This is a genomic window from Thermocrispum sp., from assembly GCF_002919275.1.
Classification (GTDB): Bacteria; Actinomycetota; Actinomycetes; order Mycobacteriales; family Pseudonocardiaceae; genus Thermocrispum; species Thermocrispum agreste.
In genome coordinates this window covers 1-52822 of the sequence record NZ_PKFA01000023.1, presented here as the reverse complement: position 1 = coordinate 52822, position 52822 = coordinate 1, and the positions used below count along the sequence as shown (strand labels likewise).

The 52822-nt window shown below is 70.4% G+C and carries 49 protein-coding genes and 1 tRNA gene; 23 read left to right on the top strand and 27 right to left on the bottom strand.

The genetic code is table 11. The features are described from left to right. On the top strand, nucleotides 1-1363 hold a 1363-nt coding region (locus tag CXP56_RS05540; protein WP_286900189.1), incomplete at its 5' end, for a penicillin-binding transpeptidase domain-containing protein. A gap of 61 nt (nucleotides 1364-1424) precedes the next feature. Next, the gene (gene map / locus CXP56_RS05535; protein ID WP_038045070.1) at nucleotides 1425-2276 is read left to right on the top strand and encodes a type I methionyl aminopeptidase; all 852 of its coding nucleotides are present in this window, start codon (nucleotides 1425-1427) and stop codon (nucleotides 2274-2276) included. A 54-nt stretch (nucleotides 2277-2330) separates the two neighbouring features. Here the strand turns inward: map and CXP56_RS05530 are convergent, their stop codons facing one another. Next, nucleotides 2331-3722, bottom strand: coding sequence for a mycothione reductase (locus tag CXP56_RS05530; RefSeq protein ID WP_286900188.1), 1392 nt, complete (start codon nucleotides 3720-3722; stop codon nucleotides 2331-2333). A gap of 118 nt (nucleotides 3723-3840) precedes the next feature. Between CXP56_RS05530 and CXP56_RS05525 the strand changes: the two genes are divergently transcribed. Continuing rightward, entirely contained in the window at nucleotides 3841-4665 is an 825-nt protein-coding gene (locus CXP56_RS05525; protein WP_286900186.1) for a S1 family peptidase, read from the top strand. A 30-nt stretch (nucleotides 4666-4695) separates the two neighbouring features. Next, nucleotides 4696-5133, top strand: coding sequence for a GNAT family N-acetyltransferase (locus tag CXP56_RS05520; RefSeq protein WP_038045071.1), 438 nt, complete (start codon nucleotides 4696-4698; stop codon nucleotides 5131-5133). Here CXP56_RS05520 and CXP56_RS05515 read toward each other — a convergent pair whose 3' ends face one another. Continuing rightward, nucleotides 5134-6303 (bottom strand): 8-amino-7-oxononanoate synthase, encoded by a 1170-nt coding sequence (locus CXP56_RS05515; protein WP_286900184.1) that lies wholly within the window; start codon nucleotides 6301-6303, stop codon nucleotides 5134-5136. It lies immediately after the preceding gene. Between the two features lie 70 nt (nucleotides 6304-6373). Here CXP56_RS05515 and CXP56_RS05510 point away from each other — a divergent pair, with 70 nt between their 5' ends. After that, a complete protein-coding gene (locus CXP56_RS05510) occupies nucleotides 6374-7078 on the top strand; it encodes a PIG-L deacetylase family protein (RefSeq protein ID WP_038045308.1) in 705 nt (234 codons plus the stop codon). A gap of 16 nt (nucleotides 7079-7094) precedes the next feature. On the opposite strand, the gene CXP56_RS05505 is transcribed toward CXP56_RS05510, so the two are convergent. Together CXP56_RS05505 and CXP56_RS05500 are read right to left on the bottom strand one after the other, a co-directional pair. Continuing rightward, complete coding sequence (locus tag CXP56_RS05505; protein ID WP_286900183.1) at nucleotides 7095-8642, bottom strand: DEAD/DEAH box helicase; 1548 nt, start codon at nucleotides 8640-8642, stop codon at nucleotides 7095-7097. A 526-nt stretch (nucleotides 8643-9168) separates the two neighbouring features. Beyond that, nucleotides 9169-9390, bottom strand: coding sequence for a hypothetical protein (locus CXP56_RS05500; protein ID WP_028848038.1), 222 nt, complete (start codon nucleotides 9388-9390; stop codon nucleotides 9169-9171). Nucleotides 9391-10081: 691 nt separating this feature from the next. On the opposite strand from CXP56_RS05500, the gene CXP56_RS05495 reads away from it, so the two are divergent. Both CXP56_RS05495 and CXP56_RS05490 read left to right on the top strand, forming a co-directional pair. Next, nucleotides 10082-10309 carry a hypothetical protein gene (locus CXP56_RS05495; protein WP_028848039.1) on the top strand — a complete coding sequence of 76 codons (228 nt, stop codon included), beginning with the start codon at nucleotides 10082-10084 and terminating at the stop codon, nucleotides 10307-10309. A gap of 530 nt (nucleotides 10310-10839) precedes the next feature. After that, entirely contained in the window at nucleotides 10840-11745 is a 906-nt protein-coding gene (locus tag CXP56_RS05490) for a serine protein kinase RIO (protein ID WP_286900193.1), read from the top strand. 494 nt (nucleotides 11746-12239) lie between these two features. On the opposite strand, the gene CXP56_RS05485 is transcribed toward CXP56_RS05490, so the two are convergent. Then, on the bottom strand, nucleotides 12240-12977 hold the full coding sequence (locus CXP56_RS05485; protein ID WP_028848041.1) for a YaaA family protein: 738 nt from the start codon (nucleotides 12975-12977) through the stop codon (nucleotides 12240-12242). 139 nt (nucleotides 12978-13116) lie between these two features. Between CXP56_RS05485 and CXP56_RS05480 the strand changes: the two genes are divergently transcribed. Beyond that, entirely contained in the window at nucleotides 13117-14868 is a 1752-nt protein-coding gene (locus tag CXP56_RS05480) for a proline--tRNA ligase (protein ID WP_028848042.1), read from the top strand. A gap of 56 nt (nucleotides 14869-14924) precedes the next feature. Here the strand turns inward: CXP56_RS05480 and CXP56_RS05475 are convergent, their stop codons facing one another. Together CXP56_RS05475 and CXP56_RS05470 are read right to left on the bottom strand one after the other, a co-directional pair. Beyond that, nucleotides 14925-15815, bottom strand: a complete 891-nt coding sequence (locus CXP56_RS05475; RefSeq protein WP_028848043.1) for a DUF8017 domain-containing protein — start codon at nucleotides 15813-15815, stop codon at nucleotides 14925-14927. Nucleotides 15816-15892: 77 nt separating this feature from the next. Next, nucleotides 15893-16303, bottom strand: coding sequence for a secondary thiamine-phosphate synthase enzyme YjbQ (locus tag CXP56_RS05470; RefSeq protein WP_286900179.1), 411 nt, complete (start codon nucleotides 16301-16303; stop codon nucleotides 15893-15895). A gap of 187 nt (nucleotides 16304-16490) precedes the next feature. On the opposite strand from CXP56_RS05470, the gene CXP56_RS05465 reads away from it, so the two are divergent. Genes CXP56_RS05465 through CXP56_RS05455 form a run of 3 tightly spaced genes read left to right on the top strand, consistent with a single transcriptional unit; the run spans nucleotide 16491 to nucleotide 19380 of the window. Then, on the top strand, nucleotides 16491-17645 hold the full coding sequence (locus CXP56_RS05465; protein WP_051310218.1) for a Re/Si-specific NAD(P)(+) transhydrogenase subunit alpha: 1155 nt from the start codon (nucleotides 16491-16493) through the stop codon (nucleotides 17643-17645). Nucleotides 17646-17656: 11 nt separating this feature from the next. Next, nucleotides 17657-17977: an NAD(P) transhydrogenase subunit alpha part 2 gene (locus CXP56_RS05460; RefSeq protein ID WP_028848045.1), complete on the top strand. Its 321-nt coding sequence runs from the start codon at nucleotides 17657-17659 to the stop codon at nucleotides 17975-17977. Then, the gene (locus CXP56_RS05455) at nucleotides 17974-19380 is read left to right on the top strand and encodes an NAD(P)(+) transhydrogenase (Re/Si-specific) subunit beta (protein ID WP_425426129.1); all 1407 of its coding nucleotides are present in this window, start codon (nucleotides 17974-17976) and stop codon (nucleotides 19378-19380) included. Before CXP56_RS05460 ends, CXP56_RS05455 begins: the two co-directional genes overlap by 4 nt. Nucleotides 19381-19521: 141 nt before the next feature. Here the strand turns inward: CXP56_RS05455 and CXP56_RS05450 are convergent, their stop codons facing one another. Further along, nucleotides 19522-21093, bottom strand: coding sequence for a hypothetical protein (locus CXP56_RS05450; protein WP_286900177.1), 1572 nt, complete (start codon nucleotides 21091-21093; stop codon nucleotides 19522-19524). Between the two features lie 514 nt (nucleotides 21094-21607). On the opposite strand from CXP56_RS05450, the gene CXP56_RS05445 reads away from it, so the two are divergent. Next, on the top strand, nucleotides 21608-22111 hold the full coding sequence (locus CXP56_RS05445) for a DUF3145 domain-containing protein (RefSeq protein WP_028848048.1): 504 nt from the start codon (nucleotides 21608-21610) through the stop codon (nucleotides 22109-22111). A gap of 24 nt (nucleotides 22112-22135) precedes the next feature. Further along, nucleotides 22136-22702: a hypothetical protein gene (locus CXP56_RS05440; RefSeq protein ID WP_286900175.1), complete on the top strand. Its 567-nt coding sequence runs from the start codon at nucleotides 22136-22138 to the stop codon at nucleotides 22700-22702. Between the two features lie 72 nt (nucleotides 22703-22774). Here the strand turns inward: CXP56_RS05440 and CXP56_RS05435 are convergent, their stop codons facing one another. The 5 genes from CXP56_RS05435 to CXP56_RS05415 all read right to left on the bottom strand — a co-directional run bounded on the left by CXP56_RS05435 (nucleotide 22775) and on the right by CXP56_RS05415 (nucleotide 27680). After that, nucleotides 22775-24016 carry a beta-ketoacyl-[acyl-carrier-protein] synthase family protein gene (locus CXP56_RS05435; protein ID WP_286900172.1) on the bottom strand — a complete coding sequence of 414 codons (1242 nt, stop codon included), beginning with the start codon at nucleotides 24014-24016 and terminating at the stop codon, nucleotides 22775-22777. A gap of 46 nt (nucleotides 24017-24062) precedes the next feature. Continuing rightward, nucleotides 24063-24305: an acyl carrier protein gene (locus CXP56_RS05430; RefSeq protein WP_028848051.1), complete on the bottom strand. Its 243-nt coding sequence runs from the start codon at nucleotides 24303-24305 to the stop codon at nucleotides 24063-24065. Nucleotides 24306-24369: 64 nt separating this feature from the next. After that, nucleotides 24370-25344, bottom strand: coding sequence for a beta-ketoacyl-ACP synthase III (locus CXP56_RS05425; protein ID WP_028848052.1), 975 nt, complete (start codon nucleotides 25342-25344; stop codon nucleotides 24370-24372). Further along, the gene (locus tag CXP56_RS05420) at nucleotides 25341-26276 is read right to left on the bottom strand and encodes an ACP S-malonyltransferase (RefSeq protein ID WP_281168993.1); all 936 of its coding nucleotides are present in this window, start codon (nucleotides 26274-26276) and stop codon (nucleotides 25341-25343) included. The genes CXP56_RS05425 and CXP56_RS05420 overlap by 4 nt, the downstream gene beginning before the upstream one ends. Before the next feature lie 198 nt (nucleotides 26277-26474). Continuing rightward, nucleotides 26475-27680, bottom strand: a complete 1206-nt coding sequence (locus tag CXP56_RS05415) for a PucR family transcriptional regulator (RefSeq protein ID WP_028848054.1) — start codon at nucleotides 27678-27680, stop codon at nucleotides 26475-26477. Between the two features lie 399 nt (nucleotides 27681-28079). Between CXP56_RS05415 and CXP56_RS05410 the strand changes: the two genes are divergently transcribed. Continuing rightward, nucleotides 28080-28835, top strand: coding sequence for a mechanosensitive ion channel family protein (locus CXP56_RS05410; protein WP_038045323.1), 756 nt, complete (start codon nucleotides 28080-28082; stop codon nucleotides 28833-28835). 65 nt (nucleotides 28836-28900) lie between these two features. Here CXP56_RS05410 and aceE read toward each other — a convergent pair whose 3' ends face one another. Next, complete coding sequence (gene aceE / locus CXP56_RS05405; RefSeq protein WP_028848055.1) at nucleotides 28901-31690, bottom strand: pyruvate dehydrogenase (acetyl-transferring), homodimeric type; 2790 nt, start codon at nucleotides 31688-31690, stop codon at nucleotides 28901-28903. 255 nt (nucleotides 31691-31945) lie between these two features. Between aceE and CXP56_RS05400 the strand changes: the two genes are divergently transcribed. From CXP56_RS05400 to CXP56_RS05375, 6 genes are all read left to right on the top strand, one after another. After that, a complete protein-coding gene (locus CXP56_RS05400) occupies nucleotides 31946-32356 on the top strand; it encodes a DUF3052 domain-containing protein (RefSeq protein WP_028848056.1) in 411 nt (136 codons plus the stop codon). A 62-nt stretch (nucleotides 32357-32418) separates the two neighbouring features. After that, nucleotides 32419-32874 (top strand): peroxiredoxin, encoded by a 456-nt coding sequence (locus CXP56_RS05395; RefSeq protein WP_028848057.1) that lies wholly within the window; start codon nucleotides 32419-32421, stop codon nucleotides 32872-32874. Nucleotides 32875-32911: 37 nt separating this feature from the next. Continuing rightward, nucleotides 32912-32983: transfer RNA gene (locus CXP56_RS05390), tRNA-Val, on the top strand. Nucleotides 32984-33633: 650 nt separating this feature from the next. Further along, complete coding sequence (locus CXP56_RS05385) at nucleotides 33634-34329, top strand: TetR/AcrR family transcriptional regulator (protein WP_286900166.1); 696 nt, start codon at nucleotides 33634-33636, stop codon at nucleotides 34327-34329. Beyond that, nucleotides 34316-35230 carry an ABC transporter ATP-binding protein gene (locus tag CXP56_RS05380; RefSeq protein WP_028848058.1) on the top strand — a complete coding sequence of 305 codons (915 nt, stop codon included), beginning with the start codon at nucleotides 34316-34318 and terminating at the stop codon, nucleotides 35228-35230. Before CXP56_RS05385 ends, CXP56_RS05380 begins: the two co-directional genes overlap by 14 nt. 1 nt (nucleotide 35231) lies before the next feature. Further along, complete coding sequence (locus CXP56_RS05375) at nucleotides 35232-36878, top strand: ABC transporter permease (RefSeq protein WP_051310221.1); 1647 nt, start codon at nucleotides 35232-35234, stop codon at nucleotides 36876-36878. 12 nt (nucleotides 36879-36890) lie between these two features. Here the strand turns inward: CXP56_RS05375 and CXP56_RS05370 are convergent, their stop codons facing one another. After that, complete coding sequence (locus CXP56_RS05370) at nucleotides 36891-38132, bottom strand: pyridoxal phosphate-dependent aminotransferase (protein WP_028848059.1); 1242 nt, start codon at nucleotides 38130-38132, stop codon at nucleotides 36891-36893. A 135-nt stretch (nucleotides 38133-38267) separates the two neighbouring features. Here CXP56_RS05370 and CXP56_RS05365 point away from each other — a divergent pair, with 135 nt between their 5' ends. Both CXP56_RS05365 and CXP56_RS05360 read left to right on the top strand, forming a co-directional pair. After that, nucleotides 38268-39164, top strand: a complete 897-nt coding sequence (locus CXP56_RS05365) for a MurR/RpiR family transcriptional regulator (RefSeq protein WP_051310282.1) — start codon at nucleotides 38268-38270, stop codon at nucleotides 39162-39164. A 147-nt stretch (nucleotides 39165-39311) separates the two neighbouring features. Continuing rightward, nucleotides 39312-39827 carry a hypothetical protein gene (locus CXP56_RS05360; RefSeq protein WP_028848061.1) on the top strand — a complete coding sequence of 172 codons (516 nt, stop codon included), beginning with the start codon at nucleotides 39312-39314 and terminating at the stop codon, nucleotides 39825-39827. Nucleotides 39828-39971: 144 nt separating this feature from the next. Here CXP56_RS05360 and CXP56_RS05355 read toward each other — a convergent pair whose 3' ends face one another. The 8 genes from CXP56_RS05355 to CXP56_RS05320 all read right to left on the bottom strand — a co-directional run bounded on the left by CXP56_RS05355 (nucleotide 39972) and on the right by CXP56_RS05320 (nucleotide 48710). Continuing rightward, on the bottom strand, nucleotides 39972-40274 hold the full coding sequence (locus CXP56_RS05355; RefSeq protein WP_028848062.1) for a DUF1905 domain-containing protein: 303 nt from the start codon (nucleotides 40272-40274) through the stop codon (nucleotides 39972-39974). Nucleotides 40275-40406: 132 nt separating this feature from the next. After that, nucleotides 40407-40883, bottom strand: a complete 477-nt coding sequence (locus CXP56_RS05350; protein WP_028848063.1) for a (2Fe-2S)-binding protein — start codon at nucleotides 40881-40883, stop codon at nucleotides 40407-40409. 8 nt (nucleotides 40884-40891) lie between these two features. Then, nucleotides 40892-43267: a molybdopterin cofactor-binding domain-containing protein gene (locus CXP56_RS05345; protein ID WP_286900163.1), complete on the bottom strand. Its 2376-nt coding sequence runs from the start codon at nucleotides 43265-43267 to the stop codon at nucleotides 40892-40894. Between the two features lie 158 nt (nucleotides 43268-43425). Continuing rightward, entirely contained in the window at nucleotides 43426-44634 is a 1209-nt protein-coding gene (locus tag CXP56_RS05340) for a PucR family transcriptional regulator (protein ID WP_286900161.1), read from the bottom strand. A 159-nt stretch (nucleotides 44635-44793) separates the two neighbouring features. Next, on the bottom strand, nucleotides 44794-46215 hold the full coding sequence (locus CXP56_RS05335) for a glycosyltransferase family 39 protein (RefSeq protein ID WP_038045073.1): 1422 nt from the start codon (nucleotides 46213-46215) through the stop codon (nucleotides 44794-44796). A gap of 155 nt (nucleotides 46216-46370) precedes the next feature. Then, nucleotides 46371-47039 (bottom strand): DedA family protein, encoded by a 669-nt coding sequence (locus tag CXP56_RS05330; RefSeq protein WP_028848066.1) that lies wholly within the window; start codon nucleotides 47037-47039, stop codon nucleotides 46371-46373. Nucleotides 47040-47074: 35 nt separating this feature from the next. Next, nucleotides 47075-48088: a lipoyl synthase gene (lipA, locus tag CXP56_RS05325; protein WP_028848067.1), complete on the bottom strand. Its 1014-nt coding sequence runs from the start codon at nucleotides 48086-48088 to the stop codon at nucleotides 47075-47077. Nucleotides 48089-48158: 70 nt separating this feature from the next. After that, on the bottom strand, nucleotides 48159-48710 hold the full coding sequence (locus tag CXP56_RS05320) for a hypothetical protein (RefSeq protein WP_028848068.1): 552 nt from the start codon (nucleotides 48708-48710) through the stop codon (nucleotides 48159-48161). A gap of 133 nt (nucleotides 48711-48843) precedes the next feature. On the opposite strand from CXP56_RS05320, the gene CXP56_RS05315 reads away from it, so the two are divergent. Further along, nucleotides 48844-49479: a TetR/AcrR family transcriptional regulator gene (locus CXP56_RS05315; protein ID WP_028848069.1), complete on the top strand. Its 636-nt coding sequence runs from the start codon at nucleotides 48844-48846 to the stop codon at nucleotides 49477-49479. Nucleotides 49480-49489: 10 nt separating this feature from the next. Here the strand turns inward: CXP56_RS05315 and CXP56_RS05310 are convergent, their stop codons facing one another. From CXP56_RS05310 to sucB, 4 genes are all read right to left on the bottom strand, one after another. Next, complete coding sequence (locus CXP56_RS05310) at nucleotides 49490-50194, bottom strand: SDR family oxidoreductase (protein ID WP_286900156.1); 705 nt, start codon at nucleotides 50192-50194, stop codon at nucleotides 49490-49492. A gap of 7 nt (nucleotides 50195-50201) precedes the next feature. After that, entirely contained in the window at nucleotides 50202-50942 is a 741-nt protein-coding gene (gene lipB / locus CXP56_RS05305) for a lipoyl(octanoyl) transferase LipB (RefSeq protein ID WP_038045074.1), read from the bottom strand. A 27-nt stretch (nucleotides 50943-50969) separates the two neighbouring features. Further along, nucleotides 50970-51854, bottom strand: a complete 885-nt coding sequence (locus CXP56_RS05300) for a TIGR01777 family oxidoreductase (RefSeq protein WP_028848072.1) — start codon at nucleotides 51852-51854, stop codon at nucleotides 50970-50972. Between the two features lie 6 nt (nucleotides 51855-51860). Then, nucleotides 51861-52822: 2-oxoglutarate dehydrogenase, E2 component, dihydrolipoamide succinyltransferase (gene sucB / locus CXP56_RS05295; protein ID WP_286900154.1), on the bottom strand; the 962-nt coding region annotated here is incomplete at its 5' end.

Sequence of the window (52822 nt, the reverse complement as noted above, 5' to 3'; positions counted from 1 at the left end):
CGCTCCGGTGCTGGACCGCAGCGGCGCGAACGTGCTCGAGCCCGGGTACGTCGTGTCGATCATGCTGTATCCGGACGAGGCCAGGCAGTCCGGCGGCGTGCACACGGTCGCCAAGTCGCTGGCCGCGTCGTTGAAACGCTTCGACCGGACGATCACCGAGCGGTCGATTCTGGCCGCGGCCCGCAAAGCCACCGGCAAGAACGCCTCGACCGTCGTCGCCGTGCTGCGCGAGCACGACTACCAGTCGGTGAAACCGGCCATCTACGACCTGCCCGGGGTCAAGTTCGTCCGGCAGACCCGGTTGCTGCCGCCGTCCCGCGACCTCGGATCCCAGCTGCTGCCCGCCATCCGCACCTTGGTCACCGACCGGGTCACCGGGGAGGCGGGCTGGCGGGTGGTGGCCAAGGACTCCCTCGGCGCCGAGGTGGCCGAACTGCACCGGGTGGACCCGAAGCCGGCCAAGGCGGTGCAAACCACGATCAGCCTGGACGTGCTCAGGGCGGCCGAGAAGGCCGTGGACCGCGAGCGCAAGCCGGCGGCCCTGGTGGCGCTGCAGCCGTCCTCCGGCGGCATCCTCGCGGTCGCCCAGAACGAGGCCGCGGACAAGCAGGGCGCGATCTCGCTCATCGGCCGCTTCCCGCCGGGCTCGACGTTCAAGATGGCCACCGCGCTTGCCGCATTGCGAGCGGGCGAGGTGTCCCCGCGCAGCAAGGTCGACTGTCCCGGCACGACGGTGATCGGTGGCAGGCTGGTGCCCAACGAGGGCCGCTTCCAGCTCGGCACCGTGCCGCTGGCACAGGCGTTCGCCAAGTCGTGCAACACCACGTTCGCCCGGCTGGCCGCGCGCCTGCCCGCCGACGCGCTCACCGAGGCCGCTCGCGACCTGGGCATCGGCGCGGACTTCGTCATCCCCGGCATCACCACCATCACCGGGTCGGTGCCGCCGTCCGGATCGCTGGTGCAGCGTGCGGAGAACGGCTTCGGGCAGGGCAAGGTGCTGGCCAGCCCGTTCGGCATGGCCTTGGCGGCGGCCACGGTCCGGGCGGGCAAGACGCCGGTGCCCACCCTGGTGAAGGGCGAGAAGACGAAAGCCACCGGTCTGGGCCGGCCGCTGCGCAAGGAGCACGCCGCGGCCCTGCGCGACATGATGCGCCAGGTGGTCACGCAGGGCACGGCGACCGCGCTGCGGGGGCTGGGACCGGTGCACGGCAAGACCGGAACCGCGCAGTTCGGCGACGGCAAGCACTCGCACGGATGGTTTGCCGGATACCGAGGCGACGTGGCGTTCGCGGTGCTGGTCGTCGGCGGCGAGACATCGGCTCCCGCGGTCGAGATCAGCAAGGCGTTCCTGGCCGGCCTGTGACGTCTGCGCTGTGCCTGCCGCCCCGGCTTCGCCGCGCGACGCGCCGCAGTAAGGTCGAAGTATGCGTGAACCGTTGCAGCCCGGAGTGCAAAGCCCGCGTCGCCCTGTGCCGCCGCACATCGAACGCCCGGAGTACGTGGGCAAACCCGCTCCGCAGCGGGTGGAGGGCAACGGTGTGCGCACCCCCGAGGTGATCGAGGCCATGCGAGTGGCGTGCCGGATCGCCGCGCAGGCGCTGGAGGAGGGTGGCAAGGCGGTCAAGCCGGGGGCCACCACCGACGACATCGACAAGGTGGTGCACGAGTTCCTGTGCGACCACGGCGCCTATCCGTCCACGCTCGGCTACCGCGGTTACCCCAAGTCGTGCTGCACTTCGCTGAACGAGGTCATCTGTCACGGCATCCCGGATTCGACCGTGATCCAGGACGGGGACATCTGCAACATCGACGTCACCGCCTACATCGGTGGCGTGCACGGCGACACCAACGCCACGTTCCTGGCGGGCGAGGTGTCCGAGGAGGCCCGGCTGCTGGTCGAGCGCACCAAGGAAGCCACCATGCGGGCGATCAAGGCGGTGCGCCCCGGCAGGCAGCTGAACGTGATCGGCCGGGTGATCGAGTCGTACGCCAAGCGGTTCGGCTACGGCGTGGTGCGCGACTTCACCGGCCACGGCGTCGGCCCGGCCTTCCACACCGCGCCGACCGTGCTGCACTACGAGGAGCCGTCGGTGACCACGGTGATCGAGGAAGGCATGACGTTCACCATCGAGCCGATGATCACCTTGGGCACCATCGAGTACGAGATCTGGGACGACGGCTGGACGGTCACCACGAAGGACAAGAAGTGGACCGCCCAGTTCGAGCACACCATCCTGGTCACCGCGGAAGGAGCGGAGATCCTCACCCTGCCGTGAGCCGACCGGCCGCGGAGACGACGGCACGAAATGCGCTCCGCTGTCGGCCCTCGGCTACTTCAGCGGCAGGTTGAGCAGCGCGTTCTCCAGCACCTCCGGCATCGCCGGGTGAATCCAGTACTGGCCGCGCGCCATGCGCTTGGCGTCCAGTCCGAAACTCATCGCCTGGATCGCCGGCTGGATCACCGTCGGGGCCTGCGGCCCGATGATGTGCACGCCGAGCAGCCTGCCGGACTCCGGGTCGGCCAGCACCTTGGCGAAACCGGTGGTGTCCTCCATCGCCCAGCCGTAGGCGATGTCCGCATAGGCCTGGGTACCGACGACGTACGGCACGCCTTCGGCCTTCAGCTGCTCCTCGGTGCGGCCGACCGAGGCGATCTGCGGGGACGTGAACACCGCCTTCGGAATGTGAGCGTGGTTGGCGGCGATCGGGTCGTCCGGGTGCAGCAGGTTGTGCTGGACCACGCGAGCTTCGTGGTTGGCCACGTGCTTGAGCTGGTCCGGTGAGCTGATGTCGCCCAGTGCGTACACGCCGTCGGCCGACGTCCGCTGGTAATCGTCGACCCACACCCGGCCGTCCACCGTCTTGATACCACCCGCTGCCACGTCGAGCAGGTCGGTGTTCGGCTTCCTGCCGACGGCGATCAGCAACAGCCCGGCCTCGACGGTTTCCGGGCCGCGTGCCGTGGACAGCTCGACGGCCACGCCGTTCTCGCTGGGCCGGACGGCCTGCGCGTGCGACTCCAGGCGCAGATCCCACTTCCGCGCGGCGATCTGGGTGATCCGCTCGCTGATCGCGCCGTCCTGGTCGCGCAGGATGCGGTTGGTCCGCGCCACCATGGTGACCTCGACCCCGAACGACGACATGATGTGCGCGAACTCGGCGGCGATGAAGCCGCTGCCCAGGATCACCACGCTGTCCGGCAGCTTGTCCAGCCGCATGATGGTGTCCGAGGTGTGGTAGGCGACCTGATCCAGCCCGGGCAGGTCCGGCACGACCGGGCGGCTGCCCGCGGCCAGCACGATGCGCTCGGCGGTGATCTGCTGCGGGCTGCCGCCGTCGTTGGGCGTGACTTCCAGCCGGCGCAGACCGGTGAAGCGGGCCGTGCCCTCGAACACCGTGACGTTGGCGTTGTCCGGGTGCTCGATGCGGTAGGTCCGCCCGCCCTCGGCGATCGGATCGATGCGGCCGAAGATCCGGTCCCGCACGTCCGCCCAGCGCACCCCGGACAGCTCGGCGTCGACGCCGAGCCGGTGGCCGTTCGCCGCCGTGGACGCCACGTCGGCGGTGTGCACGAACATCTTGGTCGGGATGCATCCCACGTTCAGGCAGGTGCCGCCGAACGTGCCCTTCTCGACGATGGCCACCTTCATGCCGGTGAACCGCTGGTCGAGGATGGAATTGCCGGACCCGGTGCCGATGATCACCAAATCGAAGTGCTGCACGTGATAGTCAACCGTCTTGCGACGGTGAGTGTTCCCTGGTGGCTCACTGGAGTGAACTCGGTGGCGAAGTCCGATTCGTTGAGCGTGCGAACAGGCGCCGAGACCTAGGGTCGCCCTCATGCGAGGGAGAACGTGCTTCGTCGGCGTGCTGGCGGTGGTGGCGTCGCTGCTGAGTGTGGTGCCGGGCAGCGCCGAACCGGGTGGGACGTCGCAAGCGGAGATCGTCGGCGGGCAGCAGGCACGGATTCGCGACTACCCGTACGTGGCGTACTTGGCGGACAGGCGGGGGCGTCAGTTCTGCGGAGCGGCATTGTTCGCGCCGGCCAGGGTGGTGACGGCGGCGCACTGTGTGGCCAACGTGGACGCCGATGCGCTGATCGTGGTCGCCGGACGCGAGGACACCCGTACCGATGCCGGGCGCGAGGTCGGTGTGCGCCGGATTTGGGTGCACCCGCGGTTCCGCAATGCGGTGCGCGGATACGACGTGGCCGTGCTGGAACTTGCCGGCCCGTTGCCGTATCGGCCGGTCCGCCTGGCGGGCGAAGCGGACGACGATCTGTACCAAGCGGGCCGGAAGGCGACCGTGCTGGGCTGGGGTTACACCGCGGAGGGCGGTCAGTCGTCGCCGGTGCTGCGCAGCGCCGAGGTGCCGGTGCGTTCCGACCGAGTCTGTTCGCAGGCGTATGTGCAGTACGTTCCCGAGGTCATGGTCTGCGCGGGCTACGACGACGGAGGCGTCGACGCCTGCCAGGGCGATTCGGGTGGCCCGCTCGTGGTGCGCGGGAAACTGATCGGCCTGGTCTCGTGGGGTGAGGGCTGTGCGCGGCCGGGCAAGCCCGGGGTGTACACGGAGGTACGCGCCCTCGTCGAGGACATCGTCAGGGCCGACGACGGCGACGGAGCGATCTCCGGAGCAGGTCTGCTCGGTGTCTCCGGCCGCTGACGTCCGGCCCGATGTGCCAGGATGCGGCGTATGACCATCGTCGCGGCTCGCGGGGACCAGCTCACCGCCGCCCAGCTGTATGCGCTGCTACGGCTGCGGGTCGACGTGTTCGTGGTCGAGCAGCAGGCCGCCTATCCCGAGTTGGACGGGCTGGACCTGCTTCCGGTCACGCTCCATCTGTGGCAGCCGGGCGACGGCGGCCGAGTGGACGGATGCCTGCGGTTGCTCGACGAGGGTGACGTGGTGCGGGTCGGCCGGGTGTGCACCGCGCAGGCGGTCCGGGGCACCGGGCTCGGCGCGCGGTTGATGGAGGCCGCCATGCGGCACATCGCCGATCGCGAGTCGGTGCTCGAGTCCCAGACCACGGCGACCGGGTTCTACGCCCGCTTCGGCTATCGGATCGACGGCGAGGAGTACGTCGAGGAGGACGGCATCCCGCACGTGCGGATGCGCAGGCCGGGTGGCTGACTACCGGCGCGGCGCCGTCGTGACGATCACGTCGACCGCACGGTCGATGTCCGCCTCGGTGAGCGTGGCGCGGGCGGTCAGGCGCAGCCGCGAGATGCCGTCCGGGACCGACGGGGGACGGAAGCATCCCACCCGGACTCCTTGTTCGGCGCAGCGCGCTGCCCAGGCCACCGCGTCGTCGGGTGACGGCGCGCGGACGGACACCACTGCGGCGTCGGGGGTGCTCACGCGCAGCCCCGCGTCGGCAAGCCGTTGCGACAGCCGGCTGGCCACTTCGAGCACCTGCTGCGGCCGGCCGGGTTCGTCGCGCAGCACGCCGAGCGCGGCCAAGGCGGCGGCAGCGCTCCCCGGTGCCAGCCCGGTGTCGAAGATGAACGACCGCGCGGTCTCGACCAGGTGCCGGATCACCCGCTTCGGCCCCAGCACAGCGCCGCCCTGGGAGCCGAGTGACTTGGAAAGCGTGATGGTCGTGACGACATCCGGCGCGCCGGCCAGTCCCGCGGCGTGGACCGCGCCGCGGCCACCGTCGCCCAGCACACCCAGGCCATGCGCATCGTCCGCCAGGAGGGCGGCACCGTGCTCCCGGCACGCGGCGGCCAGCTCCGACAGGGGGGCCAGGTCGCCGTCGACGGAGAACACCGCGTCGGTCACCACCAGGGCCCGGCGATGCCGCCGCGTGCGCAGCGCGTGCGCCACGGCTTCCGGGTCGTTGTGCGCCACCACGGCGATGTCGGCGCGTGACAGGCGGCAGCCCTCGATCAACGACGCGTGGATGTAGCGGTCGGTGACGATGGCGCTGTCCCGTCCGGTGAGCGCGGTGACCGCGCCCAGGTTGGCCATGAACCCGGAGGAGAACACCAGGGCGGCCTCGGCGCCGCAGAACCGGGCCAGTTCTCGTTCCAGTTCGGCGTGCAGCTCGGTCGTCCCGGTCACCAGGCGCGACCCGGTGGAGCCTGCGCCCCACCGCAGTGCCGCCGCTGCGGCGGCTCCCGCGACGCGCTTGTCCGTGGCAAGGCCGAGGTAGTCGTTGCTGGCCAGGTCGAGCACACCGGCCGCGCGTTCGGCGGCCGACCGCGGCCGGAGCCTGCGCACCAGCCCGGCTTCGGCCCGCTTGCCGGCCTCGTCGTCCAGCCAGTCGAAGACGTGCTCGCCATCACTGCCTTGTGTCACTTGGGCAGTGTCGCACCTGGGGACTAGTTTCGGTCCGAGGAGGTGGGGGCATGTGAGCGAGCTCGCCGCGATGCCGTCGGATTTCACCAGGGCGCTGGCCGTCGTGGCGCACCCGGACGACATGGAGTACGGGGCGGCAGGCGCGGTCGCGCGCTGGACCGCGGAAGGCAAGAAGATCGCCTATCTGCTGCTGACCCGGGGAGAAGCAGGCATCGACACCATGGAGCCGGCCGAGGCCGCCCGGGTGCGCGAGCGCGAGCAGCGGGAGAGCGCGGCCATCGTGGGTGTGACCGACGTGGAGTTCCTGGACTATCCGGACGGGGTGCTGGAGCCGTCGCTGGCGTTGCGGCGGGACATCGCGGCCGCCATCCGCAGGTACCGGCCCGAGCTGGTGATCACCAACAACTTCCGGGAGACCTGGCCGGGCGGTGCGCTCAACATGGCCGACCACCGGGTGGCGGGCCAGGCGACGCTGGACGCGGTGCGCGACGCGGCCAACCGCTGGGTGTTCCGCGAGCTGCTGGAGGACGGCCTGGAGAAGTGGGACGGGGTGCGCTGGGTGGCGCTGCCCGGTTCACCGCACCCGACCCACGCCGTGGACATCACCGGCAGTTTCGAGGCTTCGGTCGCCTCGCTGCGCGCCCATGCGGCCTATCTGGCCGCGTTGGAGGGCGAGCTGGCCGACCCGGAACCGTTCCTGCGCGACATGGCCGAACAGGCAGGCGCGCAGTTCGGCTGCCCGCTGGCGTGCTCGTTCGAGCTGCTGACGATGTGAGCCGGGGCAGCCGCCGTCAGCGACGACCCCGCCGCTGCGGTGCCTTCCGGTTGCTGGTGCGCCGGTCGGCCGGGTCGCGCAGCGGCACACCGGACGGGTGCTGCGCGCCGGTGATCCGCGCCAGCTCGGTGTCGCCGGGGCGCACCGGGATGATGGCGGGCCGCACGCCCGCCTGCTGGGCGATCCGGCGCACGGTGTGCTTCTGCTCCGGCGTCATCAGCGTGACGACCGTGCCTGCGGCCCCGGCTCGTGCGGTTCGGCCCGCGCGGTGCAGGTAGTCCTTGGCGTCGTTCGGCGGGTCGACGTGCACGACCAGGCTCACGTCGTCGACGTGGATTCCGCGCGCGGCGACGTCGGTGGCCACCAGGGCGGAGCACCGGCCGTCCTTGAACTCGGCGAGGACGCGGTTGCGCTGCCCCTGTGTCTTGCCGCCGTGCAGCGCCGCGGCCGGAACCCCCACGTTGCGCATCTGCCTGGCGACGCGGTCGGCGTGGTGCTTGGTGCGTACGAACAGGATGGTGCGGCCGGGGCGGGCGCCGATGGCGGCGGCCACGGCTTGCTTGTCGGTGTGCGCGACCTGGAAGACGTGATGATCCATGGTGCCGACGCTCGCGGTGACCGGCGCGACGCTGTGCTCGACCGGATCGGTGAGGTAGTCGCCGACCAGCGTGCCGACCGCGCCGTCCAGCGTGGCGGAGAAGAGCAGCCGCTGGCCCGACGCCGGGGTCAGGTCGAGGATCTCGCGCACCTGCGGCAGGAAGCCCATGTCCGCCATCCGGTCGGCCTCGTCGACGGCGACCATGGCGGTCTGCGACAGCGCACAGGTTCCCTGGCGGACGTGGTCGGCCAGCCGTCCTGGGGTGGCGATGACCAGGTCGACGCCGCGCCGTAGCACCTGGGCCTGACGGTCGAACGACATGCCGCCTACCACCGTGCGGACCCACAGCCCGGTGGCCTTGGCCAGCGGCGTCAGCGCGTCCGCGACCTGCATGGCCAGCTCCCGGGTGGGCACCAGAACGAGTGCCCGCGGCCTGCCGGGCACGGCCTTGCCGCCGTGCAGCCGGGCCAGCAGGGCCAAGCCGAAGGCCAGGGTCTTGCCGGAGCCGGTCTGCGCCCTGCCGAGCACGTCACGCCCGGCGATGGCGTCCGGCAGCGTCGCGGCCTGGATCGGGAACGGTGCGTGGATGCCCTGGGCGTGCAGCGCCCGCAGCAGCGGAGCCGGGAGTGCGAACGATTCGAACGTGCCGGAACTGGTCAGGTTGTCACCGGCCTTGCCGAGCGCGGTGGCGTCGATGCCGGGTGTGCTCGGCCGGTGACCGTGTGCGGTGGGGCGCTGCGTAGTACGGTCCGGCCGTTGCGGGCGGTAGTCGCCGCGGTCAGGCCGGTGTTTGCGGTGGCGCGGCTTGCTCGCGCGCGGAGCGTGCTCGGGAGCCGTGGCCTGTCGTTGGTGATCTCGGGATCCTGCGCGGTCGTCGGCGCGGAAACGGCCGTTACCCCCGGTGCGTCGAGGCTTGGCGCCGCCGTAGGAAGAGCGCGCGCGGGTGCGGAAGTTCTGCTGTGCCATGTGAGCCTTTCGGTGGGTGGTACGTCACCGTCAGGCTCCGGGCGCGCGAACGCGGTGAGCGAGGATGGGACGGACCCGACGCGATCTGCGTCGTCGATGAACATCCTCACGCTACCTGAGTCCGCTGAGGAGCGCCCGCCGGGCATGACCGGTGTCACCTCGGGCGCGTAGTCATTGCGACGCCGGTCGTCCGGACAGGGCGGCAAGAGCCCGCACACAGGGAGCGGAATGGTGTCGTGGGCGCGGCGGGCGCGGGGCTGAAGCTTGCCACCTCGGCCGCCTGCGGGAGATGTGATCGGGCTATGCCGAGGCGAGCCGGCCGTCGGCCGGCACGAGTTCGCCGCTGGCGCGCGTCGCGGGCACCGATCCGTCTGGACACACGACGTGCTCGTACCGCGGTCCAGATGCCACCTCGGCTCGGGGCTGCTATGTGGCCGCCAGGGGCGCGTGGCGGACCGTCGGTACCCCGCGAGCGGCAGGCCGTCGGCCGGTTTGGCATGCCCGGCCGACGGCCGAGGGACGCGCATCAGGCCACGTACAGCTCGATCAGTCCGTCGCCCCGCTGCTTCAGTGAGCAAAGGTGCCACCAGCCTTGCTGGACGCCGAAATGGCAGTATGCGGTGGCGTCGGAAACGGCACGGAAAGTCCCCACGTACCTCGCAGCCGTGGTTGCCGCCGACGCAGCCGGTGCGGCAACACCCAAAAGCGCCCCTGCCAGGGCGACCGTGGCGAGGATTCGCTTCACCATGCTCGTTCCCCTCTGGTCGTTCGGGGTGTTCGGTGGAGCGCTCGGTGCTCCACGCAACACGCACGTGAAGGATTCTCCGATTTGGTTGATGTCTCCATGGGTTTGTCACGAACGGGCACAGTGCGTGTGCACATTGGCCGGGCTGCCCCAGGGAGGGTTGATCAGAGGGGGCCGAATCGCACAAACGGCGTGCTGCCGGAATCCGTACGTGAAGGCTGACGAACCGGCGATCGGACGACGATACGGACGCTTCCGGTAAGCGGGAAAGCGAAGGGACGCGGTCGTCTGTGCCGATGCGGCTGAACCAAGATGGGAAGTCCGGCTGTGCGACGGAGTAGGCGGATGCTGTTCGCCGGGGTCGGCAGTCCGGGCTGGGGGTTCGGGTGTGTGTGTCGGAGTAGGCGGATGCTGCTTGCCGGGGTCGGCAGTCCCGGCCGGAAGCCCGGCGTGCGACGGAGCAGGACATGCCGGCTGTTCCAGCGGGCAGGGAACGAATCGCGCGTGAAGCGGATTTTCGTTGCGTTCGCCATGGCTGGTGCTCTCGCCGGCGTTGCCGCTCCAGGCGCAACCGCCGCCACACACCGTGGGCACGATCGACGCCTGCCCGGCTGAACCACACCGACGCGCTGACCGTGCCTGGTGCGGAACACATCGACCGTTGGCGATCGTGAATCGGAGGGAACGTCACGCGATGAAGCGGATCCTTGCCGCTGCCGCCATGGCCACCGCATTCACCGGCATCGCCGCCCCGGCCGCATCGGCCGCGACCGAGCACGCCACCGCGGAGCGGCTCGTGGGTTACTACCAGAGCCAGCGGGAAGCGGAATTCGTGTGCGTCATGGGGCAGCTGGCGGGAGCCTGGACGAAGTGCTGGTACTACCACTACCCGAGCGGCCGCATCGCGCTGTACGTGGAGTGACAGCACGCCGGAATCCACCACCCTTCGTGCTGCCGGCCGGGACCGACCCGGCCGGCAGCGTGCGTTTCGCACACACCAGCGCCCGGCGATTCCCGCCCGAACACACACCAGCATCTGGCGATTCCCGCCCGAACACGTGCCAGCATCCGGCGATTCCCGCCCGGACCCGTCACCTGTCCGGACGACGGCACCGCCGGGCGCCGTGCTCATCACCCGGGTCCCCGATCCGTTGCGGGGTCGTCCCTATCCGCACGGTGAGAGCCCGCGCAGGCACCAGCGAACTGGAACCACACCGTCCGGCTCGCCGGAAGAAAATCGATTGCCCACCAGCCCCCTCCGGCGCACACTCGCTGGAGTCAGGCAGAACGCGACGAGAGCGAAGGAGGTGCCCGATGTCGACGAAGGTTCCGGGCAGCTCCCTGCCCGTCCCGTCTGCCCCGGCAGCGGTCTGAGCACCGGCCCCGGGGCCCGATCCGAAGGACCCCGGAAACGTGTACGACCACGAGGATTTCCCACCCCACCAGCGCCCGATGCGGAGCCGTGCCCGCCGCAGGCGGCTGCCCGACCGGCTCCAGCCGTCGCGCCGCGGCCGGCTGACCGAGAACGAGAAGGCCCGCCTGGCGCGGGTGCGGGAGGACGCCGAAGCCGACCCCGTCGTGCCTGGCCGCGCGGACCGCTGGAGCACCTGGGACCGGGCCGAGCAGGGCCCGCCGCCCCGGCCGGACTGGGTGGTCACCGAGCTGGCCGCCGTCGACACCGACCTCGGCGTGCTCAAGTCCGGCAAGGAGGCCGACGTCCACCTGCTGCGCCGCGGTGTCCCCGGCGGCAGGCAGATGCTGGTCGCCGCCAAGCGCTATCGCAGCAGTGACCGGCGTGACTTCCATCGCGACGCCGCGTATCTGGAAGGCAGGCGCATGCGCCGGTCGCGGGAGATGCGGGCGATCGCCAAACGCACCTCGTTCGGCCGCAACGTGATCGCCGAACAGTGGGCGGTGGCCGAGTTCTCGGCGCTGTGCACGCTGTGGTCGATCGGGGCGCCGGTGCCGTATCCGGTGCAGCGTGACGGCACCGAACTGCTCATGGAGTTCGTCGGCGACCAGGACGGCACCGCGGCACCTCGGCTGGCGCAATTGCGGCCCGATCGCGAGCAGCTGCACCAGCTGTGGCTGCAGCTGGTCGCCCTGCTGGACCTGATGGCGGGCGCCGGCCTCACCCACGGCGACCTGTCGGCGTACAACCTGCTGGTGCACGACGGGCAGCTGGTGCTCATCGATCTGCCACAGATCGTGGACGTGGTGATCAACCCGAACGGTGAACGCTTCCTGGAACGCGACGTCCGCAACGTCGCAGCCTGGTTCCACCGCCGCGGGCTGCCGGAATCGGTCACCGACGTGGACAGCCTCGTGGCGGATCTGCTTGACGTGGCACGCGGCTGAACCGGCCGCCCAGGCGCGGGCCGAGGTTCGGCAGCTCGCGGCTTGGTGAAGGGCACGACGACCGTTCCGCGCAGGCGCGTGCCGAGGCGGCCCAGGACCATCCGAAGGCCGGGCGACGGCGTGCCCATCTCGCCCCGGGCCACCGCTGGATCCGCGCTGGTCCGGCACGCGTGAACGGGGACTGGACGGCACCCCAGCTACCCCCGCGATCGGATCGGTGACGTCTGCGTGTTCGTGATCGCCGGACACCGGCAGCCGGCCTCATTCGGTCGAACACCGGCAGCTCGCCCGGGTCACCGCTGCCTGCCGGTGAATTCCCGGCCGGCAGCCGGAATCATGTGCCTGGACTCGACGTCACGCCACGCCAAGTCCGACCCGGCCACTCGGGTAGTGGTAGTACCAGCAATGCGGCCACTTCCCCGCGATCGAACCCCTCACGCACACCAATTCCGCGTCCCATCGGCTGGTGTCGATACCGGCCAAGTCCGCCCGCCTCAGCCGGTGTGCAGCTCCAGCTCGCGCTCGCCGGTCCGGCGCAGATCCAGGCCGGCACTGCGGGCGATGGACACCACGTCGTCCACCGTGCCGGCCGCACGCGGGGATGTCGCCAGCACGGCGGCGAGCCTGCCTTTGTACGCCTTGTTGAAGTGGCTGACTGTCCTGCCGTCCGGCCCCACCACGCGCACCGTCACCGCTTGCGGCATAGGAGCCAGGGCAGCGTACCCGCCCGACCGCAGGTCCAGCACCGGCTCCGGCAGCGCAGCCAGCACCGGAGTCAGCGCGGGCCGCCACAGCGTGCGCAGCGAGCCGACACCCGGCAGTTTGCTGCTCGCGGACAGCCGGTAGGACGGGATCGGGTCGCTCGGTCGCAGCACCCCGAACAGCGCCGAGGCGATCGCCAGCCGCTGCTCCGCCCTGGCCCGTTGCGCGCGATCGAAGTTCTTGGCACCGAGCGCGTCGTAGAGCACGCCGGTGTAGCGGCTCAGCGCGGGCGCTGTGGGGGAGGTCCACAGCTGGGCGTTCTTGGCGATCTCCGCGTCCTGCTTGGCGCTGAGCCCGAGCGCGGCACGGCTGGCGGGTACGTCCGCGGCGAGCTCCACCACGGTGTCGATCAGCTTGCGACGGGTCGGGGTCAGTTCGGGAGCCGACAACACGTCGAGATCAAGCGGCGCACCGTCGGTCCCGCCGCTGCCGGACGACTTCGACTCCGAGGGAGGCAGCATGATCAGCACACCGGTGAGCCTAGGCGGCCGCGCCAGCCGCGGGTGACGGGACAACCGGTTGCGACCTGCGAACGCGGGCCGACTACCCTGCGTTCATCCGCAAAAGTTCCAGTGCACTACCACTGCCTCGTCGCGAGGAGCGCAAGCCGTGATCACCCGGATGTCGACACTGTTCCTGCGGACCCTGCGTGAGGACCCGGCGGACGCCGAGGTGCCGAGCCACAAGCTGCTCGTCCGGGCTGGATACGTACGCCGCGTCGCGCCGGGCGGCTACGCGTGGCTGCCGCTCGGGATGATGGTCTTGCGGAACATCGAGCAGGTCATCCGCGAGGAGATGGCGGCCATCGGCGCCCAGGAGATCCAGTTCCCCGCGCTGCTGCCGCGCGAGCCGTACGAGAAGACCGGGCGGTGGACCGAGTACGGCCCGAACATCTTCCGGCTCAAGGACCGCAAGGGCGACGACTACCTGCTCGGCCCCACGCACGAGGAGCTGTTCACACTCATCGTCAAGGGCGAGTATTCCTCGTACAAGGACTATCCGGTCATCCTCTACCAGATCCAGACCAAGTACCGCGACGAGGCCCGGCCGCGTGCCGGTGTGCTGCGCGGGCGCGAGTTCCTGATGAAGGACTCGTACTCGTTCGACCTGGACGACGAAGGCCTGCAGCGCAGCTACCAGCTGCACCGGGACGCCTACATCCGGATCTTCGACCGGCTAGGGCTGAAGTACGTGATCGTGTCCGCCATGTCCGGTGCCATGGGCGGTTCGGCGTCCGAGGAGTTCCTGGCCGACGCCCCGAACGGCGAGGACACCTACGTACGCAGCACCGAGGGGGACTACGCGGCCAACGTCGAGGCGGTGGTGACCCCGGCGCCGCCGAAGCAGCCGATCGACGACAAGCCGCCCGCCCAGGTGCACCACACGCCGGACACCCCGACCATCGAGACCCTGGTCGAGTTCCTGAACACCAAGACGGACCTGGGCAGGACGTTCACCGCCGCGGACACGCTGAAGAACGTCATGGTGAAGACCCGCCAGCCGGGCAGCGACGAGTGGGAGCTGTTGGGCGTCGGCGTGCCCGGTGACCGCGAGGTGGACATGCGGCGCCTGGAGGCCACGCTGTACCCGGCCGATGTCGCCGTGCTGGAGGAGGAGGACTTCGCCAAGTACCCGTTCCTGGTGAAGGGCTACATCGGCCCGCGGGCGCTGCAGGAGAACGGCGTCCGGTACCTGGTCGACCCGCGCGTGGTGGAAGGCACAGCGTGGGTGACCGGCGCGGACAAGCCGGACCACCACGTGGTGGACCTGGTGGTCGGCCGGGACTTCACCCCGGACGGCACGATCGAGGCGGCCGAGGTGCGGGAGGGCGACCCGGCGCCGGACGGCAAGGGCACGCTGGTGGCCGCCCGCGGCATCGAGGTCGGGCACATCTTCGCCCTGGGCCGCAAGTTCAGCAACGCGTTCGAGCTGGACGCGCTCGGCCCGGACGGCAAGCCGGTGCGGATCACCATGGGCTCCTACGGCATCGGCGTCTCTCGCCTGGTGGCGGCCATCGCCGAGCAGCACCACGACGAGCTGGGCCTGGTGTGGCCGCGGGTGGTGGCGCCCGCGGACGTGCACATCGTGCTGGCCGGCAAGGACGACGCGGTGTTCGAGACGGGCGAGAAGCTGGCGGCCGAGCTGGACGCCGCGGGCGTGCGGGTGATCCTGGACGACCGCAAGGCCACCCCCGGCGTGAAGTTCGCCGACGCCGAGCTGGTCGGCGTGCCCACGATCCTGATCGTCGGCAAGGGCCTCAAGTCCGGCGTGGTGGAGGTCAAGGACCGGGCCACCGGTGAGCGCACCGAGGTGCCGGTGGACGGCGCGGTGCAGCACCTGGTGGATCTCGTCAAGGCATGACCGACGGCGGCCGGGTCGGGCACCGCGTGCGCCTGCCCCGGCACCGGGCGACCGGGTCACTTGTTGGTGACGCGCAGGCTGCCGATGATCCGCCGAGCTTCGTCCTCGGGCAGCTCGTCGTCCACCCCGGTGTCGTGGTACAGCACGAACACCACCGTGAGGCCGCCGGGACGGGCCTGGAAGGCGACCGTCGTGACCTTCACGCCCTCGCCCTGGCAGGGCCCGTCCTCCGGGTTGTCCACCGTCGCGGTCGACAACCAGGCACGCTTGCCGCCGTGGATCTCGACCTCCTGCGCGGGCGTCGGCTTGACCTTCGGTGAGTCCTCCGGCAGTTCCATGGCGGCGGTCGCCCACATCTTCGCCGCGGCCCTGGCGACCTTCTTCGGGTCGAGCTTCTCGACGCTCATGAACCCGGCCCGGCCCCTGTTGGAGTTCTTCTCCTCCGCGCAGAACCCGTCGCGGTAGGTCGCCACCCCGTGCATGGCCGTCCGGATCCCGCTGTCGTCCTCGAATCCGGCGATCACCCCGGGATCTTCCACGGTCCAATCCTCGGACACGTCGAACGCCGCACCCTCCCGCGCGGAAAACACCGGTGCCCAGCCCTCGACGACTGCCTTGACGCGCGACGATCCGGCGCTTTGTGTGGTCGGCGGGGCAAGCGAGCTGGTCGGGGGTGGCGAGCTGCTCTGCGCGGTGGTGGGCGCCGCGCTCGTCGACGTCGCAGGCGCGGCTTCCGGCGATTCGTCACCGCCAGTGGTGAGGAAGTACGCGGCCGCACCCCCACCTGCCAGCACCAGCGCGGTGACGACGCCGGCCACGAGTGCCGTGCGCGACCGACGCGGCGGCTGCTCGAACGCGCCGAGCCCCTGGTAGGTCGATCCGGAACCGTAGTAGTGGGGAACCGGCTGACCGCTGTAGGGATCGTGCTCACCACCGGGATAGGTCATAGCTGCAGACCATATCCGGACGCGCGGAAGGCGCGCGGGAAGGTCGCGCGAACGTGCTCGGCCGGGGGAGGAGCAGGTCAACCCGCCAGGTAGCTGAACCGGACCTTGCGCACCGGGTTGTCCACGTTGGTGTCCACCAGGCACAACGACTGCCAAGTCCCCAGCGCCAGCCGCCCGTCCAGCACCGGGACGGTCGCGTACGGCGGCAGGAAGGCGGGCACCACGTGGTCGCGGCCGTGACCAGGGGTGCCGTGGGCGTGCCGCCAGCGGTCGTCCCGCGGGAGCAGGTCGTCAAGGGCGGCCAGCAGGTCGTCGTCGCTGCCTGCTCCGGTCTCCACCACGGCCAACCCGGCCGTGGCGTGCGGAACCCACACGTGCAGCAGCCCGTCGGTGGCGCCGCAATCGGCCAGGAACTTCTGTGCCTGCTCGCTCAGGTCGTGCACGACGGCCTGGCGGCCGGTGGTGATCTCGATTTCGACCGACTTCACACCTCCACGGTAGGGCGCTTCGTCCGGCGGGCAAAGCCGGCGGGAAGAAGACGACGGCCACCCGCGTTGTTAACCGCGCCACCGAAGATCGCCAAGGCCGGTCCGCCGTGGTACACAACGTCTTCAACGCCCGTGGTCCTGGCGGCCCCGAGCGGTCTGAGTTGCTCTCGGACAGGAGGTCACGCGGATGGCGGACACCGAAGCGGGAAGTGCGGGCGGCGCAACCGTCGGCGTCGTCGCCGAGACGGCGGCCGGTGAGCGCCGGGTGGCGCTGGTACCGAAGATGGTCGAGCGCCTGGTCAAACGCGGCATGCGGGTGATCGTGGCGGAAGGCGCGGGCGCCGGGGCGTTCCTGGCGGACAGCGCCTACACCGAGGCGGGCGCCGCGATCGGCGATCCCTACCAGGCGGACATCGTGGTGCGGGTGGCACCGCCCACCGACGAGGAGATCGCCCGGCTGCGCAAGGGCAGCGTGGTGATCGGCTTTCTCGCCCCGCTGAGCGACCCGGATCGGGTGGCCAAGCTCGAGCAAGCGGGCGTGATCGCGTTCGCCATGGAGTCGATCCCGCGGATATCCCGCGCCCAGGCGATGGACGCGCTGTCGTCGCAGGCCAATGTCGCGGGCTACCGGGCGGCCTTGCTGGCCGCGACGCACTTGGCGCGTTTCTTCCCGATGCTGACCACCGCGGCGGGCACCGTGAAGCCCGCGCGGGCGCTGGTGTTGGGCGCCGGAGTGGCCGGCCTGCAGGCGCTGGCCACGTGCAAACGGCTGGGCGCCCAGACGACCGGTTACGACGTCCGGCCCGAGGTGGCCGACCAGGTTCGGTCGGTCGGCGCGCAGTGGCTGGACCTCGGCATCGAAGCGGTGGGCGAAGGAGGGTACGCCCGCGAGCTGACCGAGGAGGAGCGGGCCGAGCAGCAGCGCAGGCTGACCGACGCGATCACCGGCTTCGACGTGGTGATCACCACCGCGCAGGTGCCGGGCAGGAAGGCGCCCACGCTGGTCACCGCGGACGCGGTGGAACGGATGAAAGCGGGCAGCGTGATCGTCGACCTGGCTGGGGACAGCGGCGGCAACTGCGAGCTGACCGAGCCGGGGCAGGTGGTGGTCAAGCACGACGTGACCATCGTGGCGCCGTCGAACCTGCCCGCCGAGATGCCCGACCACGCCAGCGAGCTGTACTCGCGCAACGTGGTCGAGCTGCTGGAGTTGCTGGTCGACGACAACGGCGCGCTGGCCATCGACGTCGGTGACGAGATCGTGGCCAAGGCATGTGTGGCCGGGCGGGCGTTGCTGCCCGCCGCACCGGAACCGGCCACCGAGCAGTCCGGGGAGGCGTGATGGAGAACCTGGTGCTGATCCAGAACCTGGCGATCGTGGTGCTGGCCGGATTCACCGGATTCCTGGTGATCTCCCAGGTGCCGAACACGCTGCACACCCCGCTGATGTCGGCGACCAACGCCATCCACGGCATCGTGGTGCTCGGTGCGGTGCTCGTGCTGGGCATGGGCGTGGGTGACGACGTGGTGAGCGGGATCATCCTGTTCGTCGCGGTGGTGTTCGGGGCGATCAACGTCGTCGGTGGCTTCGTGGTCACCGACCGGATGCTGGGGATGTTCAAGCAGAAGCCCGGCCAAGCCGGCTCGGTGAGCAAGGGGAAGGCCGACAAGTGAGCTGGATCCGTCACGAGGTGTTCGTCAACACCCTCTACATCATCGCGTTCTCGTTGATGATCTACGGGCTGATGAAGCTGACCAGCCCGAAGACGGCCGTGCGCGGCAACTGGATCGCCGCCGTCGGCATGACCGTGGCGTTCGTGGCCACCCTGCTCAAGGACGAGATGGGCCACAACTGGCTGCTCATCGTCGTCGCCCTGGTGATCGGCTCGGCGATCGGCGTGCCCGCCGCGCGGAAGGTCAAGATGACCGCGATGCCGCAGATGGTGGCGCTGTTCAACGGTGTCGGCGGTGGCGCGGTGGCACTGATCGCCTGGGCGGAGTTCCGCAACACCGACGCCTACGCGCACGAGCCGAAGTACATGGCGATCGCCTCGCTGTTCGCCGCCCTGGTCGGCTCGGTGTCGTTCTGGGGTTCCAACATCGCGTTCGGCAAGCTGCAGGAGATCCTGCCCGGCAGGCCGATCACGCTGGGCAGGCTGCAGCAGCCGGTGAACCTGCTGGTGCTGCTGGGCGCCGTGGCGTGCGCGGTGGCCATCGTCGCCGGGGCGGACTCCGAGCTGCTGATGATCGGCCTGCTGGTGCTGGCCGCGCTGGCCGGCGTCTTCGTGGTGCTGCCGATCGGTGGCGCGGACATGCCGGTGGTCATCTCCATGCTCAACGCGCTGACCGGCCTGTCCGCCGCGGCGATGGGCCTGGCGTTGAACAACACCGCGCTCATCGTGGCCGGCATGCTGGTCGGCGCGTCGGGTTCGATCCTGACCAACCTGATGGCCAAGGCCATGAACCGGTCGATCCCGGCCATCGTGGCCGGTGGTTTCGGCGGCGGCTCCGACACCGGGGGCGGCGCCACCGGGGGCACCGACCGCCCGGTGCGGAGCACCAGCGCGGCGGACGCGGCGATCCAGATGGCGTACGCGTCCAAGGTCGTCGTGGTGCCCGGTTACGGCATGGCAGTGGCGCAGGCGCAGCACGCGGTCAAGGAGATGGCCGAGCTGCTGGAAGCCAAGGGCGTCGACGTCGCGTTCGCCATTCACCCGGTGGCCGGCCGGATGCCGGGGCACATGAACGTGCTGCTGGCCGAGGCGGACGTGCCGTACGAGCAGCTCAAGGAGATGGACGAGATCAACTCGCAGTTCGCGCAGACCGACGTGTCGCTGGTCATCGGCGCCAACGACGTCACCAATCCGGCGGCCGAGACCAACCCGAACTCGCCCATCTACGGCATGCCGGTGCTGAAGGTGAACCAGTCGAAGTCGGTCATCGTGCTCAAGCGGTCGATGAGCTCCGGCTTCGCGGGCATCGAGAACGAGCTGTTCTACGACAGCAAGACGGCGATGCTGTTCGGCGACGCCAAGGCGTCGGTGACCGACATCGTGGAGGAACTCAAGCAGCTGTGAGGGGCGCGGCCATCCGCCGATCCCGCGGTGGCGTGGCTGCACCTGCCGTTCCCTGCCGCCGGCAGGGGCCCGGGGGTCCCGAGTCGCTCGGTCGGGAGCTGGTGGTCCTGGGTCGCTCGGTCGGGAGTCGGCGGTCCCGGGTCACTCGACCGGGACCCGGAACGCGGTCTTGGCGATGCGGTCCAGTTCCCGGTCCTTGTCGGTGGACGGCCGGTCCAGCCACGCGACCCGCACCAGCCGCACCGAGTTGCCGTGCACCACGCTGTGATACACGGCGTGGTGGAAGGTCAGCTTGCCGTCCGGCCACGACTCGCTCATGTTCGCCGCGTCCGCCGCGCCGCCCGAGCCCGGTTTGTCCGCGACCGCCTTGAGCTGCTTGGCGTGCGCGGGATCGGCGAAGTCGATCACGGCCAGGCTCACCGCGGCCTGCTTGCCCGGGGTGGTGGCGAGGTAGCTGGCCAGGCGGATGCGGGTGCACGGCGTCTGCTGGAGCTTGGCCTGCACGTCGCCGTAGGTCAGGTCCTGGCAGGTGTCGTTGTCCCACCGCTCCACCGCGGTGAACTGCACGCCGTCGACGGTGATGTCCTGCGCCCGCTGTTCGGCCCGGTTCGCCGGTTCCGGCTGTTCCCCGGTCCCGCTCGTGCTGGTCGCCATGACGATGGCCGCGACGAGCCCGGCCACCACCACGAGCACGGCGGCGATCGGCAACAGCCGGAGCTGGGACCGGCGGCCGGACGGGGCAGGCCGCTGCTTCGGCAACGGCAGCGGTATCAGGTCCGTCGGGCGGTCGTCGGCCGCGAACGCGGCTCGTATCCGTTCGGTCCCGGACTGCTGTGCCTTGCCGGCGGCCTGGGGCGTGCCCGAGCTGTCGGGCTGCTGGGTGGTACCAGCAGACGGGGATTGCCGTGCCTGGGCCGCGGCCGCGAGGGCGGCCGCCTTGGCCTTCTGCGCGGTCACCGACGATGCCCCGGCGGCTGCCGGGGGAACGGCGTCGCCGGTACCATTCCGCACGGTGCTCGCCTGCCCGTTCGCCGGTGGCGACATCGGCACGGTCGACGCTTCCTCGGCCAGCGCGGGAGCGCACCCGTCGCGGGCGAGGGCGGCCGCCCCGGCGGCAAAGCCCTCCCGCATGAGCACGTCGTCCGGCTGAATCGGGGCATTGCTGTCGAGCAGGCGCACGATCGCTCGCGCTTGCTCCACCGTGCATGCCGGCCCTTCGGCGGGGACCAGCTCGGTGATCGCCTCGAGCAGCGCAGCGGGCCGGGGGTGGACGATCCGTACCCGGTCGTTCTCCGCCTTGGCGGGCGTCACCCGTTCCACGAACGGACCGACCGCCAGGATCAGGGAGATCGGCACGCTGCCGTTGGTCAGCGCGGCCAGGCGGCCGGCCAGCTCGTCGGCCGCGCGCAACGACGCGCTGGCCGGATTCACGGCTGCGGACTTGCCGACCAGCGGCCAGTTGTCCGCCTTCCACTGACCGTGCAGCGGCGCTTCCAGGTGCAGGGCGGGCCCGGGCAGATCGATGCCGGCCACCAGGACGATGCCGCGCGGCATGACCAGCACCGCGTCGAACGACGGGCCGTTCTCCAGCGGCTGCACGCCCACCACCGCGATCCCGCCCAGCTCCGCAGGACCCCGGCCGAGCGCAGTGAGGCCCGCCCGCACGTCGGCAGCGACCGTGCTGGCGGGCTCCCCGACACGAAGCAGCCGCACGCAAACCTCCCGGCTCGGCTGGTGGATTCCCCCGGATAGGTTAACCAGGACCCCGGCGGCCGGCGCGTTCGGACCCGCCCGTCGCACACCGGGACATCGGCCCGTTTGCGCAGGTCACCGGGGTATATGACCGGTTGTGCTGGTATGCCTGATTTGCGGCGCGGCCCATGGTGCGGTCGCTGTGAGTGCCGCCCCGCGGCTGTGTTCCCGGCGCGTCGACGTGACGGATGCGGCGCACTCCGAAGTGGGTCGCTGAACCGGGTGGCTCCGTCGTGCGAAGCATCGCCCGAGTACGGCGTGGCAGGTCGACACACCGCCGCGGGGTGGTGTATTGGTCCCGTTTTCGGTGTTGCAACTGGTGCATGTGGGGCGGGATAGGTAATCTGCAACTACCACAACTGCATACCCCGGAGTGCCTTCCTCCGATGCGGATCGATCGGATCTGTACACGACGAGGACGTTGGGGAAGATGCCCCTCGTCGGCAGAGCAAGATCGACAACGCGGAGGTCAGCTGTGAGCACTCGTGGGAACACGCGCGGCGTGGTTTATGTCCACTCGTCGCCTGCTGCGGTCTGTCCGCACGTCGAGTGGGCGCTCTCCGGCGCGCTGGGGAGGCCGGCGCAGCTGAGCTGGACGGCGCAGAACGCCGCGCCTGGGCAGTTGCGTGCCGAGTGCGACTGGCGTGGCCCGGCGGGGACCGGTGCCGCCATCGCCAGGGCACTCAAGGCGTGGCCGATGCTGCGCTTCGAGGTCACCGAAGAGCCCAGCGAAGGGGTCGACGGTGAGCGGTTCTGCTATGCCCCAGGACTGGGCCTGTGGCGGGGCCGCACCAGCGCGAACGGCGACATCGTGGTGGGCGAGGACCAGCTGCGCACCCTCGTCGCCCGCAGCCGGGCAGGGGAGGATCTGGCTCATCGGATCGACGAGTTGCTCGGCACCGCGTGGGACGAGGCGCTGGAGCCGTTCCGCCACGCGGGTGACGGCGCGCCGGTCACCTGGCTGCACCAGGTGGTGTAGCGGCGGCCGACTAGGCTGAACGCCGTGCGGTTGCTGGTGCCAACGGTGATCGGGGTGATGTCGCTGGCAGTGGCCGGCGGTCTGCTGGCCCGCGAGCTGTATCAGGAGCGCGCGCCGGTCCGTGCGGACATACCGGTCACCGTCGCGCCGTCGACCTCACTCGCGCCGTCCGACCAACCGGGGTCCGCGCAGGTCAAGCTGACGCCCGATGCCGCGCGGCACCCGTACGGCGAGATCGCCCGGAAGTTGCTGCAGGCCTACACCACCGGCATCAACGAACGCAACTACGGGCGCTGGAAGACCGCGGTCTCGCAGGAGCGCATCGCGGTGCAGCCGAAGCAGGCGTGGCTGGAGGGCTACCGCAGCACCCGCATCGGCAGCGCCGTGCTGCACCGGATCGAAACCGGCCCGGACGGCTCGCTGCGCATCCTGTTCAGCTTCACCAGCACGCAGGACGAGCAGGATGCGCCGCCGGATCTTCCTGCCGGGTGCATCCACTGGCAGCTGATGCTGCCGCTGGTGCTGGAGAACGACGGATGGAAGATCGGCAGCGTCGTCCCGGGGACGGTGCCGGAAGCCCGGCGATGCTGACCCCGCCCACGATCCTTGCCATGACGAGCCGAACGCCCCGGGGACGCGCCCGGGGCGTTCGTACTGCCTGCGTCAGGCCTTGGCGAAAGCCAGCGTCACGTTGTGCCCGCCGAACCCGAACGAGTCGTTGAGCGCAACGTCGATGTCCATCTTCCGCGGCTCGTCGCGCACCACGTCCAGCGTCACGCCGGGGTCGAGCTGCTCGAGGTTCTTGGTCGGCGGGATCAGGCCGTGGTGCACGGTCAGGATGGTGGCGATCGACTCGACCGCCCCCGCCGCGCCCAGCAGGTGCCCGAGCACGCTCTTCGGCGCGGTGAGCACCGGGTGATCGCCGATCGCCTTGCGCACGGCCACCGTCTCGGTCACGTCGCCCACCGGGGTCGACGTCGCGTGCGCGTTCACGTGGTGCACCCGCTGCGGGTCGATGTCACCGCTGCGCAGCGCGGCTCGCATCGCGCGCGCCTGGCCGGTGCCTTCCGGGTCCGGCGCGGTGATGTGGTGCGCGTCCGCGCTGGTGCCTGCGCCGACCAGCTTGGCGTAGACCCGCGCGCCACGTGCCGCGGCGAACTCCGCCCGCTCCAGCACGATGCAGCCGGCGCCCTCCCCGAGCACGAACCCGTCCCGGTCGACGTCCCACGGCCGCGAAGCGCCCTCCGGGTCGTCGTTGCGGGTGCTCATCGTGCGCGACTGGGCGAACCCGGCCATCGTGATGGCGGCGATGCAGGCTTCCGCTCCGCCGGCCACGACCACGTCGGCCTCCCCGGCCCGCAACATGCGGAAGGCCCAGGCGATGGCTTCAGCGCCGGAGGCACAGGCCGACACCGGCGCGTGCACGCCGGCGCGTGCCTTCAGGTCGATGCCGACCCACGCGGCGGGGCCGTTGGGCATCAGCATGGGGACGGTCAACGGGGACACCTTGCGCAACCCGTTGCTCTCCAGCTGATCGTCCATGGCGAGCAGGGTGCCCGCGCCGCCGACACCGGTGCCGATCACGACACCGAGCCGCTCCGGCTCGACGCCGGCGTCCTCGCCCTCGCCGAACCCGGCGTCCCGCCACGCCTGCCGCGCGGCCACCATCGCCACCTGCTCGACCCGGTCCAGCCTGCGCGCTTCCACCCGGGGCAGGACCTCGGTCGGCTCCACCGCCAGCGGCGCGGCGATCCGCACCGGCAGGTCGTAGGTCTCGACCCACTCTTCCTCCAGCAACCGGACGCCGCTCCGGCTGGCCAGCAGGCCGTCCCACAGGGCATCGACGTCCCCGCCCAGCGGTGTCGTCGCGCCCAGGCCGGTGACCACGACGTCTGGTGTGCTCATTGACTAACGCCTCCCCACTTGCAGGATGTGACCGGCGGTGTGCCGATCAGGAGTTCTTGGCGACGTAGTTCACCGCATCGCCGACCGTCTTGAGGTTAGCCAGCTCGTCGTCCGGGATCTTCACGCCGAACTTGTCTTCCGCCTGAACGGCGATCTCCACCATGGACAGCGAGTCGATGTCCAGGTCGTCCACGAACGACTTCTCCGGCGTGACCTCGTCCTTGGCCACCCCGGCGACCTCCTCGACGATCTCGGCCAGGCCGGCGAGGATCTTCGCGTTGTCCGCCATTGCGTTTCCTTTCTGTCAGTTCACCAGTGCTCTTCCGCCCGGCACGACCTGCCCGAGCAGCTGATCACGGAGCCACGAACACCTGTCCCGCGTAGGACAGCCCGGCCCCGAAGCCTACGGCCAGCACCACGTCGCCCGACGACACCCGTCCCTTTTGACGCATGTGATCCAACGCCAGCGGGATGGACGCCGACGACGTGTTGCCGGAGTAGACGATGTCATCGGCCACCACCAGATCGTCCCGGGCCCCCTTGGCCTTGAGTTTCTTGGCGATCGCCTCCACGATGCGCAGGTTCGCCTGGTGCGGGATCAGCACGTCGATGTCGGCAAGGCTCAGCCCGGCCGCCTCCACGGCACGCATCGCCACCGGCGCGATCTGTGTGGTCGCCCAGCGGAAGACCGACTGGCCCTCCTGGTGGATGTACTTGTTGTCGCGCATGTGGATGGTGGCGGCCAGATCGCCCGCGCTGCCCCACACCACCGGGCCGATGCGTGGCTCATCGGCAGGCCCGACCACGGCGGCGCCCGCGCCGTCGGCGAAGATGATCGCGTTCGCCCGGTCCAGCGGGTCGACCACGTCGGTGAGCTTCTCCGCGCCGATCACCAGCGCCCGCCGGGACGAGCCGGCACGCACCAGATCGGAGGCGACCCCGAGGGCGTAGCAGAAGCCGGCGCAGGCCGCGTTCAGGTCGAACGCGCCCGCGGCCTTGACCCCGATGCGGTCGGCCACTTGCGCGGCGGCGTTCGGGATGGGGGCGGGCATGGTGCAGTTCGGCACGATCACCGTGTCCACGTCCGACGGCTCCAGCCCCGCGTCGCTGAGTGCTTTGCTCCCGGCCTCCACCGCCATGTCGACCAGCCGCTCGTCCTCGGCGGCGAACCGGCGCTCGACGATGCCGACCCGGTCCCGGATCCACTGGTCGCTGGTGTCCATCACCTGCGACAAGTCGTCGTTGGTGACCACCCGTTCCGGCTGGTAGCTGCCGATGCCGAGCACCTGGGTGGCCGGGGCCCCGGCTGCCTGACGAATCGCGGTCACGAGCTCTCCCGGCTGTCGTCGGCCAGCTTGTCCAGATCGGCGGGCACCTTGATCGCCGTGGTGCCGGTGACGGTGCCCTTCAGCTGGCGTCGCACCAGGCCGGTCAGCGTTCCGGCGGGGGGAAGCTCGACCGTGCTGGTCACGCCGATCTCGGCCAGCGTCTGCATGGTCAGGTCCCAGCGCACCGGGCTGGTGACCTGGCTGACCAGCCGGTCCAGGTACTCCTTCCCGGAGGACACGACGGCGCCGTCGGCGTTGGACAGCAGCGGCCGGTCCGGGTCGCGCGGGGTGATCTTGGCCGCGTGCCCGGCCAGCGCCTCCCGCGCGGGCGCCATGTACTCGGTGTGGAACGCGCCCGCCACCTTCAGCTGCCGCACCTTGGTGCCGGGGAGGGGGTCGGCGACGATCGCCGCGATGGCGTCGGCGGGGCCGGACGCGACGATCTGGCCCGCGCCGTTGCGGTTGGCCGCGGACAGGCCGTGCTCGGCCAGCCAGGCCACCACCTCGTCGGGATCGCCCATCATCACCGCGGCCATGCTGGTCTCGGCCAGCGCGCACGCCTTGGCCATCTCGGCGCCGCGCACCGCGGCCAGGGCCACGGCGTCCGTGGCGTCCAGCACGCCGGCGATCGCGGCCGCGGCGAGTTCGCCCACCGAGTGCCCGGCCACGGGGGCGTCCGCCGGCCACAGGCCGCGCTCGGCGCCGATCTCGTAGGCCAGCAGCGACGCCGCCACGATCAGCGGCTGGGTGATGGCGGTGTCCTGGATCTCGTCGGCGTCGGCCTCGGTGCCCAGCCGGATGAGGTCGAGACCGGTCGCCTCGGACCATTCGGCGAGACGCTTGCGGGCCCCGTCGACCTCGAGCCACGGGGTGAGCATCCCGGGGGACTGGGAACCTTGTCCGGGGGTAAGAACGGCGAGCTCGTGCGTCACGTTTCTAGCGAACACGGCGATGGCCTCCGGCCGTGATGTCGCGGAGTACCAAGTACTCCGAGCGTCTTTGGAGGAACCCCACAAACGTACCGCTTGCCGCCGGGTTCGCATCCCGGCTTGTGTAGAGGCTCACCACAAGCCGGGGATTCGCGGCATGCGGCAGGCCGCACGCTGCCGAGTGCGCGGCGGCGGGCCTGCTCACCACAGCCCCCTGGCCTTGGCCAGCCTGCCGACCATCAGCCCGACCCGCAGCACGAGCGCGTCGCGCGGATCGGTGGCGCTGCGCCCGGTGAGCTCGGCGGCCCGCTTCAGCCGGTAGCGCACGGTGTTGGGGTGCACGTACAGCTGCCGCGCGCACGCTTCCAGTACGCCACCCGCCTCCAGGTAGGCGGTGACGGTCTCCTCGATCGCGCTTCCCGCCTGTTCCAACGGCCGGGCGATCTCCTCGATCAGCGTGCGCTCCGCCTCGGCGTCGCCGGCCAGCGCGCGTTCCGGCAGCAGGTCGGCGGCACGGACCGGGCGAGGGGCGCCCGCCCAGCCGACCACCGCCCGCAGGCCGGACAGCGCCTCCACCGCGCTGCGGTGCCCGTCGGCCAGCCGGGGCACGGTCGAGCCCGCCACCACCGGCCCGTCGCCGAAGCACGCAGTCAGCGCGGGAAGCACCTTCTCGGCCTCCGGCGACCCGGTCGTCGGCCCGTTGACCACCACGATCAGCCTGGTGCCCTGTACCCCGACCAGCACCGAGCGGCCGACCCGGCCTGCTTGCGCCCGTACTTCGGTGATGACGTCGGGGGAGTCCGCCTTGGGGGCCGCGCCCACCACGACCGTGGCCGGGCTGGCCGGATCCCAGCCGAGGGCGGCCGCGCGGGACAGCAGTGACTCCTCGGCGTCGCCGCGCACGATCCCGTCCACCACGAGCGCTTCCAAGCGGGCGTCCCACGCGCCGCGAGACTCGGCGGCTGCGGCGTAGGCGGTCGCCGCGGCGAACGCCACCTCCCGGCCGTAGCGCAGCACGCTCTCGGTCAGCAGCACGCGTTCGGCCTCGTTGGCCGCGTACTTGGGCAGCTCCCGCTCGAACACCTCGATGGCGATGCGGATCAGCACCACGGTGTGCCGCAGGTTGATCAGCCGGGACAGCTCGCGCGGAGCGTCCCGGAACGCGTCGGTGGTCGGCCGGGAGGGGATGGTCGGATCCCGGAGCCACTCGGTGAACCCCGCAGCTTCCGCCTGCGTGATGAGCAGGATGCTGGCCCGCTGGTCGGCCGTCATCCGGGAGAACCACGGCAGCCGTCGCTGCATCTCCGCCACGCACGCCCCCGCCAGGTCGCCGGAGGCCCGTTCGACCTTGCGCATGGTGCCCGGCGACAGCCTCGCCGCAGGCGGCTCGAGCGACTGGGTGGTCATGCCGACAACAGTAATCCAGCGGGTCGGCGGCGATGTTTCCTCGGCGTTGCGGTCCGGTGCCGAGCGAGGTGTCGCCCGGGATGTTTTCCGTCCCATTGTCGTCCGGCTGCACCGGCGCTCGCTGGGCCCTGATTTTCCGGCATCCGGTCGTGCTCGATTCGGCTTGCCGCAGCGTCCGGATCCGCGTGCCGCGATGCGGATTCCCGGGTCGTGTCGCCGGAATTTGACTCCGGGCGCCTTTTTGCATCGTCGTGCGATTTCCCGGTCGGCGTGTCCATTATGGGCGGACACGTCCTGTTTGCCTGCGGAATCACCCGTCCTTGCGTCCGTTTCGAGTTGCTGACCAGCGCATGCGGGCTGACGATCACGCTGTCCGGGGCGTTCGGTAGCGAGGAGGAGATGGCCGTGGACGAGATCAGAGCAGGCCTGGGCGATGCGTGGAGCGCGATCGTCACGTTCGTGCCCAAGCTGCTGATGTTCCTCATCGTTCTGTTGATCGGCTGGCTCATCGCCAAAGCCGTGTCGAAAGGGCTGAGCCTGCTGCTGCAGAAACTCGGCTTCGCCCGCTTGGTGGACAAAACCGGGCTGGCCCGGATTTTCCAGCAGTCGAACATCGACGCGGGCGGAATCATCGTCAAGATCGTCTACTATTTCATTCTGCTCATCGCGTTGCAGATCGCGTTCGGGGTGTTCGGGCCGACGAATCCGGTCAGCCAGCTGCTCAACGACGTGATCGCCTTCCTGCCGCGGATCGCGGTGGCCATCGTGCTGGTGCTGGTGGCGGCGGCGATCGGCAACGCGGTGCGCGAGCTGGTGGGCAACGCGCTGGCGGGCCGAGGTGCCGCGCGTGGCCTGGCCACCGCGGCGTACTGGGTGATCCTGGCGCTGGGCGTCATCGCCGCGCTGAGCCAGATCGGCGTCGGCGAGCTGGTCACCGGCCCGGTGCTGATCGCGGTGCTGGCCACCGTCGGCGGCGTGATCGTCGTCGGCTTCGGCGGTGGCCTGATCAGGGCGACGTCCGAGCGCTGGCCGCGCTGGCTCGACTCGATCGAGCAGCAGTTCTCGTCCTCGTCGGCAGGCGGCCGGCCCGCCCCGGGGGCCGGTCCCGGCGCCGGCCCTGCCACCGGCGGCATGAGCGGAGATCTGCGCGAGTAGCCGCCCGTACGACAGCAGAAGGCTGGGCGGACGCCGGTCGTCCGCCCAGCCTTTCGCCCGCTGTGTCAGGCGTCGCCGGCGTCGGTCAGCTGCGGGCCCGCGGCGGTGACGTCGTCGATGCGGTACTTGCGCGCCGCCTCGGACACCGCGGACTGCTTCACGTCGCCGGTGCGAGCCAGCGCGGCCAGCGTGGCAACCGTGATCGACTCGGCGTCGACCAGGAAATACCTGCGTGCCGCCGGACGGGTGTCGGAGAAGCCGAACCCGTCGGTGCCCAGGGTGTACATCGGGGCGGGTACCCAGGGCCGGATCAGGTCCGGCACCGCGCGCATCCAGTCGGAGACCGCCACGATCGGCCCTGCCGCGTCGGACAGCACCTGGGTGACGTACGGAACCCGCGGCTCCTCGTCCGGGTGCAGCAGGTTGTACCGGTCGATCTCCACCGCTTCGCGGCGCAGTTCCGACCACGAGGTCGCGGACCAGACGTCGGCCTGGACGCCCCACTCCTCGGCCAGCAGCTTCTGCGCCCGCAGCGCTTCGGGCATGGTCACGCCGGAGACCAGGATCTGCGCCCGTGGACCGGTGTTCCCCGGCGCCACCTGGTACCGGTAGAGGCCCCGCAGCAGGCCCTCGACGTCGAGGTCCTCCGGCTCGGGCGGCTGCTTGTACGGCTCGTTGTACACCGTGAGGTAGTACATGACGTCCTCGGCGTTCTCGCCGTACATCCGGCGCAGCCCGTCCCGCACGATGTGCGCGATCTCGAACGCCCACGCCGGGTCGTAGGACACCACCGCCGGGTTGGTCGCCGCCAGCAGATGCGAGTGGCCGTCCGCGTGCTGCAGGCCTTCACCGGTCAGCGTCGTCCGGCCCGCCGTCGCGCCGATCACGAAGCCGCGCGCCATCTGGTCGGCGGCCGCGTAGAGCCCGTCGCCGGTGCGCTGGAAGCCGAACATCGAGTAGAAGATGTAGACCGGGATCATCGGCTCGCCGTGCGTGGCGTACGACGTGCCCGCTGCGGTGAACGACGCCACCGACCCGGCCTCGTTGATGCCCTCGTGCAGCAGCTGGCCGTCCTCGGCCTCCTTGTAGGCCAGCATCAGCTGCGCGTCGACCGACGTGTAGCTCTGGCCGTGCGGGTTGTAGATCTTGGCGGTCGGGAACATCGAGTCGAGGCCGAACGTGCGCGCCTCGTCCGGGATGATCGGGACCACCCGCTTGCCGATGTTGGCGTCCTTGGCCAGCTCGCGGATCAGCCGCACCAGCGCCATGGTGGTGGCCACGTCCTGCTTGCCCGAGCCCTTGCGCAGGCCCTCGTAGACCTTGTCCCCCGGCAGCACCAGCGGCTTGGCCTGCACCCGGCGTTCCGGCAGGAAGCCGCCGAGCGCCTTGCGGCGGCCGATCATGTACTGGATCTCCGGGGAGTCCTCGCCCGGGTGGTAGTACGGCGGCAGCGCCGGGTCGGCCTCCAGCTCCTCGTCGCTGATCGGGATGCGCAGCGAGTCCCGGAACAGCTTCAGGTCGTCCAGGGTCAGCTTCTTCATCTGGTGCGTGGCGTTGCGCCCCTCGAAGGCCGGGCCCAGCCCGTAGCCCTTGATGGTGTGCGCCAGGATCACCGTCGGCTGACCGTGGTGCTCCATGGCCGCCTTGTACGCCGCGTACACCTTGCGGTAGTCGTGCCCGCCGCGCTTGAGGTTCCAGATCTCCTCGTCGGACAGGTGCTTGACCAGCTCCTTGGTGCGCGGGTCACGGCCGAAGAAGTGTTCCCGCACGTATGCGCCGTCGTTGGCCTTGTAGGTCTGGTAGTCGCCGTCCGGCGTGGTGTTCATCAGGTTCACCAGGGCGCCGTCGCGGTCGGCGTGCAGCAACGCGTCCCACTCCCGGCCCCAGATCACCTTGATGACGTTCCAGCCCGCGCCGCGGAAGTAGGCCTCCAGCTCCTGGATGATCTTGCCGTTGCCGCGGACCGGGCCGTCCAGCCGCTGGAGGTTGCAGTTGATGACGAACGTCAGGTTGTCCAGGCCCTCGGCCGCCGCCACGTGGATCAGGCCGCGCGACTCCGGCTCGTCCATCTCCCCGTCGCCCAGGAACGCCCACACGTGCTGGTCGGACGTGTCCTTGATGCCGCGGGCGTGCAGGTAGCGGTTGAACCGGGCCTGGTAGATGGCGTTCATCGGGCCCAGGCCCATGGACACCGTGGGGAACTCCCAGAAGTCCGGCATCAGCCGCGGGTGCGGGTACGACGGCAGGCCGCCGCCCTTGCCGGCGTGCGAGTACTCCTGGCGGAAGCCGTCCAGCTGGGCAGCGGTCAGCCTGCCTTCCAGGAACGCACGCGCGTAGATGCCGGGGGAGGCGTGGCCCTGGATGAAGACCTGGTCGCCACCGCCGGAGTGCCCCTTGCCACGGAAGAAGTGGTTGAAACCGACCTCGTACAACGCGGCCGACGAGGCGTAGGTGGAGATGTGGCCGCCGACGGAGACGCCGGGACGCTGGGCGCGGTGCACCATGATCGCCGCGTTCCACCTGATGTAGGCGCGGTAGCGGCGCTCGATCTCCTCGTCACCGGGGAACCAGGGCTCGTTCTCCGTCGGAATGGTGTTGACGTAGTCGGTCGCCGTCAACGGTGGAACGCCGACGTTGCGCTCGCGGGCCCGCTCGAGGATGCGCAAGAGCAGATACCGGGCCCGCTGTTGGCCGCCGCGGGCCAACACCTCGTCGAACGAATCCAGCCATTCGCCAGTCTCTTCCGGGTCGATGTCGGGCAGGTGCGCTGCCAGGCCGTCCCGGATGACCCGCACGCGGGCTGGCGCCTTGCCGTTCGTGGCGGCGCCGGACGGCGGTGTGTTCTGCTGGGGCAAGGGTGCCGCTCCTAGCTCGTCACTGTGGTCTTGGTGATGCTGTTGTCATCCTTCCGCTTCCTGGCGGTTTCGTCATCGTTACTCGCCAGTAGGCGGGTGTTCGTGACCGTCGAGCGCGGGAAATAATGCCGACTCGGTGGCCGTGGTTGCTTGCGTGCGCGGTCACTGCGGTGTTCGCTGTCACTACTCAATACTGACGTTACAAGAGTCGGCGCGCCGATGGGCAGCGCATGGCAGGTAGGAGGAGTAGCAGTCGTGGTCGCGGCTGGAAACGTCGCCGACAGGCTTGGCATCAAGCCGGACATGGTGGTTCAGGAGATCGGCTGGGACGAGGACGTCGACGAGAGCGTTCGTGCCGCGATCGAGGAGCGGATCGGTGGGGAGATCCTCGACGAGGACGCCCAGGAAGTCGTCGACGTGGTGTTGCTGTGGTGGCGCGACGGCGACGGTGATCTCGGCGACGCCCTGGTCGATGCCCGGCAGCCGCTGAGCGAGAACGGCGTGGTGTGGGTGCTGACGCCCAAGACCGGCCAGGAAGGCCACGTGGAGCCGGCGGAGATCGCCGAGGTCGTCCCGACCGTGGGGCTGGCGCAGACCTCGACCATCAGCGTGGGGGAGAAGTGGGCTGGGTCTCGCCTCGTCCCGCCGCGGGGGACACGTCGTTGACCACGCCACTAACCTGACCCGCATCGCAGGTGATCCACGGGTTAGGGAGGCAGCAGCACATGATCGAGGTCGAGGTCGGTTCGATCGCGCCGGAGTTCTCGCTCAACGACTACAACAAGCAGCAGGTGAAGCTGTCCGACTTCCGGGGCGCCAAGCCGGTGCTGCTGGTGTTCTACCCGTTCGCGTTCAGCGGGATCTGCACCGGTGAGCTGTGCCAGCTGCGCGACGACTACTCGTCGTTCGAGGACAAGGTGCAGGTGCTCGGCATCTCGGTGGACACCCCGTTCGCCCTGAAGGCGTGGGCGGACCAGCAGGGCTTCCAGTTCCCGCTGTTGTCGGACTTCTGGCCGCACGGGGAGGTGGCCAAGAAGTACGGGGTGTTCAACGCCGACAGCGGGATGGCCGTCCGCGGCACGTTCCTGATCGACACCGACGGCGTGGTCCGCTTCGCCGAGCGCAAGGTGCCGGGTGAGGCCCGTGACCAGGAGGCGTGGAAGAAGGCGATCGCCGAGCTTTAAGGTATAACGGAGCACCCGGGTTCGCCCGGGCCCGTCGGGGCGCATAGCTCAGCGGAAGAGCACCTGCCTTACAAGCAGGGGGTCGCTGGTTCGAACCCAGCTGTGCCCACCGTGTGCGATGTGCGGGAGTCTCCCGTTTCCCGCGGCACCTGCAGCCGCCGTGCGGTCGGCTCTGGAAGACGACCGATGCCGGACCTGGCACAAGGCCGGGACGGCCCGCAGGTACCCGTCCCGCAGGCCGCCTCGGAGCGAATCAGCGCGCGCAGCTTGATCCGCGATGCGCGCGGCGCCGGTCCGTCCTCGACCGGGAAGCGGTACCGCTCGATCGTGCCGTCGTCGTAGGTGACGACCATCTCGTGCTCGGTCGGCGACACGTCGCGGATCGTGATGCGCTCGTCGCCACCACGGCCGTCGACGTCGCCGGATGTGGTCACCTAGGCGGCGGCTGACATGGTGTCCGCCGCCGCTACCGGCACCGTTGCAGCCGCAATCGCGGCGATACCGGAAACAACGATGCCAAGTGTCCGTTTACGCGCGGGCTCCCCCTTGTTGTCGCGTTGTCACGGGCTCTCCGGAAGACGTCTCGACGCCGATTCGGTTGCCCCGCCGCGAGAATCGAGCATCGGCGTCTTCGCGTACGCCACACGTTCACACCGCACGCCGCGCATTGTCCGCGTAGGCGGAGAACGACGCCGCCTCCGTTGACTGACTGAATGTTCAGACAGTATGCTGACTAAGCGTTCAGTCAGGAGTTGGCGAGTGGTGGCGCAACCGGACAGACGGGAAGAGGCGAACGCCGAGCGCGGCGGCGTGGAACGCATCCGGGACGCGGCGATCGAGTTGTTCGGTCAGCACGGGGTCAACGGCACGAGCCTCAAGGCCATCGCGGAGCGCGCGGGTGTTTCACCCGCGTTGATCATTCACCACTACGGCTCCAAGGACGGCCTGCGCGTGGCATGCGACCAGTACGTCGCTGACACGCTGCTGGCGCTCAAGACCGACGCGGTGCGGCAGGGCCCGCGGCTCGACCCGGTCATGCTCACCAGTCAGATCGCCGAGTTCCGGCCGTTGATGCGCTACCTGGCCAAGACGCTGGTCGACGGCAGCCCGCACGTCAACGACCTGATCGACAAGATGGTCGAGCACGCCGAGCAGTACACCGAAGAGGGCGTGGCAGCAGGCCTGGTGAAGCCCAGCGCCAACCCGCGGGCTCGGGTGGTGGTGCTGTTCCTGTTCGCCATGGGCAGCTTGGTGCTGCACGAGCACTTCAAGCGGCTGCTGGGGGTCGACCTGATCGACGGCGACGAGCCGCCGGTGGCCTACTTGCAAGCCGTCCTGGAGATCTACTGCGAGGGCGTGCTCACTCCCGGGACCTATCAGAACGTCCGCTCTTACCTCGATCAGCTCGAGGAGCAATCCGACCCGAAAGGCGGCAGCGACGATGAACGTGATTGAGTGTGCCGGGCTGGTGAAGACTTTCGGCACCATCCGCGCGCTCGACGGCCTGGACATGACCGTCGCCCGCGGCGAGGTGCACGGGTTTCTCGGCCCGAACGGAGCGGGCAAGTCCACCACCATGCGGGTCCTGCTCGGCCTGTTGAAGGCCGACGGCGGGACGGTGCGGCTGTTCGGCTCCGATCCGTGGCACGACGCCGTGGCGCTGCATCGCCGGCTCGCCTACGTTCCCGGCGACGTGGAGCTGTGGCCGAAGCTGACCGGCGGGGAGGCGATCGACGTCTTCGCGCGGCTGCGTGGCGGGGTGAACCGGCGCAAGCGCGACGAGCTGTGCGAACGCTTCGACCTGGACCCGACGAAGAAGGCCCGCACGTACTCCAAGGGCAACCGGCAGAAGGTGGCGCTGATCGCCGCCTTGGCCTCCGACGTGGAGCTGCTGCTGCTCGACGAGCCGACGGCAGGCCTGGACCCGTTGATGGAGCTGGTGTTCCAGCAGGCCATCCGGGAAGCCCGGGACACGGGCACGACGGTGCTGCTGTCCAGCCACATCCTGGCGCAGGTCGAAGTGCTGGCGGACCGGATCTCCATCGTGCGGCAGGGCCGGATCGTGGAGTCCGGCTCCCTGCGCGAACTGCGGCACATGACCCGCATCACGGTCGAGGCCGAGGTCACCGGCTCGCCGGAGCGGCTCGCCGCCATGCCGGGCGTGCACGACCTGCGGCAGACGGACGGACAGGTGCGCTTCGAGGTCGACGGCAGCCGGGTCGGGGACGTGCTGCGTGAGCTGGCCGGTTTGGGTGTCCGCTCGATCGTCGCCCATCCGCCGACCCTCGAACAGCTGTTGATGAGCCACTACGGGGACGATCTTTCGGCGCGCGGCGCCACGACGGGAGTGAAGTGACGTGCCGGCCACCGTGGGTGACCGGACGGCAACGCGGCACAGCGCGCCGTCCGGTTCGCGTACCGCGACCTTGACGCTGGCGCGGTTCCTGCTGCGCCAGGATCGGGTCAAGTTGCCCGCCTGGATCGTCGGCCTCGGGCTACTGGTGGTCTACATCGGGGCGGCGCTGCCCGAACTCGCGCCGTCGGAGCAGGATCTCGCCGCGGCCGTTCCGCTGCTCGAGCAGCCGGTCGGGCGCATGTTCGCCGGCCCGGCGTTCGGTCTCGACGCGCCGACCTACGAGCGGTTCTTCGCCGCCGGCTACCTGCTCTATCTGTTCCTGCTGGCCGCGTTGATGAACATCATGCTCGTCGTCCGGCACACCAGGCTGGAGGAGCAGACCGGGCGCGCCGAGCTGATCCGCGCCAACGTCGTCGGCCGGGACGCGCCGTTGACCGCGGCATTGCTGGTCGCCGTGCTCGCCGACATCGCGGCCGCGATCGTGGTGACGGCGCTGGCGGTCGGCAACGGCTTCGCACTGACGGGCTCGCTGCTTGTGGGCGCCGCGACCGGGGCGACGGGCCTGGCCTTCGCCGGGGTCACCGCGGTGACCGTGCAGCTGAGCGAGAGTTCGCGCACCGCGGCCGGGTGGGCCGGGGTGGTCGTCGGAGTGGCGTTCGCGCTGCGCGGCCTCGGTGACATGGCCGAGGTCGGCGGCAGCGCGCTGTCGTGGACGTCACCGTTCGGCTGGGCCTCGCAGACTGCGCCATACGTCCACGACCGGTGGTGGCCGCTCCTGCTCCTGCTGGGGCTGGGCATCGTCGGGGCGCTGCTCGGGTTCGTCCTGCAGAACAAGCGCGACCTGGGCGCCGGCCTGATCAGTGCGCGGCGCGGCGCGGCGACGGCTTCCCGTTTTCTGGGCACGCCGCTCGGTCTCGCGTGGCGTCTGCAGCGGGGTGGGCTCGCCGGTTGGGCGGCATCGATCGTCGCCCTCGGCTGTGTCGACGGGGCCTTCGCGGATGTGATCGTGGAATCGGCCGCCGACCTGCCGGAGGCCGTCCGGCAGATGTTCGGCGCAGAGCAGCTGCTCACCGGGTATCTGGCGTTCCTGGCGATCTTCGGTGGGTATCTGACGGCCGCCTACGTGGTGTTCGCGGCGCAGGTGCTGCGCGCGGAGGAGACGTCCGGGCGGGCGGGCGCGCTGCTCGCCACCCCGGTCAGCCGGTCTGCCTGGGCGGGCTCTCACCTGCTGGTGATCGGGTTCGGTGCGGCGGTGATCCTGCTGCTGACCGGCGTGGGTACCGGCGCGGCCGTGGCCGGATCGCTCGGCGACTGGCAAACGTTCGGGGACGTCGTCGCCAGCCATCTCAACATGATCCCGGCGGTGCTGCTGGTGCTGGGCCTGTGCGCGGCGCTGTACGGCTGGGTACCTGGCTGGCTGCCTGCGATCGGCTGGGCGGTGGTCGCCTTGGCGGTGTTCGTCGGCAACTTCGCCGATCTGCTCGACCTGCCGGAATGGGTGCGTGCCCTGTCACCGCTGAGCCACCCTGCGGACATGCCCGTCGAATCGTTCGACGTGCTTCCGGCGCTTTGGCTGGCGGTCCTGGCGCTGGCGGGTGCAGGCATCGGCCTCGCCGGCCTCCGGCAGCGCCAGATCGGCGTGCGGTGATGGACCCGTCGATCAGCGCAGGTCGGCCAGGGCCGTCCGGAGCTGGGTCAACGCCGCCGCCACCCACGGCAGTTCGGCCGGGGCGTCCGAACTCAGCGCTTGCCACCGCTGCTCCTCGGACTCCCCGTACAGCAGGCTGGTGGCCACCCGGAAGCGTGGCGCGTCCGGGTGGTCGCCGAACGCGGCGCCGCTGAGCACGCCGACGCCGTGCTTGTCCAGCAGGAAACCGGCCACGGCGTCCGCCCCCGCCAGGCCGTGACGGCCGAGACCAGCCAGCGGACTGAGATCGGGATACAGGTAGAACGCTGCCGTCGGCTGACGGCATGCCGCTCCGGCGGCGACGAACTCCCGGTACACCGCCTGCGCGACGGCCGCGTGCAGCTTGCGGCCGGCGGCAACGTGCTCGCGCACCTCGGACGGCTCATCCAGGACGTACGCGGCGACATCCTGCATAGGAGCGGCCAAGCTGGACCAGACTTCGCTGGCGATACCGATCACCGCGTCGAGAGTGCGCTCACCGAGGTCACTGTGCGGGAAGCGAGCGAAGCCGATGCGCCACCCGCCGAGGGCCAGGCTCTTCGACAATCCACCGGTCACGAAGCACTGCTGGGGCAGGAACTCGGCGGGGGAACGCACGCTTGCCGGGTCGGCGGCGAGATCGCGGTAGATCTCGTCCGAGATCACCGCGAGACCGTGCTCCTCGGCGATCGCGCACACCTGCTTGACGTGCTCGGCCGTCGCGACGGTCCCGGTCGGGTTGTCCGGCACCGTCAGGACCAGCACACCGGGCCTCTGCCCGGCCCGGCGCGCCGCGTGCACCGCGGCAGTCAGTGCCCCGGGATCGGGCACGCCACCGGCTTCCTCGGGGATGTCCGCCCAGTGCACGCGCTTACCGGCCAGAGCCGCTTGAGCCGCATAGCTCACCCACGACGGCCGGGGCAGGATCACGTCCCCGGGGAGGGCGGCGATCAGCGCGTACAGCAGTGCTTTGCTGCCGGGAGCGGTGACGATCTGCTCCGGCTGGGTGGTGATCCCTCGGCGGGTGAAGTAGCCGGCCGCGGCCCGGCGTACTCCGGGCGAACCGGCGACCGGGCCGTAGCCGTTGCGCCCGGCGGCGCCACGCAGCTGCTCGGCGATGAAGCCGGGCACCGGCAACCCGGCTTCGCCGAAGCCGAGATGCACCACCCGCTCACCGGCCGCGCGCCGAGCCGCAAGCCGTTCGTTGATGGCCAATGTCGCCGAATGGGCAACCATGTGCATGCCTCCTTGGCCGACTCCTTGGCCGACTGATGCAAACGGTATTGCACGAAGTAGTCATCGTGCAAACATTCATGCCGCCATGTGTGGCCCAGCGCGCAGCTCGGCGGCCGGCTGAGGATGATGGTGGTCATGGCCGACACGAACACCGCGCCGGAGACCTTCGACGAGCTGGCGGCGCTGCTGCGGAGCCGGATGCCTCAGCTGACCCGATCGCAGCAGCTGCTCGCCGAACGTGTGCTGGCCGATCCGGAAGGCGTGGCGTTCATGACGGTGACCGAGCTGGCCAGGTCGGTCGGCATCAACGAGTCGACCGTGGTCCGGTTCGCCACCAGCCTGGGGTTGGACGGCTACCCCGGCCTGGCGCGGCTGTGCCGGGAGCGGTTGCGGGAACAGGCGCAGCTGCTGCGCCGGTTCGCCAACGTGGAATCGCTCACCGCGCAGGCGCGGGATCCGCTCGAGCTGGCGGTGGCCTTCGATCAGGCCAACATCGCCCGCAGCATCGCCAGGGTCGACCGTCCCGCCTGGGACCAGACCGTCGGCGTGCTGGCCACGGCGACCCGGGTGCACCTGCTGGGCCTGCGCAAGTGTTTTCCCGTCATGCACCTGTTCGGCTACCTGCTCGGCCTGGTGCGGGAGGAGGTGCGCGTGCTCGGCGCGGCGCACGGCGTGCTGACCGACGAGCTGCGCCGGGTCCAGCAGGGTGACTGCTTCGTGGCGGCCTCGATCCACCGCTACTCGGCGGACACGGTCCGGGCCTTCGAGTGGGCGGCCCGGCGCGGCGCCACCACCGTGGCCCTGACCGACAACCCGGCCTCACCGTTGGCCGGCTCCGCAACCCACGCGTTCTACCTGGACACCACCGGGGTGTCGGTGTTGCGGTCGATGACCGCCTTCGTGACGTTCGTGCAGGCCATGGCCACGTCGGTGGCGGCGGCGCGGGGCACCGAGGCCCGGTCGGCGCTGCTGGTGGAGGAAGAACTGCTCGACACCTTCGGCGTCTACTACGCGCCGAACCGCGACCGCTGACATCTGAGGCGCAGCATGCCTGCGCAGCCTCGATGCCGGATCGGCGGCCCGCCGACGTACACGCCGAGAGACGGTCTGCAGTGGTCGTGGCGTGGCAGGTTCCGGTCAGCGCCCGTTGTCGTGGACCGGGCGTGCTACCACTGTGCTATGCACACCACTGACCTGGGGGCGCTCGTCGGCCGGTACCCGGTGGACAACAAGCGGCGTCGTGTTCTCGGACTGGCTTACACGATCGGCGGGGCGGCGGCGCTGGCCGTGGGGATACCCATGATGCTCTCCGATGCGGACCGGCCGATGCTTCCCGGTGAACCGGCGTATCGCGCGATCGAGATGGTGATCGGCGGCTTGCTCGGCCTCGGCGGGCTTGCCGTGCTGATCGGGGTCGTGCTGCTGATCAGGGCAGCGCAGACGCGTGGCCACGCGATCGACCTCCACGAGCACGGCATCGTCCGCCATGCCCGGGGTGCGGCCGAAGCGATCCCCTGGCGGGACATCGCCCAGGTGGTCCGGCAAGGGAACCCGCAGAATCGCGGGGGCCTGGGCATCAACTTCCGCTGTGTCGTCCGGCTGAACGACGGACGACAGTTCGCCTTCAGCAGTCACACGACGAGGGCCATCGAACTCGCGGAGCGGTTGCAGACGGCGGTGCACGGCCGCCCCTGACCGGCGTGCCGTTCTCGCCCGGCACTGCACATCACGTCCACCCGGGTCGTCACGAATGCCCGGGCGGGACTTCGGCCAGCCAGGCTGCCGCGGGTGGCTGCCCGGTCAGGCGGGCTCGATGGGCAGCCGCCCGCCTAGGCAGGCTCAGACGTCGAGCAGCTCGACGGTCACCTCGGCGATGGAGCCTGGCTCGAGGCCTTCGGCGGTGCGCACCGCGCGCTTGACAGGCAGCGCATAGCAGCCGGACCCGCTGTCCGGGAAGATCGACGTCCGCCACGTGGTGCCGCCGATCGTGGCCCGGACCCGGAGCGACCCGAACCCACGCTGCACGCCCTCGGTGAGCTCCCGGATGTCCTCGCTCACCTCGACGGGAACCGACACGAACGTCCACGTCTCGGCACGCCGGGCGTCCCATACCCACAGTTCGGCTGCGAAAGTGGCGATCACCGTGCCAGCATGGCACGCCCGACCGACAGTCGCGGGCCGGGAATCCGGACGCACGACGCATACCGCTGGCGGGCCGCGCTGGGCGGTGGGGCCTCCCGCGAGCGGCAGCCGCGCGAAGGCCCCACCGGCCGGCTACATGTTGCGGGCGCCCTCCTCGATCGCCTCGCGAATGCGCGAGTAGGTGCCGCACCGGCAGATGTTGCGGATCTGGTCGAGATCGGCGTCGGTGATCGACCTGCCTTCCCGCCGCACCTTCTTCACCAGCGCCACCGCGGCCATGATCTGCCCGGGCTGGCAGTAACCGCACTGCGAGACGTCCTTGTCCAGCCACGCCTGCTGCATCGGGTGCAGCTCGCCGTCGGCGGTGTCCGCCAGCCCCTCGATGGTGGTGATGTGATCGGTGGGTTCGAGGTCACCGACCCGGACCGCGCACGGGTTGAACGCCCGGCCGTTGATGTGCGAGGTGCATGCCTTGCACACGTTGATGCCGCAGCCGTACTTCGGTCCCGTCACGCCGAGAATGTCCCGGAGGACCCACAGCACTCGGACGTCGTCCTCGACGTCCACGGTGACCTTCTTCCCGTTGAGGATGAATGTCTGCTCGGGCATGGCGCTCCTCACCAGGTCAGCTTCAGGCCGTTGGTCGGCGACTGCGGAATCGGGGGAATGAACGGCTTCGGCTTGAACGCCAGCGGGTCACGGTGGTTGACCGGGAAGTAGTCCGGCACCCGGCCGACCGCCCTGGCGTAGGCGCAGGCCACCGCGGCCATGCTGGCGGCCACCCCGGCCTCGCCCGCACCGCCCGGCGTCTTGCGGTCGGAGGGCATGACGATGATCTCCACCTCCGGCGGCGTGTTCCACTGCCGTGTGTAGAAGTAGTTGTCCCAGCTGGCCTCGAGGAAGTGCCCGTCCTTGAGGTGCATGCTCGAGGTCAGCGTGAGCGCGATGCCGTCGTTGATGCCGCCGAGCATCTGCGCCCGCAGGCCGGTCGGGTTGATGACCAGCCCGGCGTCGATGGCGTACACCGCCTTGGTCACCCGCGGGCCGGTCACCGCGTTGGGGATCTTCCGGTTGACCGTCTCCGGGCGGCAGTCGATCTCCACCAGGCAGGCGCTGGCGGTCTTGTACTCCTTGTGGATCGCGATGCCCTGCGCCATGCCCTTCGGCAGCGGCCGGCCCCACTTGCCGACCTCGGCGACCTTGTTCAGGCAGGCCAGCACCCGCTTGTCCTTGAGGAACTTGCGGCGGAACGTCAGCGGGTCCATGCCCATCGCGGCGGCCAGCTGATCCACCACCAGCTCGGCGGCGGTGCGCACGTCCGGCGAGTAGATGTTGCGCATGCTGCCGGTGTTGAACCGCTGGTCGGTCTCCACCAGCGACTGGTTGACCACGCCGAAGTTGTACGGGATCTCCTGGGTCAGGGCGAAGATCGTCTCGGCGAAGCCGAGGTTGCCGAGGCCGGTCGGCAGGTTCGCCACGCTCGCCGTGATCAGGTCACCGAGGCCGTGCCGGTAGTCGGTCTCGATGCTGGTGTGGTTCTGCAGGAACGCCAGCACCTGCTTGCCGGTGTAGAGGGCGCGCACCCGGCTGGTGGCCATGCCGTGCATGCGGCCGGCGCGAGCGTCGTCGGCACGGTGCCACATCAGCTTGACCGGCTTGCCCATCGCCTTGGAGATCTTCGCCGCCTCCAGCGCCGCGTCGAAGAACAGCCGGCGGCCGAACGACCCGCCGCCGTCCACGACGTGCACCTTCACCTTGTGCTGCGGCAGGCCGAGCTCGGCGGCGATGGTCTGCTGGGTGACGATCGGCGACTTCAGGCTGGCCCAGATCTCCGCCCGGTCCTTGCGCACGTCGGCGACCGCCGAGTTGGTGTCCAGCGCCGAATTGCTGCGGAAGTAGAACAGGAAGTCGGCGTCGATGGACTTGACCAGGTTCAGGTTGACCGGGCCGATGCCGATCTTGTCCAGGCCCAGCTCGCTGATCTTGGGCAGCGGTATCTCGGCCTGGCGGAGCTTGCGCACGATGTCCTCGTCCGACTCGCCTGCCACCGGGCCCGGCTTCCACTCGACCTGCATGGCGCGGACCGCGTCGATGCACTGGCCGAACGTCCTGGCCCGCACCGCGACGCCGGTGTCGATCATCGCCACGTCGGTGACGCCGGGCATGGCACGGATCTCGGCCTCGTTGAGCAGCTTGACCGGCTTGCCGTTCAGCGTCGGCGGGCGGCACACCATGGTCGGCAGGGCGTCCTCGACGCGCAGGTCGGTGGTGAACACCTTGCGGCCGGTCACGGCGGCCCGCGCGTCGATGCGCTTCTGCTCCTTGCCGATGACCTTGAACTCGCTGACGTCCTTCAGCGTCACCTCGACCTTCTTGGTCTCCGAGACGGCGGCCCGCTTGGCCAGCTCGCCGTAGCCGACCGAGCGGCCGTCCGGGGCCTGGATGACGCCCGCCTTGGCGACGAGCTTGTTCACCTCGTCGCCGAGCAGGATCGCCGCGGCCTCCAGCAGCGCGTTACGCGCGATCGCGGCGGCGACCCGGATCGGGGTGAACGTCGAGATCGTGGTGTTCGAGCCACCGGTGAGCTGGTTGAACAGCAGCTCCGGCCGGGCGTCGGCGAGCGTCACCTTGACCTTCTCCACCGGCAGGTCGAGCTCTTCGGCGATGATCATCGCCGTGGACGTGGTGATGCCCTGACCGACCTCGGCGCGCGGCAACGCGAACGACGCGGTGCCGTCCTCGTTGATGGTGACGGTGATCAGGTTCGCCGTCGCGCGGGTCGCGTCGGTGAGCAGGTCGTTCAGGTCGTACAGCTCGGGGACCTGGGGCGGGCTCGGGACGGCGGCGGTGGCCGGTTCGGACAGCGCGATGTCCGCGGCGGCCACCAGCGTCGTGCCTGCCACGACGTAGCCGAAGAACTTCCGTCGACTGATGCCAGAACGCTCGCTCGCTCCGGACTGGGCACGTTCACAATCGATCGTTGGACCGGACATATGCACCTCGTGGTGGGAGCGGATCAACCGGGTGGTTACGCCGAATGGCGGTAACCATCGGCCAGGTGGCCCTGAGTGTGTCACCCATCACGAGCAGTGCCTAGGAGGGACCCGCCCAAATTCAGCCGAACTGGTTGTGCAAGTGGCACAACTCACGGTCACCGGCCGGACCGCATGGCCAGGGCGCGCAACGCGAGGTCGAGCTCCACCGGCGGGGTGTCTTCGGCCAGCGGGCGACCGATGAGGAGGGCGATCCGGCGCAGCCGGTTGACCACGGTGTTGCGGTGGCAGGGGACCGCTTTGGCGGTGCGCACCGTCGACCCGGCGCAGGCGACCCACGCGCGCAGCGTGCGGATCAGCTCGCGGGCCTCGGCCGCAGGCAGCGCGAGCAGCGGGTCGAGCCAGGTGCGGATCAGGTCGTCGGCGATGTCCGGCGAGCTCAGCAGCAGCGCTTCCGGGAGACAGTCGTCGTAGCGGGACAAGCCGCGCGATCCGGCGCGGGCACGCAGAGCCAGCAGCGCTTGCCGGTATCCGTCGGCCACCCCGGCCAGCCCGCGGACGACGCCGGACACCCCGATCAACCTGCCGGGCGGGGCGGCGGCGAGCCCGTGCAGCAGCTCCAGCGGCTGGTCGGCCCGCGGCTCGCGCAAGGCGATGACGCCGACCACGACGTCGGAGCGGTCCACCCACGCCGAGGGATGGGCCGCCAGGCGTGATTCGGCGAGCGGGATGTCGAGCTCGTCGCAGACGATGACCAGGTAGTCGTCCTCGACCGGCAGATCGAGCACCCGCGACGCTTCCGCGATGAACCCTGGCTGGCCCGTGCGCCCGCTGAGCACGCCCTCCCACAGCATCGCCCTGCGCCGTTCGTCAGCGCGCAGGACCGATCGTTCGTAGTGGTGGTAGGCGCTGGCCACCTCGGCCGACGTCTGGTCGACCACCTCCCACAGCCTGGTGCCGATCTCCGGCACCACCTCGGGGGGCAGCACGTCGCGGCCGTGTTCGATGAGATCGTCCCAGATGATGCGCCCGCCGAACCGGAACGACCGCAGCACGTCGTCCAGCGGGACACCCTGCTCGGCGCGGCGGCGGCCGGTCTGCCGGGCAGCGTCGAAGATGGCGTCGTCGTGCGGCCTCGTCGGCCGGCCGCTGACGGCCTCGGCGAGCAGTTGCAGCACCCGGTCGATGTTGTCGTGGCAGGACCGGCGGAGGTCGTCGTGCGGAACGCGGATGGTGTCCTGGTAGCCGGGGTTCTCGCTCTCGATCGCCTTCACCAGCCGGTCGGTCAGGGATTCCAGCCGGTTGCGGCGGTGCGCGGTGATGAACTCCACCGCCGCGGCCTGCGTGTCGGTGTGCGACCTGGTCATCGTCGTTGCTCGTCTCGTCCGGCCGGTACGTACCGGAAGCCGGCTGGGCGGGGTGGTGCATCCGGCGTGCGCAGCGAGTCCGGCCGGGACGAGGCGTGCGGCACGACGGTCATCCCGTGATAGTAGGGGCCGGCGAGCCCGGCCCGGCAGAAGCGGACGTCAGCCCATCCGGCGAAGTTCCGGCCACATCTGCGACCACGGGCGGCTGGGGCCCGCGCAGAACAGCACCGGTGCGCCGTTCTCCTCGTTGTCGACGCCCGCGTCGTTGCCGATCGTGGCCGCGGTGGTGCAGCCGACGAAGAACCGCGACGCCCGTTCGGCCGGGATGCCCACGACCACCACCCGGCTGGCCAGGTCGGGAGGAGGTCCCCAGTGCCAGTAGGCGTTGTGGCCGCTGTAGGCCTGCGGCAGACCGTAAGCGGGGCCGAACCTGTCGATCGCGCCCGCCTCGCCGTAGTTGCGGGTGAAGATGACCGCGCCGTCCTGGTGGGCGTGTGCGACCGTGCTGACCAGCTCCGGCCAGCCCACCGTTTCGCCGACGTCCTCGTTCATCGCCACCACGAGGTCGATGTCCCGTACCGGCAGCACCGGCAGCGCGATGACCGGGTCGATCACGATGCTGGCGGCCAGCGCCAGCCCGAGGGCGGCCTTGCGCAGCAGCGGCGGGCGCCCGCGCAGCCATCGCGGGATGGGCACGCAGCCTGCGGCGACGAGCAGCGGCAGCATCCCCGCCAGGTAGTAGGGCTTGCCGCCGGTGGCCATGAACACCACCGCCAGCAGCACCCAGGTCACGGCGAGGAAGCGCAACTCGGCGTCCCGGAACAGCCGCACCAGCCCGGCGATCCACACCGGCGCCAGCACCGGGCTGACCAACAGCAGCTGGAACGGAACGACCGCCCACCACGGCTCGGAACTGGCCGACTCGCCGCGTGCGATGGCCGCGGACACCTCCAGATGCGGCCAGCCGTGCGCGGCCTGCCAGAGGATGAACGGCGCGAACAGCACCACGGCGATCATGGCGCCCAGCCACGGGTAGGGGCTGCGCAGCACGTGCCGTGGGCCGGCCGCCAGCAGGCTGACCAGCACCGCCACGGCCAGCAGCGCGGGCAGCGGCTTGTTGAGCAGGCCGAGCCCGACGACCAGCCCCACCGCCAGCCACAGCCGCTCGTCGCGCAGCACCGCACGGACGATCAGCCAGGTGGCGGCTGTCCAGCACAGCAGGTCGAACGTGGTGGTGCTGAGCAGGTGGCCGTTGAACAGCACGACCACCGACACCCCGGCGATCACCGCGGCGAGCACCTGGGCGCTGCGCTTGGCACCCAGCTCGCCGGCGAGCAGGCCGGTGATCAGCACGATCAGGCCGGCGGCCAGCGCAGAGGGCAGCCGGAGCAGGGTGAGCGAGTCCGCATCCAGCTCGGTCATCAGCCGGGCCAGCAGCGGGGTCACCGGGCCCTGGTCGACGTACGCCCAGTCCAGTCGCTTGCCCGCGGCGATGAAGTACAGCTCGTCCCGGTGATAGCCGTACTCGTGCGCGAACAGGACCAGTACCGCGCTGACGAGGCCGGCGACCGCCACGATCATGGCTCGGCAGCATAGCGCCACTTGCGCCGTCATGGGCTGTGTTCGGGCTGGTCACAAGCGCGGTTCCGGCCGGAAAGGCACCGCCGGGCAGCGCGATCCTGCCCGGAGAAGCACCACGGAGCAGGCACACGAGCCGGGCGGCGGCCCGGCGGGCGTCAGCGCTGCGGCTCGGGCTCGGTTGCCGCGGCCTCGGGCGCGACGCCGGCCTGCCGTTCGGCGGCGGCCTTGCGCTTCCGCTTCAGCAGCATGATCACGACGAAGCCGGCCACCAGCACGCCGAGCACCACCCAGCTGCCCTTGCCGATCGCCGACTCCAGCCACTTCGCCGACTCGCCGAGTGCCGCCCCGATGCCGACGTGCAGGGCACACCAGGCCAGGCCCGCCACGCCCGCCGCGGGCAGGAACCGGTGGAACGGCAGCTTGGCCGCCCCGGCCGCGGCGGGCACCAGCGTGCGCATCACCGGCAGGAAGATCGCGATCATCACCGCGACCGCGCCGCGCCGCTGCAGGAACTCGACCGCCTTGTCCCAGCTCTCCCCGCCGTGCTTGTCGACGAACTTCACGTTGCGCAGCTTCGGGCCGAAGTAGCGGCCCAGCCAGTAGCCCGCGGTGTACCCCAGCATCGCGCAGCCGGTGGTGACCAGCCACATCGCGACGAACTCGGGAACCGAGTCGACCGTGACGCCCAGGATGAACAGCCCGGTCTCGCCCGGCGCGACGAAACCGAGGCCCAGACAGGTCTCCCCGAACACCAGCAGGCCGGCGCCGAGGATCAGCCAGCCCTCGGGCAGGTTCTGCAGCCAGGTCAGGAAATCCGAGATCACGCCGCGGGGCCCCCTCTGCTACTGCCGTGAGTGGATCAGCGGGCGAGCAGCGCGCTCGCCTCCTGAGCCGCGGGCCCTGACTCGGCGAGATGTGCCAGGTTGGCCGGCAACGGCTCGCCGCGACGGCGCTTGGTCTGCGCGTACAGCCGGCCGGCGCGGTAGCTGGAGCGTACCAGCGGGCCGGCCATCACACCGGCGAAACCCAACGATTCGGCCACCCGGGCGTGCTCGACGAACTCCTCCGGCTTGACCCAGCGGTCCACCGGGTGGTGCCGGATGCTCGGCCGCAGGTACTGGGTGATGGTGAGGATCTCGCAGCCGGCGTCCAGCAGGTCACGCATCGCGGGCTCGACCTCCTCCGGCCGCTCACCCATGCCGAGAATCAGGTTCGACTTGGTGACCAGACCCGCGTCGCGGGCGCGCCGGATCACCTCGAGCGACCGCTCGTAGCGGAAGCCGGGGCGGATCCGCTTGAAGATGCGCGGGACCGTCTCGATGTTGTGCGCCAGCACCTCCGGCTCGGAGCCGAACACCTCGGCCAGCAGGTCCGGCTTGGCGTTGAAGTCCGGGATGAGCAGCTCGACGCCGGTGCCCGGGTTCAGCGCGTGGATCTGCCGCACGGTCTCCGCGTACAGCCAGGCGCCGCCGTCCGGCAGGTCATCCCTGGCGACACCGGTGACGGTCGAGTAACGCAGCCCCATGGCCTGCACGCTCTCCGCCACCCGCCGGGGTTCGTCCCGGTCCAGCTCCGCGGGCTTGCCGGTGTCGATCTGGCAGAAGTCGCACCGCCGGGTGCACTGGTCGCCACCGATGAGGAAGGTGGCCTCGCGGTCCTCCCAGCACTCGTAGATGTTCGGGCAGCCCGCTTCTTCGCAGACGGTGTGCAGACCCTCCCGTTTCACCAAGCCCTTCAGCTCGGTGAACTCCGGGCCCATCTTCGCCCGGGTCTTGATCCACGACGGCTTCTTCTCGATGGGCGTCTGGCTGTTGCGGACTTCTAGTCGCAGCAGCTTGCGGCCCTGGGGTGCGGGTACGCTCACGGTCCCCACACTACCCACCCGCGCGCGCACGAGACACCGCGCTGTGCTCGGGACCGGATGGTGGACACCGCAGTCGTGGTCAGCCGGTCGGCGTCAGCATGCGCAGCAGCTCACCGACCGGAAAGCGGCGCCGCCTGCGCGTGGGGGCGGCCTGGTCCGCGCCGTGGCGCAGCAGCGCCATGAAGCTCGCACCGACCCGGGTGATCTCGTCCAGCGGCTCGTGCGGTTCGGCCAGGCCTGCGGTGATCGCCAGCAGCCGTTGCTCCCGTTCCAGAGCGGGCACCAGAGTCTCCGGGTAGACGTCTATGTGGCTGTCGAGGACCGCGCGCAACGTCGGGTTCTCCGCCACCGTGCCGCGCCAGGCCTGCGCCACCAGCTCGGGGTTGTCCGAGTCCTCCCGCGGCGGCGCGTCCATGGCGTCCTCCGGGCCGCCGACCGTGCTCCGCAACTTGCCCAGCAGGCGCAGGTTCCACCGGTAGTAGAGGGCCAGCAGCAACTGCTCCGGGGTGCCGAACAGCTCTTCGGCGCGCGGGATCTCGGCGAACGGCAACGGTCCGCCCGGCGCCCGGCGGGCCAGCTTGAGCACGGTGTTCATGACCTTGCGGCGGGCGTAGTAGTCGTTCCAGCTCATGGCAGCTCCCCGCTTCTTGCGATGCGCCCGAAATGTTGCTCCGGGGACGTGGCCGAATCGCATACTGCCGGTATGTTCTGGAAACGAACATACCACGGGTATGGTGCGGCTCAGGTGGCGTAAACTTGTGATCATGGCGACAGTCCGTGCTCGTCCGGCGTCCGCGCGCAAGACGCGCTACGCCTCAGCCACCCGTGATGACCTGGTACGGAGTGCGGTCGCGTTGTTCACCACGCACGGCTACGCCGGCACGTCGCTCGATGTCATCGCGGCTCGCGCCCGGGTCACCAAAGGTGCGCTGTATCACCATTTCCGGGACAAGCAGGATTTGTTCGAGGCCGCATTCAGTGCGGTCGAGAAGAAGGTGTACGCCAAGCTGAAGAAGGTTCTCGCCACGTCCGAGAATTTGTGGGTGAAAGCCGGTCTCGTGGTGCGCGAGTACCTGCAGAGTTGCCTGGATCCGGCCTATCAGCGCATCGTCATCCACGAGGGACCGGTGGTGATGGGCTGGCAGCGCTGGCGGGACGCCCAGGAGGGCCTGAGCTTCGGGGTGATCAGGGACGCCATCGCCGACCTGCGTGCGGCGGGCGGCCTGTCCGGGCTGCCGGTCGAAGTCACCGCGCGGCTGGTGTGCGGAGCGTTGTCCACCGCGGCCACGATGATCGCCAACTCGCCGGACCCGAAGCGGGTCAGCGAGGAGACCGAGGACGCCGTGGTGCGGCTGCTCGGGTTGGTCCGGGCTGGTGCCGAGGCGCAGGGCCTGCGGTGAGCGGAACAGGTCACGCCTTGCCGTAGACCGGCACGTGGGCGCCGCTGACCGCGCTCGTCTCCTCCTGGCAGAGGGCGAGGATCACGTCGGCGATCTCCCGCGGCTGCACCCATCGGGAGTGATCGGCGTCCGGCATGCTTGCCCGGTTGGCCGGGGTGTCGATCACGCTGGGCAGCACCGCGTTGACCCGGATGCCGTCGTCGCGGTACTCCTCGGCCATCGCGTCGACCAACGCCAGCACGGCGGCCTTGCCGGTGATGTAGCCCGCGGCCCCGCTGAACGGCCGCAGCGCGGCGCGGCCGGAGACACACACGATCGCGCCGCCGCCTGCCTCGATCATGGCGGGCAGCGCCGCCTGGCTGACCAGGTAGGTCGGGCGCAGGTTGAGCCGCAGCTGGTGCTCGAACTCGTCGACGTCCGTCTCGTGCACGCGCCCGCCCGCGGCGAATCCGCCTACCAGGTTGACGACGGCGCGCAGTGCAGCTGCGGGCTCGGCGGTGGCTAGTGCCACCACCGAGCGCGCCGATGCGGGATCGAACAGGTCGGCCTGGACCAGGTGCAGGTTCTCGTGCTCGGCCAGCCTGCCCACCTCGGATTCGGCCAGCCACGGCACCACGACCCGCCACCCGGCAGCCAAAAACACCGTGGTGACGGCGGATCCGAGCCAGCCCGTGCCTCCGGTGATCAGGGCCGTCCTCGCCGCGGACGTCGCCATGCCGGACTCAGCCGTTCTGCAGGGCGAAGGTGACGCCGGGAGCCTCCGGCCGAGCCCGCGGGATCCACCGGTCGTCGCTCACCGGGAGCTCGCCGTCCAGCGCCGCCAGGGTCGCCTTCTCCGCCAGCGGCAGCACGTCCTCGACCGTCACCTCGCGGCCCAGCTCGGCGCTGAGCGACGTCACCCCGGCGTCGGAGATCCCGCACGGGATGATCTTGTCGAACGCGCTGAGGTCCGCGTTGCAGTTGATCTCGAAGCCGTGCATGGTGACCCCGCGCTGCACCCGGATGCCGATCGCGGCGATCTTGCGCTCCGGGCGGTGGTCGTCGGCAGGGACCCACACGCCGCTGCGGCCCTCCACCCGGCCGGTGGTCAGCCCCAGCTCGTCGCACACCGCGATGAGCGCCTCCTCCAGGCGCCGGACGAAGTGCACCACGTCGATCGGGTCGGCGAGCTTGACGATGGGGTAGCCGACCAGCTGGCCGGGGCCGTGCCAGGTGATCTTGCCGCCGCGGTCGACGTCCACCACCGGGGTGCCGTCCTGCGGCCGCTCGTGCGGTTCGGTGCGCTTGCCCGCGGTGTACACCGACGGGTGCTCCAGCAGCAGCAACGTGTCCGGGCCGGTGCCGTCGGCCCGCGCGGTGAGCAGCTCGCGCTGCAGCTGCCATGCCTGCCGATAGTCGATGAGTCCGATCCGCCGCACGTCGACCGGGTCCGAGGAGGCCCGGCAGCTCAACGATTCACTCACGATTGCGAGCCTACCCACTCCCGCGGCCTAGACAACGGCCGCCAGCGCTTGGTGCAGGTGCTCGTGCCGGAACGTGAAACCGGCGTCGAGCAGGGCCTTGGGTCGCGCGTTGTGGCTGTTCAGGATCGGCTCGACGGCATCGGGGCCGAGCAGCAGCCGCATGGCCTGCTTCGGCACGAACCACGGCGTCGGCCGGTGCAGCCGCGCCCCGAGTTGCCGGACGAACTCGGTGTTGGTCACCGGGTGCGGCGCCACCACGTTGACCGGGCCGCGCACCGCCGCCTGCTCCACCGCGAAGCGAGTGGCGGCGGCGTGGTCCGGCAGGCTGATCCACGGCACGTACTGGGTGCCGTCACCGAGCCTGCCGCCCAGCCCGAACCGCACCAACGGCGTGAGATAGCGCAGCATGCCGCCGTGCCCGGACAGCACCACCCCGGTGCGCAGCCGGACGACCCGCGCGCCCGCGCGCTCCGCCGCCTGCGTCGCTTGTTCCCAGTGGGTGGTCAGTTCGGCCAGAAAGCCGGAGCCGCCCGCGGCGGATTCGTCCACCACCGCGCTGCCGGTGTCGCCGTAGTAGTCGATGCCGGACGCGTTGACCATGGTCGCGATGCCGCGCTCGGCGACTGCCTCGGCGAGCACCTCGGTCGGTTCGATCCGGCTGTCCTTCATCTCCTGCTTGCGGGCATGACTCCACCGGCCGGGCGTCATCGGGGAGCCGCACAGGTTCACCACCGCGTCGACGTCGTCCAGCGCCTCCTCGTCGATGGTGCCCGCGGGAGGGTTCCAGCGGTGCTCGTCCCCGGCCGCCGGGTCGCGGCGGACCAGCCTGCGCACTTGGTGACCGTGTGCCCGCAGTTCGGCCACCAAGGCGCGCCCCAGCAGTCCGCTCGACCCGGCGACCAGGACGATCATGACCGGTTACAGCCCGAGCTCGGACTCGAAGTTGCCCTCGGTCAGCCGCTGCTTGACCGTGGTCAGGAAGCGGCCGGCGTCGGCACCGTCGATCAGCCGGTGGTCGTAGGTCAGCGCCAGGTAGGCCATGGACCGGATCGCGATGGTGTCGTTGCCGTCGGCGTCGGTGACCACCACCGGGCGCTTGACCACCGCGCCGACACCGAGGATGGCCGCCTGCGGCTGGTTGATGATCGGCGTGTCGAACAGCGCCCCGTTGCTGCCCAGGTTGGTGATGGTGAACGTGCCGCCGGTCAGCTCGTCCGGCTTGATCTTGTTGGTGCGGGTGCGCTCGGCCAGGTCGGCGATCCCGCGGGCCAGGCCGGCCAGGTTGAGCTCACCGGCGTTGTGCAGCACCGGGGAGATCAGCCCGCGCTCGGTGTCCACCGCGATGGCCAGGTGCTCCTCGCCGTAGTAGGTGATCTCGCCTGCCTGCTCGTCGAAGTAGGCGTTGATGTTCGGGTGCTGCTTGAGCGCTTCGACCGCGGCCTTGGCGAAGAACGGCAGGAACGTGAGCTTGACGCCCTCCCGTTCCTGGAACGTCTTCTTCGCCTGCTGGCGCAGCCGGGCGATCTTGGTGACGTCCACCTCGTGCACCTGGGTCAGCTGCGCGGAGATCTGCAGCGACTCCCTGGTGCGCTTGGCGATGGTCATCCGGATGCGGTTGGCCTTCTGCGTGGTGCCGCGCAGGCCGGAGGTGTCCACCGCGGCCGGGGCCGACGGTGCGCTCGGCGCCTGCGCCGGGGCGGCTGCGGCCGGAGCCGCGGGCTGGGCGGCGGGTGCCTGGGCGGCAGCCTTGGCCTTGGCTTCCGCAGCGGCCAGCACGTCCTGCTTGCGGATGCGGCCACCGACCCCGCTGCCCTTGATCGTGGACAGGTCCACGCCGTGCTCGGCGGCCAGCTTGCGCACCAGCGGCGTGACGTACGGGC

Coding starts and splice junctions, on each gene's coding strand:
- CXP56_RS05475 (WP_028848043.1), bottom strand. CDS start 15,815: ATGACCTATCCCGGTGGTGAGCACGATCCCTACAGCGGTCAGCCGGTT.
- CXP56_RS05360 (WP_028848061.1), top strand. CDS start 39,312: ATGCACACCACTGACCTGGGGGCGCTCGTCGGCCGGTACCCGGTGGAC.
- CXP56_RS05300 (WP_028848072.1), bottom strand. CDS start 51,854: ATGATCGTCCTGGTCGCCGGGTCGAGCGGACTGCTGGGGCGCGCCTTG.
- CXP56_RS05310 (WP_286900156.1), bottom strand. CDS start 50,194: ATGGCGACGTCCGCGGCGAGGACGGCCCTGATCACCGGAGGCACGGGC.
- CXP56_RS05415 (WP_028848054.1), bottom strand. CDS start 27,680: ATGACCACCCAGTCGCTCGAGCCGCCTGCGGCGAGGCTGTCGCCGGGC.
- CXP56_RS05380 (WP_028848058.1), top strand. CDS start 34,316: ATGAACGTGATTGAGTGTGCCGGGCTGGTGAAGACTTTCGGCACCATC.
- CXP56_RS05465 (WP_051310218.1), top strand. CDS start 16,491: ATGGCGGACACCGAAGCGGGAAGTGCGGGCGGCGCAACCGTCGGCGTC.
- CXP56_RS05490 (WP_286900193.1), top strand. CDS start 10,840: ATGCGGAGCCGTGCCCGCCGCAGGCGGCTGCCCGACCGGCTCCAGCCG.
- CXP56_RS05505 (WP_286900183.1), bottom strand. CDS start 8,642: ATGGCACAGCAGAACTTCCGCACCCGCGCGCGCTCTTCCTACGGCGGC.
- CXP56_RS05315 (WP_028848069.1), top strand. CDS start 48,844: ATGGCGACAGTCCGTGCTCGTCCGGCGTCCGCGCGCAAGACGCGCTAC.
- CXP56_RS05500 (WP_028848038.1), bottom strand. CDS start 9,390: ATGGTGAAGCGAATCCTCGCCACGGTCGCCCTGGCAGGGGCGCTTTTG.
- CXP56_RS05365 (WP_051310282.1), top strand. CDS start 38,268: ATGGCCGACACGAACACCGCGCCGGAGACCTTCGACGAGCTGGCGGCG.
- CXP56_RS05525 (WP_286900186.1), top strand. CDS start 3,841: ATGCGAGGGAGAACGTGCTTCGTCGGCGTGCTGGCGGTGGTGGCGTCG.
- map (WP_038045070.1), top strand. CDS start 1,425: ATGCGTGAACCGTTGCAGCCCGGAGTGCAAAGCCCGCGTCGCCCTGTG.
- CXP56_RS05430 (WP_028848051.1), bottom strand. CDS start 24,305: ATGGCGGACAACGCGAAGATCCTCGCCGGCCTGGCCGAGATCGTCGAG.
- CXP56_RS05495 (WP_028848039.1), top strand. CDS start 10,082: ATGAAGCGGATCCTTGCCGCTGCCGCCATGGCCACCGCATTCACCGGC.
- CXP56_RS05335 (WP_038045073.1), bottom strand. CDS start 46,215: ATGATCGTGGCGGTCGCCGGCCTCGTCAGCGCGGTACTGGTCCTGTTC.
- CXP56_RS05520 (WP_038045071.1), top strand. CDS start 4,696: ATGACCATCGTCGCGGCTCGCGGGGACCAGCTCACCGCCGCCCAGCTG.
- CXP56_RS05410 (WP_038045323.1), top strand. CDS start 28,080: ATGGCCGTGGACGAGATCAGAGCAGGCCTGGGCGATGCGTGGAGCGCG.
- CXP56_RS05340 (WP_286900161.1), bottom strand. CDS start 44,634: ATGACCAGGTCGCACACCGACACGCAGGCCGCGGCGGTGGAGTTCATC.
- CXP56_RS05510 (WP_038045308.1), top strand. CDS start 6,374: ATGCCGTCGGATTTCACCAGGGCGCTGGCCGTCGTGGCGCACCCGGAC.
- CXP56_RS05320 (WP_028848068.1), bottom strand. CDS start 48,710: ATGAGCTGGAACGACTACTACGCCCGCCGCAAGGTCATGAACACCGTG.
- CXP56_RS05435 (WP_286900172.1), bottom strand. CDS start 24,016: ATGAGCACACCAGACGTCGTGGTCACCGGCCTGGGCGCGACGACACCG.
- CXP56_RS05345 (WP_286900163.1), bottom strand. CDS start 43,267: ATGTCCGGTCCAACGATCGATTGTGAACGTGCCCAGTCCGGAGCGAGC.
- CXP56_RS05350 (WP_028848063.1), bottom strand. CDS start 40,883: ATGCCCGAGCAGACATTCATCCTCAACGGGAAGAAGGTCACCGTGGAC.
- CXP56_RS05370 (WP_028848059.1), bottom strand. CDS start 38,132: ATGGTTGCCCATTCGGCGACATTGGCCATCAACGAACGGCTTGCGGCT.